The organism is Mesorhizobium sp. M4B.F.Ca.ET.214.01.1.1, from assembly GCF_004791545.1.
Taxonomy (GTDB): Bacteria; Pseudomonadota; Alphaproteobacteria; order Rhizobiales; family Rhizobiaceae; genus Mesorhizobium; species Mesorhizobium abyssinicae.
Genome location: NZ_SRUX01000016.1, coordinates 109,985 through 165,223, shown reverse-complemented (window position 1 = coordinate 165,223; position 55,239 = coordinate 109,985). Strand labels below are relative to the sequence as shown.

Genomic DNA, 55,239 nt, shown 5'->3' with positions numbered 1-55,239 from the left:
GCCGCTGTTGTCGATCGAGGTGACGTCCGGTCCGGAGAGCGCGATGCTGGCGCTGCGCGCCAGGCGCGCCAGGACCTCGCCACGCGATTCGCGGCCGCGGGCTGCCAGCCGCTCGGCGAGGATTTCCGGCGTCGCGGTGATCTCGACCACCGCCAGATTGGCGTAACGCTCGCGCAGCGCCGGAATAACAGACCGCGAGACGTTGGCGACGGCGACATGACCGTTGGCGACCGCCCAGTCGACATCGGCGGGCAGGCCGTAGCGCAAGCCGTGGGCGTCCCAGCACAAGGCGAAGGCGCCGTCGGCCTCGGCCTCGGCGAAGGCGGCATCGGCCAGCGTATCGTGGTCCTCGCTCGCCGCGTCGCTCGGGCGGGTGATGACGCGGCGCACGAATTCGAGCCGCGTCTCGTCGGCGAAGCGGCCCTTTGCATAGCCGATCACCGTGTCCTTGCCGGCGCCGCTCGGACCGACCACGGCGACGAAGACGCCGTTGCGGATCGGGAATCTCTCGGCCGACAATTCGCGTTCGAGCAGGGCCGAGACCATCATGCGACCCGGCGCCCCTGGCGCCAGACGGTGCGCACGACCGGCACATGGTCGTCGACGCGCACGCGCACCAGATCGGCGCGCCGGCCCTCCTCGATCACGCCGCGGTCACTGAGACCGACCGCCTCGGCCGGGTTCCTTGACACCATCGCCACCGCCTGCGGCAGGGAAATGCCCTCGACCATATCGCCAAGGAAGAATGCCGACTGGATCAGGCTGAAGGGAATGTAGTCGGACGACAAGATGTCGAGCAGGCCCTCGCCGGCCAACGTGCGGGCCGAGACGTTGCCGGAATGCGAGGCGCCGCGCATGACGTTGGGCGCACCCATCAGCACACCGAGGCCGGCCGCCTTGGAGGCCCGCGCCGCTTCCTCCGTGGTCGGGAACTCGGCGACGCGCACGCCCTGCTCGATCGCTTCCTCGACATGGCCGGCGGTGGCGTCGTCATGGCTGGCCAGCACAATGCCGCGTTCGTGGCAGGAGGCGGAAATGAAGATGCGGTTCGGACCGGAATTCATCGCCGATTCCGCCATGCGCTTCTCGCAGAATTTCTGGAAGTCGCGATCGGAGAGCTTCAGCTTGCGCTGGTAGTAATAGGCATAGGTTTCGAGATTGACGAACTGGCGCTGTCCCGGAGCATGGTCCATCAGCGACGCCAGCTTCACCCGCTCGTCGGTCTCGAAATTGGCGAAAGCCTTCAGGCAGTCCGGCGCCGAGACCTCGCAGCGCAGATGGATGAAATGGTCGGCCCTGAGCCGCTCCTGCGCGACGCTGTCCTCAATGGCGTCGGCCAGCTTGCGGATGTCGGCTGAAGTGAGGTCGGCGTCCTCGTCCATGCCGACGCGCAAGGCATCGAGCACGGTGGTGATGCCGGCGGTCGCCACCTGCGCGTCATGGGCAAGCACGGCGGCAATCGGGTTCCAGCGCACCTTAGGGCGCGGCGCGTAGTGGCCTTCGAGATGGTCGGTGTGCAGTTCCACCAGGCCGGGGATGATGTAGTCGCCGCCCATGTCCTCGCCGGCGCGGGCAGCGCCCGGGTCGATGGCTGCGATCAAGCCGTCACGCAGCACCAGCGAGCCCTCGACGATCTCGTCGGCAAGCACGATGCGGGCATTGGTGAGAACGGTCTCGGCGGTCATTTCAAATCGTCCTTGGTAATCAGGCAGTTTGGTCTCAAGCAGTTTGGTCTCAGGCAGTTTTCCGGGCCGGGCGGCGTCCTAGCGCGTGGTGGGACAGCACCATGAACGGGGCGCCCGGTTCGGTTTCGACGAACAGCGTCAGCGCATCGACCGGCACCGGCCGCAGCAGCACTTCCGTGAACAGGCTGTCGATTGCTGCGCGCAGACGAGGGCTTTCCTGTGACGCGACACGGCCGGACAGCGTCATATGAAAGCGGAAGGTCTCGAAGACGTAAGGGTAGCCCCATTGGCAGAGGTTGCGGAACTCGTCCGGCTTCAGCGAATCTGGGCTGCGGCGCTCGATCTCGGCCTCGGTCAGCGGCGCGCGGAAGCGGTCGAAGGCGAGCACCACATCGCCGGCGAAGCGGTTGAGCGCCGGCACCGGCGCTTGCGGCACCAGCGCGAAGAAACCGTCGATCTGGCCGACGATCAGGCGCGGGATGGTAACCGGCTGGGCCGCCTCGGCGAAGCTGTCGAGCGCCGCGCGCAGCGTGGCTTCGGTCTCGTTCTCAGCCAACCTGAAGGGCGCCTTCAGCGTCGCGTGAAAGCCGTAGCGGCGGGCCGAGGCGGTGTGGAAGGCTACTTCGGCCGCCGACAGCTCACCCACGGCCTCGACCGGCCGGGTGGCGGCGCCGAACGGGTCGCGTCCCAGCCAATTGGCGGCGATCCGCGCCAGCGGCTCGTCCTGGCTTGGGGTGAAATAGATGGCGTAGCGCATAAGAAGTCCTCGTCAGACCCGTTGCCATAGGTGATTTCCATGACGGATTGACGAAGCTTACGATGGTTTTCGGTGGCAAATCGGCCAGGCAGGTCCTTAGCCGACGATTCTTCCGTGCTGGACCAATGGCTTCAGCGCAATGCAGGAGGCTCAGGCCTTCATCAGCCATTCGTGCTCGGGCGCGTTGTGGAACTTCCAGGTGCGCTTCGGCCCGGCCATGACGTTGAGATAGTAGAGATCGTAGCCGTGGCAGGCGGCGCATGGGTGGTAGCCCTTCGGCACCAGCACCACGTCGCCGTCCTCGATCGCCATCGCCTCGTCCAGCTCGCGCTCGCCATTCCTGCCGGCGTCGGTATAGACGCGCTGGAAGGCAAAGCCTTGCGGCGGGTTGAGACGGTGGTAGTAGGTTTCCTCGAGATAGGACTCCGCGGGGGGATTGTCCCGGTCGTGCTTGTGCGGCGGATAGCTGGAGGTGTGACCGCCCGGCGTGATGACCTCGACCACCAGCAACGAGTCGGCCGGCTTGCCTTCGGGCAGAATGTTGGTGACGTAGCGCGTATTGGTGCCCTTGCCGCGCACCTCCTGGCCGAGATCCCGCGGAGCGATGACGCGGGCCGGCAGGCCGCCACCCAGGCCGGGCGCCGAACAGACGGCGAGTTCCAGCTCGGTATCGGCGGTCACTGACCAGTTGGACCCCTCGGGCACATAGACCGACCAGGGCTTGCCCTCGAACGGCGACATGCGCTCGCCGAGCAGGCCGAGATCCGTGCCGGCGGCGGACGCCTTGCCCTTGCCGGTGACGAAGACCAGGCAGACCTCGCGGTCGGCCGTTTCACCCGAAGCCGTCTCGCCCGCTTTCAGCCGATGAAGATCGAAGCCGACATAGGTCCAGCCGGCGCTTTGCGGCGTGACGTGGGCGACGCGGCCGTGGCCCTTGTCGGCCTTGACGAGCAGTTTGGACATTTTTGTCTCCTCGATCATTCCTTCGGTTCGGCCGGAGGCTTGGCCTCTTCGGCCGGCTTGTAGAGATAGAAGAACTGCCAGACGGCATAGCCGGCGAAGCCGAGCGCGATGACGCCCCAGAAAGGCGTGCCGGAAGCGAACTCCATCACCGACCAGGCCAGGCAGACAGCCACCACGGCGATGCGCCGCCACAGCGGCCGGAAGAAGGGATGCTCATAGTCTTTCATCGCGCGCCAATCCCGGATTTAGCCAAAGTGCATCAGATAGACCGTGCGCCCTGACTAATCCACCGTTCAGGCCGGAAAACCCTGCGTCTCCACCGTGTAGCCGGCGGCGCTCATCACCCGCATCAGCTCCTTGTAACCGACCTGGGCCATCCTGAGCGGAGGGTTGGGCTTCGGATCCTGCTCGGCCTCGACGACGAACCAGCCTTCATAGCCATGGTCGGCGAACCGCTGCACAATGGCGCCGAAATCCAACGACCCGTCGCCAGGCACGGTGAAGGCGCCGAGCGCCACGGCATCGAGGAAGGACTGCCTGGTGCGGTCGAGTCTGTCGATCACGCCCATGCGCACGTCCTTCACATGGACGTGGTTGATGCGCTTGTGGTGGTTGTCGATGGCGCGCAGCACGTCGCCGCCGGCGAAGGCGAGATGGCCGGCGTCGAGCAGCAGCGGAATGCCTTCGCCGGAGTGGCGCATGAAGGCGTCAAGCTCCGGCTCGGTCTCGACGACCGCCGCCATGTGGTGGTGGTAGGACAGCGGCATGCCCTGCTCGGCGCACCATTCGCCGAATTCGGTCAGGCGCCTGCCATAGGCCTTCATTTCGTCGCCGGAGAGCTTCGGCTTGGTGGCGAGCGGCTTCGAACGGTCACCCTGGATGGAGCGGCCGACCTCGCCATAGACGATGCAGGGCGCGTTGACCGCCTTGAACAGGTCGATCATCGGCTGGATGCGGTCCTTGTTCCTGGCCATCTCCTCTTCGACCAGCGTGCCTGAGAACCAGCCGCCGCAGAGCGTGACGTCGGCTGCCTTCAGGATCGGCAGCATCACTTTGGGATCGTCGGGAAAGCGGCGGCCCTTTTCCATGCCGGTGAAGCCGGCCGAGCGCGACTGGCGCAGACACTCCTCCAGCGACACGTCATCGCTCAGTTCCACCAGATCGTCGTTCCACCACGCGATGGGGGACATGCCCAGTTTGGCTTTCAAGTCGTCACTCCAATGTCAGTTCGTTGCGAGGCGGAAGCGGGCTCAGCCCTGCCGGCTGCCGACGGCTTCCTCATATTTCTTGCGCGCGACGTTGACTTCGCGTCGCGCGGAGACTTCCGGCACGGCGACGTCCCACCAGTGGCCGCCGGCCTCGGTCGACACCAGCGGATCGGTGTCGATGACCAGCACGGTGGTCTTGCTGTTGGCCTTGGCCCTGGCGAGCGCCGTCTCCAGCTCGGCGATCGAGGCCACCTTCTCGGCCGTCGCGCCGAGGCTTGCCGCATGGGCGGCGAAGTCGACATCGGGCATCACCTCGTGGCGGGAGTCCTTCAGGAGATTGTTGAAGTTGGCGCCGCCGGTCGCCATCTGCAGCCGGTTGATGCAGCCATAGCCACGGTTGTCGAGCAGCACGATGGTGAGTTTCAGCCCCAGCATCACCGATGTGGCGATCTCGGAATTGAGCATCAGGTAGGAGCCGTCGCCGACCATGACGACGACCTCCTGATCGGGCTTCGCCATCTTGACCCCGAGACCCCCGGCGATCTCGTAACCCATGGTCGAGAAGCCGTATTCGGCATGATAGGAGCCAGGCGCGCCGGCCTGCCAGAGCTTGTGCAATTCGCCGGGCAGACCGCCGGCGGCATGCAGCAAGGTGACGCCCGAGCCCATGGCGCGCTGCACGGCGCCGATCACCTGCGCGTCGGATGGATAGGCGGCATTGGTCGAGGCCGTGACCTTGGCGGCGGCAGCCTGCCACTCCGTCTTGCCCTTTAGCGCATTGTCGGTCCAGGCGGACGGCCCCTTCCAGCCCTTCAAGGCAGCGGACAGTTCCGCCAGCCCTTCGGCCGCGTCGGCGACCAGCGGCAGCGCCCAGTGCTTGCCGGCATCGAAACCTTGGGTGTTCAGCCCGATGATGGTGCGGCCGGCATTCTTGAACAGCGCCCATGAGCCGGTGGTGAAATCCTGCAGCCTGGTGCCGACGGCAAGCACGACATCGGCCTCCTCGGCCAGCCGGTTGGCGGCGGACGTGCCGGTGACGCCGACCGCAGCCATGTTGAGCGGATGGTCATCGGGGAGCGAAGACTTGCCGCCCTGCGTCTCGCAGACGGGAATGCCGGCGCCCTGCACAAGCTTGGCCAGTTCGCCCGAAGCCTGCGAATAGAGGACGCCGCCGCCGGCGATCACTAGCGGCCTTTTGGCGCCCTTCAGCGCCGCGACGGCGGCCGCCAGTTCGTTGCGGTCGGGACGAACCCGGCGCGGCATCCAGAGGCGCTCGGCAAACAGGCTTTCGGGATAATCATAAGCCTCGGCCTGCACGTCCTGGCAGAGCGACAGCGTGACCGGGCCGCATTCTGCCGGATCGGTCAGCACCTGCATGGCGCGGTTGAGCGCCGGGATGACCTGCTCCGGCCGCGTGATGCGGTCGAAATATCGCGACACGGCGCGAAAGCAGTCGTTGACGCTCGCGGTGCCGTCGGAAAAATCCTCGGCCTGCTGCAGCACCGGATCGGGCAAGCGGTTGGCGAACACATCGCCCGGCAAAAACAGGACAGGCAACCGGTTTACGTGTGCCAGGGCTGCCGCCGTCACCATGTTGAGCGCGCCCGGTCCGATCGAGCTGGTCGCCGCCATGAAGCGGCGGCGGAAATTGGCCTTGGCATAGGCAATTGCCGCATGCGCCATCGCCTGCTCATTATGGGCGCGGAAGGTCGGCAATTCGTCGCGCACCTGGTAGAGCGCCTCGCCGATGCCGGCGACATTGCCATGGCCGAAGATCGCCCAGACGCCGCCGAAGATCGGCACTCGTCTGCCGTCGATCTCAGTCATCTGGCGCGACAGGAAGCGGGTCACAGCCTGCGCCATGGTCAGGCGTACGGTCTTCGTCATGTCGTCTCCTCCGGCTTCCGTCTGTTATGCCGCCTTGCGGCCGCGCGCGGCAAGCCATGCCTCGGTCAGTTGCTCGAAGCGCGACGCCATGTCGGCGACCGCCTCTTCATCCGACATCCTGCCGGCCAGCCATTGTTCGGCGGCGTTGATGAAGATGGTGCGACCGACGGCGAAGCCCTTGACGATCGGCGCGTTGCTCGTTGCGGCAAAGGCCGCTTCCAGCTCGTCCTGTGGCGCCTCCAGCCCGAGCAGCACGACGCCGCGGCACCATGGGTCGTTCTTGACGATCACCGCCTCGATCTTGGCCCAGGCGCTGGCCGAGGCCTGCGGCTCGAGCTTCCACCAGTCGGGCTTGATGCCCAGCGCATAGAGTTCCTCCAGCGCGCGCGGGATGGTGGTGTCGTCGAGCTTGCCGTGCTTGCCGGCGATGATCTCGACGAGAAGCTCCCTGCCCACTTTCCGCGCGGCTTCGAACAGGCTGCGCAGCTTCTGCTGCTGCTCCAGCTTCAGCGCCTCGGGGTCGTCCGGATGATAGAAGCACAGGCATTTGATGCAGTGCTCGACCGGCCAGTCGATCAGCTGCGAGCCGATGTCCTGCGAGAATTCGAAGCGCAGCGGCCGCGAGCCCGGCAGTTCGACCGGGCGGCCAAGCCAGGCGAAGGGATGGCGGGCGAATTCGAACATGGCGTCGCGGCCATATTTCTCGTCGAGCAGCATGCCGTAACCGGCGCGGCCGGCGGCGACCCTGGCCGCCGCCTTGACGGTCAGCACCTTGAAATCCTCGATGCGGGCGGCGTCCGCACCGGTCTTGGCGGCGACGTCCTCGAGCTGGACGCGGTGGTCGCAGGCGAGCGCCATCAGCGAGGGGATGTCGCGCCGGCGCGTCGTCGCCCAATGGATGTGGTTGATCGCCTCGTCCTTGCGCAGCGCAAGGTGCTTGCTGCCGTGCTTGAGGAAATACTGCAATTCCTCGAAGGTCGGATATTCCGGCGCGCAGAGCAGGCGCGAGACGGCGAAGGCGCCGCAGGCATTGGCCCAGGTCGCCGCCGTGGCGAAGCTCTCGCCGCCGAGCCAGCCGCGCAGGAAGCCCGACATGAAGGCATCGCCGGCGCCAAGCACATTGTAGACCTCGATCGGAAAGCCCTTGCCGACGACACCGTCCTCGAGGTCGTCGCTGATCGGCCCGTCGTAGACGATGCAGCCCATGGCGCCGCGCTTGAGCACGATGGTGGCGGAGGACAGCGAGCGGATGGTCTTCAGCGCGCTCAGGCAATCATCGGCGCCCGAGGCGATCATGATCTCCTCTTCGGTGCCGACGATGAGGTCGCAATCGGGCAACACCGTCTTCAGCTGCGCCGAGACGCGGTCGGATTTGACATAGCGCTCGAAGCCCTCGGCATGGCCGGCAAGGCCCCAGAGGTTCGGGCGGTAGTCGATGTCGAAGACCACCTTGCCGCCCTTGGCCTTCATGATGCTGATCGCCTTGCGCTGCGCGGCGTCGCTGTTGGGGCGGGAGAAATGCGTGCCGGTGACGACGACCGCGCGGGCCGAGGCAATGAACGCCTCGTCGATGTCCTCCTCGGCCAGCGCCATGTCGGCGCAGTCGGAGCGGTAAAAAATCATCGGCGAGACGCCTTCGTCCTCGACGGAGAGCAGCACCAGCGCGGTCAGCCGCTCCTTGTCGGTCTTCAGGCCATCGACCGAGACGCCCTCGCGCTTCAGCTGCTCGCGGATGAACCGACCCATCTGCTCGTCGCCGACGCGGGTGAGCAGCGCCGAACGCAGGCCAAGCCTTGCCGTGCCGACGGAGATGTTGGCCGGGCAGCCGCCTACCGATTTGGCGAAGGAGGTGATGTCCTCCAGCCGCGAGCCGATCTGCTGGCCATAGAGATCGACCGAAGCGCGGCCGATGGTGATGACGTCGAGCGGTTTCGCTTCCACGGCTTCGCCCATTCGAACCTCCCATCGGCCTTATTGTGTTGAGCAACCCCATTTTGGGGTACACGCGCGAGCGGCGGCGTGATGCCGGGATTATGAAATAATAATTCCAATCTGTAGTCAAGATGGAATGAGCATTCCCTAGCCGAAAAAGACTGCAGGCCGAGCCGTTCAGCCCTTGCGCTTGCGGCCCGTGTCGCGCCGCTTCTCGCCGACTGCGACGGTCAGCGCCATGGCCAGCGCCATCGTCGCCGACAGTGAGCGGAAGCCGGCGAAATCGGCCTCGGCGACCTCGAACCAGACCTTGGCGAACTGGGCGAGCGGCGAGAACGAGGAGTCGGTGATGGCGACGATTGGCACGCCCTGCTCGGAGATGGCGCGCGTTTCCTCGATGGTCGCCGGCGCATAGGGCGAAAACGAGATGGCGATGACGGCATCCCTCGGCGTGGCAAAGCCGACCATCTCGGCATTGAGGCCGGCGGCCGACTCTATCAGCTGGTTACGGATCTTGAGCTTGCCCAGCGCGTAGGCGATGTAGGAGGCGACCGGATAGGAGCGGCGCTTGGCCAGCACATAGATGGTCTCGGCCTTGGCCAGCAGAGCGATCGCCTCCTCGAAATGCGGCTCGTTCAGCGTGCGCGAAATGTCGCTCAGCGAGGTGCTGGCGGCGGCGACGAAACCGTCGAAGATCGCCCGGTGGCCGGCGCCTTCCTCGGCCTTGGCACGGAGCGCGGCCAGACGCTCGTCATACGAGGAATTGCGCTCGCGCAGTCGCTCGCGGAACACAAGCTGCAGGCTGGTGAAGCCGTCGAAGCCGAGCTGCTGGGCAAAGCGGATCAGGGTCGAGGGCTGGACGCCGGCCGAGGCGGCGATGCTGGCGGCGGTGCCGAAAGCGATGTCGTCGGGATTGTCCAGCGCATAGGCGGCGATCTGCGCGATGCGCTTGGGCAGGCTGTGGCGCCGCTCCAGGATCGTCGCGCGCAGCGTCTCGAAATCGCGGGGAACCCGTTCGTCCATCGTCGCTCCGCCCACGGCCATAATGGTAGTCCCCCTCTCCTGCCTCATCATAGCGGCTTCGCGCAAGAACACCATAAAAAATGATTTGGACGTTCCATTCCGAGCGGAAATGGATTAATTCATCCACACGCTACAGTTCCCCTTCAATGGAGACATCCAAATGGTCGGAGTGGGCCTCATCGGCACGGGTTTCATGGGCAAGTGCCACGCCATTGCCTGGAGCGCGGTCGGCACCGTCTTCCCCGATGTAGCCAAGCCCAGGCTGGTGCATCTCGGCGAGGTCAATGACGAGCTTGCCAGGCGCAAGGCGGGTGAGTTCGGCTTCGCCAGGGGTTCCGGCGACTGGCGCGCCGTGGTCAACGATCCGGAGGTCGAGATCGTCTCGCTGACCACGCCCAACCAGTTCCATCCGGAAATGGCCATCGCCATCCTCGATGCCGGCAAGCATCTCTGGTGCGAGAAGCCGATGGCGCCGGGCTTCGCGGAAGCCGAGGCGATGGCGAAGGCGGCGAAGAAATCCGGCAAGGTGGCGGCGCTCGGCTACAATTACATCCAGAACCCGGCCATCCGCCATATCGGCGCGCTGCTCGAGGAGAAGATCATCGGCGAGGTCAACCATCTGCGCATCGAGATGGACGAGGACTTCATGGCCGACCCGGAGGCGGCGTTCTTCTGGAAGCACGAGGCGGCGTCGGGCTATGGCGCGCTCGACGATTTCGCCGTGCATCCGCTGTCGCTTATCAAGGTGCTGTTCGGCCGCGTCGGCCGCGTCATGTGCGACATGGCCAAGCCCTATGCCGACCGCAAGGTTGCATCCGGGGGACGCCGCGCGGTCGAGACCTACGACATCGCCAGCGTGCTGATGCATCTGGAGAACGGCATTGCCGGCACGCTGCTGGTCAATCGCTCGGCCTGGGGCCGCAAGGGCCGCATCGCCATCCAGATCTTCGGTTCGAAAGGCTCGATCCTCTACGACCAGGAACGGTTCAACGAGTTCCAGCTCTACCTCACGGCCGATCGACCGACCGAGCAGGGCTACCGCACCATCCTGGTGGCGCCGCATCACAAGCCTTACGACGCCTTCGTGCCGGCGCCCGGCCACGGCCTCGGCTTCAACGACCTCAAGATCATCGAATGCCACGAGCTCATGCTGCGGCTTGCCGGCAAGCCGGCAAGGATCATCGATTTCGACGAGGGGCTGGAGATCGAGCGCACCGTGCATGCGATGGCGCGCTCGTTCCAGGAACAGCGCTGGGTGGACGTAAGGTAACAGCCGCTTCCAACGCAAGGCCGGCAAAGCGTCAGGTGGCGGCAGCCGATGCGTTGATCTCCCAGCCGTCCACCCAGACCTGCCGCAGCCGGTCGCCTTCGCCCTTGAACCATAGGCCCGCCAGCCGGCAGTCCTCGATGCGGTCGCTGCGGAAATTGCGGATAGCCTGGCGAAGCTCGCACCAGGCGACGATGTTGGCGGTTTCGGCGTAGTAGATGAGCGCGACCGGGCGGATGAGGCGCTTTGTGTCGCGGCCCGCCTCGTCGCGATAGGAAAGGTCGAGCTTCTCCTCGTCGCGGATGGCGCGGCGCACCAAGGCGAGATCGACCGCCGAGGCCGAGGGTGCGGCAAAACCCCAGGCATGCAGGGCATTGGCGTCGAGCGCCTGGCGCAAGGGCGGCGGCACCGCACCGGCGATCTTGGCGCCGACGCGTTTTGCGGCCTGCTTGAGCTCGTCGTCGCCGGTGCGCTCGAGCAGCGCCAACGACAGCACGATCGCCTCCATCTCCTCGATCGAGAACATCAGCGGCGGCAGGTCGAAGCCCGGACGCAGGACGTAGCCGATGCCGCGCCCGCCCTCGATCGGCACGCGCATCGCCTGCAGTGCCGCGATGTCGCGATAGATCGAGCGCACCGTCACTTCCAGCTGTTCGGCAATCATGGCCGCCGTCACCGGCTGCCTGGCCAGCCGCAGGATCTGGATGATCTCGAACAGGCGCGACGCCTTGCGCATTTCCTCAACGGCTCCGAACGCAACTGACACATCCCCGTCAGTTGGGATGATCTATAGGACGGCCTATCCGCTTGAAAATCAACACATTGCTCTGCGGCGTTTCGGGTGAGGCAACAGACTACTGACATGGACTACGCGCAAAATCTCTGGCTCTTCTTCATCCTGCTGTTCGGCATCATCGTCGTGCCCGGCATGGACATGCTGTTCGTGCTGGCCAATGCGCTGACGGGCGGCAGCAACAGAGGTCTCGCCGCGACTGGGGGCATCATGCTGGGCGGCATAGTGCACACGCTGAACGGCGCGATCGGCGTCGGCCTGCTCATGCATTTCGTACCGATCCTGTTCACGCCGCTGCTGATCGCCGGCGCCGCCTACATGGCCTATATCGGCATCACGCTGATGCGCAGCTCCATCACCATCGGCCAGGACGGGCCTTCCAGCAGCCGTTCCGCCTGGAAGGCGTTTCGCCAGGGGCTGATGACCTGCCTGATCAACCCGAAGGCCTACCTCTTCATCCTCGCCGTCTATCCGCAGTTCCTGAAGCCGGATTACGGCCCGATCTGGATGCAGGCGACCGTCATGGGGCTGATGACGATCGCCACGCAGGCCGCCATCTATGGCGGGCTCGCGGTTACCGCCGGCAGCAGCCGCGAGCTGCTGGTCGCCAATCCGCGGGCGACCGTCCTTGCCGGTCGGGCGGCGGGGCTGCTGCTGTTCGCGGTCTCGGTGTTCACCGCCTGGGAAGGTCTGGGGGCGGCGTGAGCCTCAAGGGCCCGCGCCGAGTTCCTTCCAGCACCCGTCTCGGCGCTGCGCGCCGATCCACCTTCTTCCACCGGGGGAGAAGGAAGTCAGGCCGCGCCCTGCCGGGTCGCCAGCATTTCGCGGCGTGCCGACCGCCGCCATTCGACCGCGCCGGCAAGGCCGTGCAGCACCGTCTCGGTGGTCGCCCAGTCGATGCAGCCATCGGTGATGCTCTGGCCGTAGGTGAGCGGCTTGCCGGCCACCACGTCCTGCCGGCCGGCGACGAGATTGCTCTCGATCATGACGCCGATGATGCGCTCGTCGCCCGCTGCCACCTGGCCCGCCACGTCGGCCGCCACCTTCGGCTGGTTCTCCGGCTTCTTGCTCGAGTTGGCGTGGCTGACGTCGATCATCAGCCGCGGCGCGACCCCGATGCGGCCGAGCTCCGCAGCGGAGGCGGCGACGCAAGCCGCGTCGTAGTTTGGCTGGATGCCGCCGCGCAGGATGACGTGGCAGTCCTCATTGCCGGTGGTCGCCGCGATCGCGCTGCGGCCGCCCTTGGTCACCGCCATGAAGTGATGCGGCTGGGCGGCCGACTTCACCGCCTCGGCGGCGATGCGGAGATTGCCGTCGGTGCCGTTCTTGAAGCCGACCGGGCAGGACAGGCCCGAGGCCAGCTCGCGATGGATCTGGCTCTCGGTGGTACGCGCGCCGATGGCGCCCCAGGCGACGAGGTCGGCGATGTATTGCGGCGTCGTCATGTCGAGGAACTCGGTCGCCGCCGGCAGGCCGAGATTGTTGACGGCCGACAGCACGTTGCGCGCCATGCGCAGCCCCTTGTCGATGTTGAAGCTGCCGTCGAGGTCGGGATCGTTGATCAGCCCCTTCCAGCCGACCGTGGTGCGCGGCTTCTCGAAATAGACGCGCATGACGATCTCGAGCCGGTCTGCAAGGGCCTCGCGCAGCGCCGCCAGACGGCTGGCGTAGTCCATTGCGGCGACCGGATCGTGGATCGAACAGGGGCCGACGATGACCAAAAGCCGGTCGTCGGCGCCCGTCAGGATCGAATGGATGGCATTGCGTGACGCGGCAACAGTGCGCGTCGCCGTCAGCGTGCGCGGTATCTCGCGCATCACCTCTTCCGGCGTGCTCAGTTCCTTGAGTTCGGTGACCCGAAGGTCGTCTGTGGTGGTCAACACGGCTTTCTGCTCCTGGTTAGGAGACCTGCCGGCTGAAACAAAAAAGCCGCCAGGTCTGGCGGCTTGTCGGATTTTGATGCTGCAATCTTCAGATCGAGCGCAATCCTCCCGCCGCCAGCGAGCTACCGTAGCTAAAGTACCAAAACGAGGCGGTCAGGTGGATCATGCGGCTCATATAGTCGATGCGAAGGCGCTTGTCACGTGTCGGTAGGGGCTCGGCTTGATATTTGTCTCGCCTGAACGTGGTTCAACAGTGAGACGACATACCGTTCCATCTCAAGCCTGCGAGCGGTATTGAGAACGCTTGTCCATGTATCCTGCGGATCAGCACCGCGGGCGATCATGGCCGGCGCGTTGTGAAATGAGTCTGCAAGCATGCGTGCTGTAGGTAGGTCATCGGCCGCGCGAATTTCGATGAGGACGGTGCCGAGAATCTTCAGGATATTTTCGTTCGTGATGGGTTGAGGATCACTCAATTGAGACGCCTTTCTTTCGGTACGGGCCTCGTCTCAGCTTGAAATTTGCTCGTGGCCTCGGGGAAACCAGATACGACGACGAAACCAGTTGCCCATGATTTTGATCGAAATCATCCATGTCCTGACCATCTCGATGCTGACGACCTTTTGCACGGATCCGAAGGTTAGCGAGAACAGTTGTAGAGCGTTGGCTTCTGACCGCGCGGTGACGCCAACCCCAAGATGGCCGCTTGCCGTGATCTAATATGGAATGCATCGAGACATTCTCTTGTGGCGAGGGCATAGGCTCTCGAACCCGACATGCCCTGTTTATGCAGTCCAGGGATCGAAGAGTTCGATTCCAAAGCCTTCGAAATCCTTCGTGTTGCGCGTTGCCAAAGTGAGCTGCTGCGCAATCGATGTGGCAGCGATCAGTCCATCCATTGAGGACAGACCGCGGCCGCGGCGCTTGGCAAGGCCCATCAGGTCGCCCCAGGCCAAGGCAACGGCTTCGTCCACCGGCAAAACCCTCTGCTCAAAGCGCTGGGGCAAATCCCGAGCGAGCCATTCTGCAAGCGCTTCGCGTTTGCGTCCCTCATCCATGAGGGCAACGCCGCGGCGGATTTCGGCGATCGACACGACGCTGATGAATGAGCGGTCCTCGTCAAGCTCGTCCAACCAGCCCAACACGCGTGCGTCTGGCGCCGGCCTTGTCACTTCGGACAGGACATTCGTATCAAGCAGTATCTTCACAGCGGCAGATCACGCGGCTCGTCGCGTTGACGCTCAAGGTTCAAATCGGAGCCGCGCAACGGCGACTCCAGCAGGAACTCCGCCAGCGTGCCTTTCCGTGCGGTCTTGCGCCGCCATTCCTCTGCGGACACGACGACCACGCTTGGTTTGCCGTTTCGGGTGATCGTCTGCGGCGACGATTGTGCCCGATCTATAACCTCCGAGAGCCGGGCTTTTGCCCCAGCGACCGTCCAGCTCATATCTTCTTTGGGTCCAGGCAGCATTTCAATCTCATGACTATTCTGACCATCTTGACTATATGGGAATAGCGATGCTGCGGCAACAGGGACTTTCAGAGCCCGGGACGCCCTGATAGGCGCTCGAGCCCAATCACTCGTGAACGCGCGGCCGATCTGCTTCTGGATGCGAGGCTGCTCGCCTGCCCTACTCGCCGACCACGCCAGCAATGTTCTGGTCGTAGTCGACCAGCGAGCCGGTCATCACGCCGGCCTGCGGGCTGAGCATATAGGTGATCAGCCGCGCAAGCTGGGCCGGCTTGACCAGCTGGCCCATCGGCTGCGAGGCCTCGGCCTTTTGCAGCCAGTCGTCCGGGGCGTCGTGCCACTTCTTCTGCACGATCGCCTCGCCCTCGGTGTCCATCCAGCCCGGCAGCACCGCGTTGCAGCGGATGCGGTTCCTCCGATAGGAGCTGGCGACATTCTTGGTCAGCGTCATCAGCGCGCCCTTGCTGGTCGAATAGGGCGTCAGGAAGGACTGGCCGGCATGCGCCGACATCGACAGCACGTTGACGATCGAGCCCGGCGCCTTGCGGGCCAGAAGATGCGCGACCAGGCCCTGCATCAGGAAGAAGGGGCCGCGCACATTGGTGTCGAAGATCTGGTCGAAGACGTCCTCTGTCGTTTCGATCAGCGAGCCGCGGGCCGAGGTGGCGGCGGCGTTGACCAGCGCGTTCAGCGTGCCGAAATGCGCGATCGCCGTGTCCACGGCGCGCTTGCAGTCGGCGACCTTGGCGACGTCGGCGCTGATGAAGATGGCGTCGACGCCGCCCTTCTTCAGCGCCGCGACCGCCTTGTCGCCCTTCTCCTGCGAGCGGCCGACCAGCGCCAGCGCGCGGCAGCCCTCGTCGGCCAGCGCCTCGGCGACGGCGAAGCCGATGCCTTGCGCGCCGCCGGTGACGAGGGCGCGCGTTTCCGAATTGCGACCGGCCAAACCGCTCATCGCTGTTCTCCTGTGTTCGAATTCAAAAAGCTCAGTCGACGCGAACAGTCTTGCCGGTCTTCGCCGACTTGAGCGCGGCGTCCGCAAGCTTCAGCGCCACAAGGCCGTCCGTTCCGCTTGGCGCCGCCTTCTTGCCCTTGGTTGCCGCGCCGATGAAGGCGGCGATCTCGTTGGCGTAGGCGTCGAGGTAGCGGGTCATGAAGAAGTCGTGCAGCGGCGGGCGCGTGTAGCCCTTGTCGTTGGCGAGCTCGATCGACACCGGCCGCTGGTTCTCGGCGGCGACCATGCCCTTCGAGCCGTGCACCTCGATGCGCTGGTCATAGCCATAGGTGGCGCGGCGCGAGTTGGAGATGACAGCCTGCTTGCCGGACGCGGTCTCGAGGATGACGCTGACCGAGTCGAAATCGCCGGCCTCGCCGATTTTCTCGTCCACAAGCACCGAAGCGTGTGCGCTCACCGCCACCGGCTCCTCGCCGAGCAGGAAGCGCGCCATGTCGAAATCGTGGATGGTCATGTCGCGGAAGATGCCGCCGGAGCGGGCGATGTAGTCGAGCGGCGGCGCGCCCGGATCGCGCGAGGTGATGGTGACCATCTCCACCGTGCCGATGGCGCCGTCGTCGATGGCCTTGCGCACGGCGGCGAAATGCGGGTCGAAGCGGCGGTTGAAGCCGACCATCAGCGTGGCGCCGGCCTTCTCGACCACGGCCAGGCACTTCTCGACGCGCTTGACGTCGAGATCGATCGGCTTCTCGCAGAAGATCGCCTTGCCGGCCTTGGCGAAGCGCTCGATGAGGTCGGCATGGGTGTCGGTCGGCGTGCAGATGATGACGGCGTCGATGTCCTTGGCCTTCTCAATGGCCTCGATGCTGCGCACTTCGGCACCATAGGCCGAGGCCAGGTCGCTCGCCGCCTTCTCGAAGGCGTCCGCCACGGCAACAAGTTTTGCATCGGGATTGGAGCCGACGGCGCGGGCGTGGACCTTGCCGATGCGGCCGGCGCCGAGAAGTGCGAAGCGGATAGTCATGAATTGTCCTTTGAGGGTGGTTCTAAAACATGTCCGCGCCTTGTCTGGCGCGGACGATCTGGTTGATCCCGCCGTGACGGCCGTCAGGCGGCCTGGAGCTCCGCCTGTCCGGTCTTGGCGCCGGTGATATAGGCGACAATGTCGTTGCCGTCAGTGTCCTGCTTGCGCAAATTGGCGACGATCTTGCCGCGCCGGAAGACGACGATACGGTCGACCAGGTCGAACACCTGGCGCATGTTGTGGCTGATCAGGATCAGCGGCTCGCCATTTTCCTTCAGCGTGCGGATGATGTTTTCGACCTGTGCCGTCTCCTGCACGCCGAGCGCCGCCGTCGGCTCGTCCATGATGATCAGCTTGGAGGCGAAGGTCGCCGTGCGGGCGATTGCCACGCACTGCCGCTGGCCGCCCGACATGTGGCGAATGGTGCTGGAGAGGTTCGGGATCTTCACCGCGGTGCGGACCAGTGCGGCCTCTGTCGCCTTGCGCATGTACTTGCGATCCAGAATCGAGAACGGGCCGAGATTGAACAGCACCTTCTCGCGGCCGAGGAACAGGTTGGACGGCACGTCGAGATCGTCGGCAAGCGCGAGGTTCTGAAACACGGTTTCGATGCCCGCCTCGCGCGCCTCGATCGGCCCGGCGAAGCTCACCTCCTTGCCGTCGAACCAGACCTTGCCGTCGGTCCGCTGCTCGACGCCGGTGATCTGGCGCACGAAAGTCGACTTGCCGGCGCCGTTGTCGCCCATGATCGCGACATGCTCGCCCTTGCGCAGTTCGAAGTTGGCGCCTTCGAGAGCATGCACGCCGCCATAGCGCTTGGTCAGGTTTTCGGTCTTGAGAACGATGTCCGACATGGTCAAGCTCCTATCGCGCGGCGACGCTGGCGCCATTGATCGAGAACCACCGCGCCGACGATGATCACGCCCTTGACCATCTCCTGATAGTAGGCGTCGAGGCGCAGGAAGGTGAAGCCGGAGATGATGACGCCGAAGATCAGCGAGCCGATGACGGTGCCGATGATCGAGCCGCGGCCGCCCGACAGCGAGACGCCGCCGATGACCGCCATGGCGATGGCGTCGAGCTCGTACATGACGCCCATGCCGGCCTGGGCGGTCAGGTTCTTGGAGCAGAGCACAACGGCGGCGAGCGAGGCGAGGATGCTGGCGATGACATAGACCAGCACCTTGTGGTTGGCGATCTTGATGCCCGACATGCGCGCAGCATCCTCGTTGGAGCCGATGGCATAGCAGTGCTTGCCGTACTTGGTGTAGGTCAGGATCAGCTGGAACAGGATCGCCAGCGAGATGAAGATGATGACCGGCATCAGGCCCTTGCCTATCGCCGCGAAGCTGTCGGTCGGAAACGAGATCGGCTGGCCCTTGGACCACCATTTGGCGATGCCGCGCGCGGTCACCATCATGCCGAGCGTGGCGATGAAGGGCGGGATGCGCGTGTAGGCGATCAGAAGGCCGTTGACCAGGCCGGCGATCAAGCCGCAGCCGATGGCGACCAGCACCGGCACGATCACCGGCAGGTCGGTCAAGCCATAGTCGATGAACATCGCCTTGGGGTTGGGATTGCCGTTGACGGTCGCCACCTGGGCGAAGCTCATGGCGATCATCGCGGTGGCGCCGACGACCGAACCGGACGACAGGTCGATGCCGCCGCAAATGATCACCTGGGTCACGCCGATGGCGATGATGCCGACGATCGACACCTGCAGGATGATGATCTGCAGGCGCTGCTCGTTGAAGATGGCGTCGACATTGTCGCGGGTGTTGAACAGGAAGCTGTCACCGAGAAAGACCCGGCCGATCAGCTCGAAAGCGCCGACGAGGATGACGAGCGCCAGGAAAACGTTGAACTCGGCAGGCCATGCACGCTTCTTCGCATCGTAGGTCAGCCCGCCGACGCCATGGGATGTCTGTGCCACGTCTCTTTCCTCCGTCGGCCGCGTTCGCCCTCCCGCCCGCACGGGCGGGAGGAAACGAGGAGCGGCGCCGTTGTTCTGATCTGATGCGCCGCCCTATTTCTCTGTCGCAATTCCGCGCGGAAAACCGTTTCACGCTTTTCCTGGAACTGCGCTAGTGAACGGCCAGCCTCAGTTCTTCTTCAGGAACTTGTCGATGTTGGCCGGCGTGACGAGCTGGAACGGCACATAGACCTTGTGCTCGACCTTCTCGCCCTTGGACAGCTTGAGCGCGGCATCGAGCGCGCCGGCGCCCTGGCCAGCGGCGTCCTGGAACACCGTCACGTCGAGATCGCCGGCCTGCATCGCGGCGAGCGCGTCCTGGGTGGCATCGACGCCGCCGACGACGACCGTCTTCATGTCGATGTTGGCGGCCTTCATTGCCTGGATGGCGCCGATGGCGCTTTCGTCGTTGTTGGCGATGACGCCGTCGAACGGCTTGCCGGTCGACAGCCAGTTGGTCATCAGGTTCTGCGCCTGGTCACGGTCCCAGTTCGAGGTCTGCTTGTCGATGATCTTGATGAAGCTGCACTCCGGCGTGGCGATCACTTCCTCGATGTCCTTGGTGCGCTGCACCGCGGCCTGGTTGGAAAGCTCGCCCATGATCACATAGACGTTGGCCTCCTTCTTGCCGGCTTCGGTGAACAGGCGGCAGGCTTCCTTGGTTTCGAGCGTCCCGGAATCGGCTTCGTTCGAGGCGACGAAGGCCTGGTTTTCGGGCAGCGAGTCGACGTTGACCGGTTCGCGGTTGACGTAGACGAGCGGGATCTTGGCGGCGGCCGCCGCGTCGGACATCGCCTGCGTGGCCGAGGTGTCGACCGGGTTGACGATGATGGCGTCGACGCCCGAGGCGGCGAAGTTCTTGATCTGGTCGAGCTGCTTGGCGACGTCATTCTGCGCGTCTTCGACCTGCAGCTCGACACCGTCCATGCCCTTGGCCTGCTCGATCATGCCGTTGCGCAGCACGGTGAGGAAGTTGTCGTCGAACTTGGCCATCGACACGCCAACCTTGGCGGCAAAGGCGGACGAACTCATCAGCGCCGCGAAAGCGACGCCCAAAAGCAGTTTCTTCATTGTATTTCTCCTCCACATGGTGTCCGGCTGCACCGATTTTTGCCCGGAATCCCCGATCTCCCGAGGAATCTCTCCCGCTTGCCATCTCGATTCCGGAGGGCGCCTCCCGCGTGATGGAACGCCAAGTCCTGTGTTTGAAACAGATGTTCCGGAACGAAAGAACCAAAATGCCTAGTTCATGAAATATTTATTCCATTTCAGGCGAAGGCGTCAAGGGCGAATCGAAAGCCGAGCGCCGGATTTTCGGTCCTGGCTGATAGATTCTATCATTTGCTGCGGTTGCCGCGCCGGCGGGCGGATAGCCGGCCCCGCTAGATGTTTTCTGGCAAATAGATGTCGAAGGGCAGGAAGGTCTGGCCCGGCGCGTTGGCGGCGCCGGCCTCGATAGCATGCGCCATCAGGTCGACAAGCTCGCGGCAGAGCGCGGCGAGCGGAGTGGAGATCACCATGGTCAATATGTTGTCGGCAAGGGCGGCGCGCGACACGGGCGTGATCTCGTTGCAGACGACCGCCGGCATCTGCTTCGGCCGCGCTTCCCGCAGGCCCGAGACCGCGCCTTCCATGCCGCCGCCGGCGACATAGCAGCCGGCGAGATCGGGATGCCGCGCCAGGAGGTCGATCATCGCGTCGTGAGTGACCTGGTTTGCCTCGAGATTGACCAGCGTCTCCAGCACGGTGAACTCCGGCGCATGCTCGCGGAAGAAGGAGCGGAAGCCGATCTCGCGCAGTTCATGACCGTGGAAGCGGTGGCTGCCGACGAAAAGGGCGACCTTGCCGGGCTTCCTCGCCGCCTTGGCGATCATCCAGGCGGCGGTGCGGCCGACCTTGCGGTTGTCGAGCCCGACATAGCCCTCGCGGATGCCGGAGGCAAAATCGGAGAGCAGCGAAAAGACCGGCAGGCCCCTCGCCTTCAGCGCCTCGACGGCGGCGGTCAATGTCGGGTGATCGGGCCCGACCAGGGCGACGGCCCGCGATCTGGTCGCCAGCCTGCGCATCTCCGCGGCGATCTCGTCCGGCACCAGCGAACTGGTGAAGTCTACCGCCGCGGTGCCGCGAAAACGCTGCGACTGCGCGACCGCCAGTTCGAGCTCGCGGGCGAACTCGCCGTAGAAAAAGTCCTCGCGCCTGAGCAACAGGAAGCCAAGGCGATATTCCGGCAATTCCTGGCGCATGCGCTGCCGGATCAGCCCTGCCGCGTGGTAGCCAATATCGGTCGCCGCCTCGTAGACGCGGCGCGCGGTCTCCTCGCGAACCGGCAAGCGGTTGTTGAGCACGCGGTCGACGGTGGCGACGCTGACCCCGGAAATGCGCGCCAGATCGGTGATGGTCGGCCGTTTCGCCATGATGGTCCTCCGCTAGCCTCCCTTCCTACACCAGCCTGATGGAAAATGATAGAAACTATCTTCATGATGTTGATCCTATCATTTGTTGCCGCTATTTTGAATTTCGACGCCTGCGATCCCAGGCCCGGGATTGGCCGGCCAGAGATCGACGAGGCGTGGTGGAGGACCCCGGAATGGCGGGAGCATTGTCCGCGACGCCGTCGCGACGCGATTACAGCCTGGTCGGCCGCGACACGCAGCTGGCCGTCGACAACGGGCTGGCGGCGGCCGAGTGGTACCACACCGAGGTTCCCCGCAAGCAGATGAAGGAGCTGATGCAGCGTTCCGACGGACCGGCGCTGCGCGATACCATCATCTGGCTCGGCGCCCTGGTCCTCAGCGGCGCCGGCGGCGCCTGGTTCTGGGGCACGTGGTGGTGCGTGCCGTTCTTCTTCGTCTACGGCACGCTTTACGGCTCCTCGACCGACTCGCGCTGGCACGAATGCGGCCATGGCACCGCTTTCCGCACGCAGTGGATGAACGACGCGGTCTATCAGCTCGCCTGCTTCATGATTATGCGCAATCCGGTGACCTGGCGCTGGAGCCATACGCGCCACCATACCGACACCATCATCGTCGGCCGCGACCCGGAAATCGCCATCATGCGGCCGCCGGACCTCATCCGCGTCGTCCTCGCCTTCGTCGGCGTCCTCGACGGCTGGCATGCGATGAAGGACACGGTCCGTCATTCAGCCGGCATCATCAATGCCGAGGAAAAGACCTATGTTCCCGAGCAGGAGGTGCCAAGGGCGATCCTGATCGCGCGCACCTGGCTGGCGATCTATGCGGCGACGATCGCGCTGGCGCTCTACACGGGCTCGTTCCTGCCGCTGATGCTGGTCGGCCTGCCCCGGCTCTATGGCGCCTGGCACCATGTGCTGACCGGCATCCTGCAGCATGGCGGGCTGGCCGACAACGTCATCGACTACCGGCTGAACAGCCGCACCGTCTACATGAACCCGATCAGCCGGTTCATCTACTGGAACATGAACTACCATGTGGAGCACCACATGTTCCCGATGGTGCCCTATCACGCGCTGCCCAGGCTGCACGAGCTGATCAAGCACGACCTGCCGGCGCCGACGCCGTCGATCCTGGCCGGCTACCGCGAAGTGATCCCGGCCTTCCTGCGCCAGCTGCGCAACGAGGACTATTTCCTCAAGCGCGAGCTGCCGCCGACCGCCCGGCCCTATCGCGAGGAATTGCACAACGACAAGGCCGCCGCCGCGGCCGAGTGAGATCGCCCTAAAGCGCCAAGCCGCAGACAAGTGGGCGCCATGCAATGGCGGGCGCCAGGCAGAGTATCGGAGAGATCGATGAGCGACTGGATCGAGGCCTGCAAGGCCGATGACATCGACGAGGAAGACGTGAAGCGGTTCGACCATGGCGGCCGCACCTTCGCCATCTACCGCAGCCCCGACGACGAGTATTTCGCCACCGATGGGCTCTGCTCGCATGAGAAGGTGCACCTGGCCGACGGCCTGGTCATGGACGACATCATCGAATGCCCGAAGCACAATGGCCGCTTCAACTACAAGACCGGGGCGGCCAAGGGCGCGCCGGTCTGCGTCAACCTCAGGACCTATCCGGTCAAGGTCGACGCCGGCAAAGTCCTCATTCAGATCGGGTGAGGGAAATGCACGCGGGAATGGTGATCATCGGCGCCGGCGAATGCGGCGGACGGGCGGCGCTGACGCTGCGCGACCTGGGTTACGAGGGCCCGGTGACGCTGGTTGGCGACGAACCGCATCTGCCCTATGAGCGGCCGCCGCTGTCGAAAGAGGCGATGACCGGCCCGGCGCCGGCGATCAAATCGATCACCAGCGACGCGGTGCTGGCCGAACGCTCGATCCGGCATATCCATTCGGTCCGCGCCGTGGCGATCGACCGCGCAGAGCGTCTCGTGCGCCTGTCGGACGGTTCCTCGCTGCGCTACGACAAGCTTTTGCTGGCGACCGGCTCGCTGCCGCGCAAGCTGCCGATGCCGGGGCTGGGCGAACGCTGCGTCTATTTGAGGACCTTCAACGATGCGCTCGCCATTCGCGCGCATCTCAATCCGAAGAACCGCGTAGCCATCATCGGCGGCGGTTTCATCGGCCTCGAACTCGCCGCTTCGTCGCGCAAGCTCGGCGCCACCGTCACCGTCATCGAGGCGCAGCCGCGCATCCTGATGCGCGGCGTGCCGGCCGAGATCGCAGCGGTGATCCACAAGGCGCATGAGGCCGAAAGCGTGACCATCCTCGCCGGCCAGGGCATCGAAGCGATCGCCGATGACGGCAAAGAGGTGCGCATCAGCCTTACCGGCGGACAGCAAATCGTCGCCGACCTGGCGGTGATCGGCATCGGCGCCGTGCCGGTGACCGGGCTTGCCGCGGAAGCCGGGCTGGCGGTCGACAATGGCATCGCTGTCGACGCCGAGCTGCGGACCGCCGACCCCGACATCTTCGCCGCCGGCGACTGCTGCTCGTTCCCGCTTGCCGCCTATGGCGGCCGCCGCGTGCGGCTGGAAGCCTGGCGCAACGCGCAGGAGCAGGGCGCGCTGGCGGCGAAAAACATGCTCGGCGCCGGCGAGGCGCATGCGGCGGTGCCGTGGTTCTGGTCGGATCAGTATGGACTGACCCTGCAGATCGCCGGGCTTTCCGACGAGGGCAGGAGCATGGTGCGGCGCGATCTCGACGACGGCGCGTTCATCCTGTTCCACCTGGCCGAGGACGGACGGCTGGTCGCCGCCAGCGGCATCGGTCCGGGCAATGCGGTGGCGCGCGACATCCGCCTGGCGGAGATGCTGATCGCCAAGCGCGCGGCGCCGGCATCCGAGGCGCTCGGCTCGCAAACGGTCAAGCTGAAATCGCTGCTGGCGGCGTGAGACTTAGGGAAGCTTGCAAGCATCTCGCCGGCATGAGGGAGACCTAAAAGATGGCACGCAGCAGACCGACGGTCGCCGACCTGCAAGCGCTGAAGGGCAAGCGGCAGCTCTCCAAGCTGCGCGTCTTCTCGCTGGACGAGGCGGAAGCCGCCGAACGCGCGGGCATCGACATGATCTCGGTCACCTATGAGCTGATCTTCGATCCGCGCTTTCGCGACGCCGCGCCGACCTGCTTTGCCATTCCTGGCGACGAGCAGGCGAAGATGGGCGCCACCACCGACGAGATCCTGCGCATGGCGGTGAAGCTGCGCGCCGCAAGCGCCGACGCCATGTACTGCTCGGCCAGCCTGCAGACGATCCGCCGCCTGCGCGACGAGCACATCCCGGTCTGCGGCCATGTCGGCCTGATCCCGGCGCATGCGACCTGGACCGGCGGCTTCAAGGCGGTCGGCAAGACCGCCGAAAGCGCCGCCTTCGTCTGGAAACAGGTCAAGGACCTCGAGGCGGCCGGCGCCTTCGCCGCCGAAATCGAGGTGGTGCCGGCCGAGGTCGCCAGCGCGATCTCGCGGCGCACGCCGCTGATCATGATCTCGATGGGCGCCGGCGCCGGCTGCGATGCGCAATACCTGTTCTCGGAAGACGTGCTCGGCACCAATCGCGGCCGCTATCCGCGCCACGCCAAGCGTTACCGCGACCTCGCGGCGGAGTTCGACCGCATCCAGAACGAGCGCATCGCCGCGTTTAGCGAATATGCCGACGACATCCGGTCGGGCGCCTATCCGGAACCGCGCCACATGGTCGAGGCGGACGCCGGGGAATTGCGCAAATTCGAGGCGTTTCTCGACGCGGAAGGCTAAAGGGCGCTAGAACAGCGCCTTCAGCTCGTCCAGCTTGTCGTTGACCAGCCAGCCGTAATAGTTTTCTTCGGGCAGCTTTTCCGGCTCGCCCGCAGCGCGGCGCTTGTCGTTCTCGGCCTTCAAGGCAGAGGCGCGCTGCTCGGGATTGCCGACATTGTAGAGCGTTGCGGTGAGCCCGGGATTGTCGGAGATGTCGAAGCCGGCAATGTTCTTATAAGCATCGATCGACGTCCTGATCGTCGCCGCGACATAGGCCAGCGTCAGGTCCGGATCCATGATGGTCTTGTAGACCGTGTTCGGATCGCCGACGTCGAGCTTCGGCAGTCCGGAAACCTTGTGCACGAGATCGCTCATCTGCAGCGCGGTCAGCGGATTGAGCTGGCCGAGGCCGAAGGTCTGGCCGGCATAGTAGGGCTGGAAGAAGGTGGCGCCGAACCGGTCGTTGGGGAAGCTTGTGCCGCCAACGCTTTTGCCGCGGAAAGAATGGTTCCAGACCTGCTCGCGGCACTCCCACAGATCGTAGCTGTCGGTCATGCCGGCGCATTTCTTGAATTCGGGGCGCTGGACGAAATCGCTGATGTCCTCGCCGTCATAGGCGAAGGAGAGCTTGCTCGACAGGTAGGAGATCGCCTTGACGTAATAGGTCTGCAGCCGGTCGTAGGCGTCGACATTGTAGGTATGCTCGCCGACGATGGCGCCGACGATGTGCATCGGGTCGATGCCGTAGGCGGCGGCCTCCTTGCTGATCTTGGCGCGCAGATCGGCGTCGCTCTTCAGCAGCGCGTAGACCTTGCGGTACTTGGCCTGGAAGGTGGTGTTGGTGGCTTGTGTGCGCCGGCTGGAGGCGCCCGGTATGTCGGGCTGGACCGCGTTGCGGTTTCCCGGCGGCACCAGGGTCTGCGCGTCGGCAATAGAAACAGCCGCCGCCATAGCCAGGCCGAGAAGGAGAAGAAGCCGTTTTTTCATACGCCGCCGCCCGTCAAGGCGCACGGCCGGAGCGATCCGGCAACGCGCCTTAAGTGTTGTCTTCCATGCGCCTCCCAAACCGCTCGCCAGTCTGGGGCACGCCCGAGTCGCCGGGCAAACTAGGTAAAGCAGGAGGGAGAGTCGAGAGAAGCCCGCCTGCCACCGGGGCGAAAGCCGGCCGGTTGCTTCCATTTGGCCACACCCGCCGCCGCGCCGGGCAAGCCTTGCCGGCCCGCCCGAAGCCGGAACCCTGCCCAGCATCGGGTTCCTTGCTGATGCATATCGTTGTCCCAAAACCGCTGCGCACTTTTGGGCGACATGCATTTACAGGATGAATCTGGACAAATCCGTGTTCCTCGAGAGGTCGCCGACATGCTTTTGCACATAGGCGGCGTCGATGGTGACGGTCGTGCCGTTGCGGTCCGGCGCGTCGTAGGAGATCTCGTCGAGGACCCGCTCCATCACGGTCTGCAGGCGGCGTGCGCCGATATTCTCGACGCTGGCGTTGAGATCGACCGCAATGCCGGCCAGCGAATCGATGGCATCGTCGGTGAAGGTCAGCTCGACCCCTTCCGTCTTCATCAGCGCGACATACTGCTTGATCAGGCTTGCCTCGGTCTCGGTCAGGATGCGGACGAAGTCCTCCTTCTCGAGCGCGCGCAGCTCGACGCGGATCGGCAGGCGGCCCTGCAGTTCCGGCAAAAGGTCGGACGGCTTCGACACATGGAAGGCGCCGGAGGCGATGAACAGGATATGGTCGGTCTTTACCGGGCCGTACTTCGTCGCGACCGTCGTGCCTTCGACCAGCGGCAGCAGGTCGCGCTGCACGCCTTCGCGCGACGGGCCGCCCGAAATGTCTGACCTGGCGGCGATCTTGTCGATCTCGTCGAGGAAGACGATGCCGTCATTTTCCGTCGCGTCGAGCGCCCGGCGGATCACCTCGTCCTGGTCGAGCAGCTTGTCGGACTCGTCGTTGACCAGCAGCGCGTAGGAATCGCGCACCGTGGTCTTGCGGCTCTTGGTCTTGCGGCCGCCCATCGCCTTCGACAGCATATCGTTGATGTTGAGCACGCCGATATTGCCGCCCGGCATGCCGGGTATCTCGAAGCCGGGCATGCCGCCGGTGCCGGTGTCGGCGACTTCGATCTCGATCTCCTTGTCGTCGAGCTCGCCCTCGCGCAGCTTCTTGCGGAAACTATCGCGCGTGGCCGGGCTCGCCGTCTTGCCGACCAGGGCCTCCAGCACGCGTTCCTCGGCATTGATCTGGGCGCGCGCCGCGACGTCCTCGCGCATCTTCTCGCGCGCCAGGCCGATGGCGACCTCGACCAGGTCGCGCACGATCTGCTCGACGTCGCGGCCGACATAGCCGACCTCGGTGAACTTGGTCGCCTCGACCTTGACGAAGGGCGCGCCGGCGAGGCGAGCCAGGCGGCGCGAGATCTCGGTCTTGCCGACGCCGGTCGGGCCGATCATCAGGATGTTCTTCGGCATCACCTCCTCGCGCATCTGGCCTTGCAACTGCTGGCGGCGCCAGCGGTTGCGCAGCGCAATGGCCACGGCGCGCTTGGCGTCCTTCTGGCCGATGATGAAGCGGTCGAGTTCCGAAACGATTTCGCGGGGGGAGAATGTGCTCATGTCACTAAATTCCACTTTGCCACTGCTTGATGGACTCGAACGGATGCAGCAGCATGATCACGTTGAGCGTCAGATTGTCCCGGATGATGTAGCCCGTGCCGAGCTCGAAGATGAGGGCGAGGGCGACGACCACCCATATAGGAAGCTTTCGCGCCATCACAAATCCCAGAACCATGGCCAGCGTGTCGGACACCGAATTGATGATCGAGTCGCCGTAATAATCGAGCGAGATCGTGCCGGCGCGGTAGCGCTCGATGATGAAAGGGCTGTTCTCGAGCAGTTCCCAGCCGCCTTCGATGAGGACGGCGAAGGCGAGCCTGAGCCCGATCGGCGAGCGCGGAAAGAGAAAGCGCGCCAGCGCGTAGAACAGGAAGCCATGGATGATGTGCGAGGGCGTGTACCAGTCGGAAATGTGCTGCGAGTTTTCCGAGCTCAGCACCACGCCGTGCCAGAGTTTCACGTAGCCGCAGGTGCAGATCGGAGGATGGCCCATGCCGTAAAGCGCGCCGGCCTGGAAGATGAGCAAAGCCAGCACGAGCAGCAGCCCCATGCGCCAGCTGTCCTCATAGGCCGAATAGCTGTTGTCGTCGCCCGTCGCGTTCATTTGGTCAGCCCCCCTCTTCCGTGCCGGCCGCATCGACGGCCATCAGCACGACGTCCCCATATTGCGATTGTCTGCGGCCGATGGCCCTGAAGCCGGCCTTCTCATAGGCGCGAATGGCGCGGCCATTGTCCGGATGCGGATCGATGATGACGCGCGGCGCCCCTTCCTCGAAAAGCTGCTCGACGAACTGCCGCACGATGGCCGAGCCGTGGCCGACGCCGACCAGCTCGGCCCGACCGATCGACAGGTCGATGCCCAGCGTGCCGAACGGCTGGTCGGCATAGGGATGATCGTCCTCCAGATGCGGATCGTAGCTCTGCAGATAGGCGATCGGGCTGCCGTCGAGCTCGACGATCAGCGGCTCGACCGAAACCGAGTCGATGTGCTCGCGGATCTCGGCGATCTCTTTTTGCGGATCGTCCCACCATTCGGCGACATGCGGCTCGGCCAGCCAGCCGGCGATCATCGGCAGGTCTTTTTCGGTCACCGGCCGAAAATCGTAGCTGTGCTCTTGATTGGCCATGATCTTATCCGAAAACCGGGTCCCACTTTTCGGGATCATGGTCGATTGCCTCAGGCGGCATCGAGCGTTTCGACGACAAAATTGCTGTTGGTGTAGACGCAGATGTCGGCCGCGATCTGCATCGCCTTGCGGGCGATCTCCTCGGCGTCCTTGTCGGTGTCCATCAGCGCGCGGGCGGCGGCCAGCGCGTAGTTGCCGCCGGAGCCGATGGCCATGACGCCATGTTCGGGCTCGAGCACGTCGCCGGTGCCGGTCAACGCCAGCGAGACCGATTTGTCGGCAACCAGCATCATGGCTTCCAGCCGGCGCAGGTAGCGGTCGGTGCGCCAGTCCTTGGCGAGTTCGACGCAGGCCCGCGTCAACTGATCGGGATATTGCTCGAGCTTGGCTTCGAGCCGCTCCAGAAGGGTGAAGGCATCGGCGGTGGCGCCGGCGAAACCGGCGATGACATTGCCACCCTTGCCGATGCGGCGCACCTTCTTGGCATTGCCCTTCATGATGGTCTGGCCGAGGCTGACCTGGCCGTCGCCGGCGATCACGACCTTGCTGCCCTTGCGCACGGTGACGATGGTCGTGGCGTGCATGGTCAGTTCATTCGACATTTTCTGCTCCGATTCGCGCGATCCCAATGAGGCGATTGGCGCGGTACGAGGGACTTTGATCGGCCATATGTATGCATGGGGTGGGCGATTGCAAACGACATGCCGGCCAGCCCGATACCCTATGGGAATGGCAACTGGCAATCGCCGGATCATGCTGCTAGAAGGCTCTCGATTTCAAGCATATGGGCGTTTGCGGCCTGTGCGCTCCCGCACGCCATGAACCTCCCGGACAAGGATAGATCATGCCGACGCGTTCCGCCGAAGCCAGCCGCAAGACCAAGGAAACCGACATCTCGGTGTCGGTCCATGTCGACGGCACCGGCAAGTCCGACATTGCGACGGGCGTCGGCTTCTTCGACCATATGCTCGACCAGTTGTCGCGTCATTCGCTGATCGACATGACGGTGAAGGCAAAGGGCGACCTCCACATAGACGACCACCACACGGTCGAGGACACCGGCATCGCGCTCGGCCAGGCGCTGGCCAAGGCGCTCGGCGAGCGGCGCGGCATCATGCGCTATGCCTCGATCGACCTCGCCATGGACGAGACGCTGACCAGAGCGGCAATCGACGTCTCCGGCCGGCCGTTCCTGGTCTGGAACGTCTCCTTCTCGTCGCCCAAGATCGGCACGTTCGACACCGAGCTGGTGCGCGAGTTCTTCCAGGCGCTGGCGCAGAACGCCGGCATCACGCTGCATGTGACCAATCATTACGGCGCCAACAACCACCACATCGCCGAGACCTGCTTCAAGGCGGTGGCGCGGGCGCTGCGTTCCGCGCTCGAGCGCGATCCGCGCCAGCCGGACGCGGTTCCGTCCACCAAGGGATCTTTGAAGGGATAGGCGATGGCCATCTATGTCGTGATGGAGCCGCCGGGCCGCGGTGAACGATCCGATGGAACGGTCTTTGTCCGCGACGGTTTCGCCTGGCTGGGCTTCCTCGTGCCGCCGCTGTGGCTCGCCTGGAACCGGCTGTGGATCGAGGCGGCGCTGACCTTCGTCGTCATGGCCATCCTGTCGATGCTTGGCGAGAAGCTTGGACTTGCCTGGGCGGGCTCGGCCCTGTCGCTGCTGGTCTCGCTCTATGTCGGGCTGGAAGGGCAAGGGCTGCGCATCGCGGCGCTACGCCGCCGCGGCTGGCACGAATGGGGCGTCGTCGAGGCCGACAGGCTGGACGGCGCCGAGACGCGTCATGCGCTGGAGACCGACGTGCCGCCAGGCGAGCAGCCGCCCGTGCCGCGCATCGTGCCCGACGCCAATCTGGCACGGCCGGCGCAGACCGGTATGGCTCTGGGGCTCACCCACACGCCGGGAAGGCCCTGACATGCGGGTTGCGATCATCGATTACGGGTCGGGCAATCTGCGCTCGGCCACCAAGGCCTTCGAGCGCGCCGCGCGCGAGGCGGGCATTGCCGCGACAATCGAGCTCACCGCCGATGCCGAGCGGGTCCGCACCGCCGACCGCATCGTGCTGCCCGGCGTCGGCGCTTATGCCGACTGCGCGGCCGGCCTCAAGGCCGTCAGCGGCATGTGGGACGCGGTGGAAGAGGTGGCGATCGTCAAGGGCCGGCCGTTCCTCGGCATCTGCGTCGGCATGCAGCTGATGTCGGAACGCGGGCTGGAAAAGACCGTCACCAAGGGCTTCGGCTGGATCGCCGGCGACATCAAGGAGATCACGCCCGCCGATGCGGCGCTGAAGATCCCGCAGATCGGCTGGAACACGATCGAGCTCACGCGCAAGCATCCGGTATTCTCGGGCATCGAGACCGGGCCGAAGGGACTGCACGCCTATTTCGTCCATTCCTATCATCTGGAGGCCACGAAGCCGGACGAGGTGCTGGCGGTCGCCGACTATGGCGGGCCGGTGACGGCGGCTGTCGCGCGCGACAACCTGGTCGGCACGCAGTTCCATCCCGAAAAGAGCCAGGCCCTCGGCCTCGCCCTGATCACCAATTTCCTGCGCTGGAGGCCTTGATGAGCAAGAAGGGCTACTGGATCGCGCTGATCGACGTCCGCGATCCCGAGATCTACAAGCAATATATCGAGGCCAACGCTGTGGCATTCGCCAAATACGGTGCGAAATTCCCCGTGCGGGCCGGACGCTACACCAACCCGGAAGGGCCGACGGGCAATCGCCATGTCGTGGTCGAGTTCGAGTCCTACGAAACGGCGATCGCCTGCTACGAATCGCCGGAATACCAAGCGGCCTCGAAATATAGGCTTACCGCCTCGACCGGCCACTTTGTCATCGTCGAGGGCGCCTGACCGTGATCCTGTTTCCCGCGATCGATCTCAAGGACGGCAAATGCGTGCGCCTGAAGCACGGCGACATGGCCACGGCCACCATCTACAACGATGACCCGGCGGCCCAGGCCAAGGCCTTCGAGGAACAGGGCTTCGAGTGGCTGCACGTGGTCGACCTCAACGGCGCCTTCAAGGGCCAGAGCGTCAACAGCGCGGCTGTCGGCGCCATCCTCAAGGCAACCGCGAACCCGGTGCAGCTCGGCGGCGGCATCCGCACGCTGGAGCAGATCGAGGACTGGCTCGACCGTGGCCTGGCACGCGTCATCCTCGGCACCGTGGCGGTGCGCGACCCCGACCTCGTCAAGCAGGCCTGCAAGACCTTTCCGGGCAAGATCGCCGTCGGTATCGACGCCAAGGGCGGCAAGGTCGCGGTCGAGGGCTGGGCCGAAGCGTCCAGCCTCGGCGTCGTCGAGCTGGCGCAGAAATTCGAAGGCGCCGGCGTCGCCGCCATCATCTACACCGATATCGACCGCGACGGCGTGCTGACCGGGATCAACTGGGATTCGACGATCGACCTCGCCGAGGCGGTGTCGATTCCGGTGATCGCCTCGGGCGGCCTGGCCTCGATCGCCGACATCGTGCGCATGACCATGCCTGACGCGCAGAGGCTCGAAGGCGCCATTTCCGGCCGCGCGCTCTATGACGGGCGCATCGACCCGGCCGAGGCGCTGGCGATCCTGCGCGGCGAGGGCATGGAGGCAAGGCCGTGAAGGTCTCGATCATCCTGGCGTCCTACGACAGCGGCCACTATCACGGCGGCTGCGGCCAGGGTCCGGACGCGCTGATGGCCGGCGGCCTGGCCGACGCGCTCAAGCTTGCCGGCCACGACATCGACGTCCACGACATCGGCAGGGTGAGCGACGACGAGCAGGCGCGCGAGATCGCGACCGGCTTCGCCGTCTGCAACGCCGTCTCGGGCGAGGTGCGCATCGCCCTCGACAATGGACGGTTTCCCGTCGTGCTCGCCGGTAACTGCCTGAGCAGCGCAGGCGCCGTGGCCGGCCAAGGCTCCGACGCCATCATCTGGGCCGACCAGCATGGCGACATCAACACGCCGGACACTTCCACCTCGGGATTTCTCGACGGCATGGCGCTGGCGACGGTACTGGGCCTCTGCTGGCGGCCGATGACGGCGCAGATCCCCGGCTTCAAGCCGATCGATCCCGCCCGTGCGGTGCTCGTCAATGCGCGCGACCTCGACCCGGCGGAAAAAGACCGTCTGGAAAAGCTCCCCGTGATCCGGGCGGAATGTCCGGGCTGGGCCGGGGCGGCCGAAAAGCTGAAGGCCGCCGGCGCAAGCCGTGTCCACATGCATATCGACCTCGACGTGCACGATCCCGAAGAGCTGCAGGCGAACCGCTTCGCGACGCCCGGCGGTCCCGCTCCGGAGCAGGTGCGCCGCGCCATGTGCGGCATGGCCGGCCTGCTGCCCGTCGCCGGCCTCACCATCTCCGCCTATGATCCGGCCTTCGATGCCAAGGGCGAGGTGCCGCCGCTGGTCGGTGAACTGCTGGTCGACCTGCTGGCGACATTGGAGAAGAGCTGATGCTGAAGGCACGCGTCATTCCTTGCCTCGACGTCAAGAACGGCCGCGTCGTCAAGGGCGTCAACTTCGTCGACCTCATCGATGCCGGCGATCCGGTCGAGGCGGCCAAGGCCTATGACGCGGCCGGCGCCGACGAGCTCTGCTTCCTCGACATCACCGCCTCGTCGGACAACCGCGAGACCATCTTCGACGTCGTCGCCCGCACCGCCGAGCAATGCTTCATGCCGCTCACCGTCGGCGGCGGCGTGCGCCAGGTGGCCGACATAAGAAGGCTGCTTCTGGCCGGCGCCGACAAGGTGTCGATCAACACGGCAGCGGTGAAGAATCCCGATTTCGTCGCGGAAGCGGCCGACAAGTTCGGCAACCAGTGCATCGTGGTGGCCATCGACGCCAAGAAGGTCTCGGGCGCCGGCGAGGCCGACCGCTGGGAGATCTTCACCCATGGCGGGCGCGAGAAGACCGGCATCGACGCCGTCGACTTCGCCAGGCGGATGGTCGATCGCGGCGCCGGCGAGATCTTGCTTACCTCGATGGACCGCGACGGCACCAAGGCCGGCTACGACATCGCGCTGACACGCGCGATCGCGGACGCGGTGCGCGCGCCGGTCATCGCCTCCGGCGGCGTCGGCACGCTCGACCATCTGGTGGAAGGCATCCGCGACGGCCATGCCGGTGCGGTGCTTGCCGCCTCGATCTTCCATTTCGGCACCTACACCATCGCCGAGGCCAAGGCGCATATGGCCGCTGCCGGGCTGCCGATGCGGCTGGACTCGCCGGTTCAACGGGCTTAAACGGCGAAAATGACTGAGTTTTCGCTGTCCGATCTGGAAAAGACCATCCGGGAACGCGCCCGCTCCGGCGATCCGGACTCGTGGACGGCAAAGCTGTTCGCCAAGGGCATCGACAAGGCGGCGCAGAAGCTCGGCGAGGAAGCCGTCGAGACGGTGATCGCCGCCGTGCGCGGCGACAGGCAGGGCCTCGTTTCGGAAAGTGCCGATCTTATGTATCATTGGCTGGTCGTCCTCGGCATCGCCGGCGTGCCGCTGGACGAGGTGCTGAAGGAGCTCGAGGGCCGCACCGGCCGCTCGGGGGTTGCCGAAAAGGCGTCGCGGCCCAAGGGCTGACGGTAGAGACGGATTGAGCATGATGTCGCCCGAGAACCGCTTCACACTTTTCGACATCATGCTCTAGGAGGGCAGGAAACTCGATGGATCAGCTTGCTCCTACCGAGAAATACTCCCCCTATCGCTTCTTCTCGGCCGAGCAATGGTCACAGTTCCGCGCCGACACGCCGCTGACGCTGACCGAGGACGAGATCGACCGCTTGCGGTCGTTGAACGACCCGGTCGACCTCGAGGAGGTCAAACGCATCTATCTGTCGCTGTCGCGGCTGCTCTCGGCGCATGTCGAGGCAAGCCAGCTCCTGTTCCGGCAGCGCCAAGCCTTCTTCAACGCCCAGGATGTGGTCAAGACGCCCTTCATCATCGGCATCGCCGGCTCGGTCGCGGTCGGCAAATCGACCACGGCGCGCGTGCTCAAGGAGCTTCTGGCGCGCTGGCCGTCGAGCCCAAAGGTCGATCTGATCACCACCGACGGCTTTCTGCTGCCAAACGAGATCCTGCGCCGCGACAATCTGATGGAGCGCAAGGGCTTTCCCGACAGCTATGATGTCGGCGCGCTGCTCAGGTTCCTGTCCGGCATCAAGTCGGCGCAACGCAATGTCCGCGCGCCGGTCTATTCGCACCTGACCTACGATGTCATTCCCGGCGAGTTCGTCACCATCGATCGGCCGGACATTTTGATCTTCGAGGGCATCAACGTGCTGCAGCCGGGCAAATTGCCGAGGGACGGCAAGATCGTGCCCTTCCTGTCGGACTTCTTCGACTTCGCCATCTACATCGATGCCGACGAGAAACTGATCCACCAGTGGTACATCCAGCGCTTCATGCGGCTGCGCGAAACCGCCTTCCGCAACCCGGACTCCTTCTTCCACCGCTATTCGCAGCTTTCGGAAGACGCCGCACGCGCCATCGCCGAAGGTCTGTGGACCAACATCAACCTGAAGAACCTGCGCGAGAACATCCTGCCGACGCGGGCGCGCGCCGACCTTATCCTGCGCAAGGGCGCCAATCACCTGGTCGAGGAGGTGGCGCTGAGGAAGCTTTGACGCGCCGAGGCATTCCTTAAAGTCATCTTAACCGAGCTTTCCTATTGTCGGGCCCGATCCGCGGGCTGGGCAAGCAATGAACGCGCCATTCCTCCACATCGATCGACCGGCGTCGAGCGGCATCGCGCACCCGCGAACCGGCACGGCGACGGTCGCGCTGATCGTGCCGGTGCACAATGAGGAAAGCGCGATCGCGCCGTTTCTGGCGGCCGTGCGCGAACACACCGACCCGCTGAAGCAAGCCGGCGTCGCCTTCGACTTCATCTTCGTCAATGACGGCAGCAGCGACGCGACGCTCGATCGGCTGATCGAGGCGCAGCAAGCCGATCCGCGCATCCGGGTGATCGACCTGTCGCGCAATTTCGGCAAGGAAGCCGCCTTGACCGCCGGGCTCGACTGCTGCGATGCGGATGCCGCGATCCCGATGGATGCCGACCTCCAGGATCCGCCGCATGTCATTCCGCTGCTTGTCGAGAAATGGCGCGAGGGTTTCGAGGTCGTGCTCGCCAAGCGCGCCAGCCGCGCCAGCGACAGTTTCCTCAAGCAGCGCTCGGCGTCGATGTTCTACCGCGTTCACAACTGGATCGCGCAGCAGAAGATCCCGCAGGATGTCGGCGATTTCCGGCTGATCGACCGCCAGGTGATTGAGGCGCTGCGTTCGCTTCCCGAGCGGCGTCGGTTCATGAAAGGGCTGTTCGCCTGGGTGGGCTTCCGCTCCGCCACCGTCGAATACAGCCGCGACCAGCGCAGCGCCGGACAGTCGAAGTTCTCGGGCTGGCGGCTGTGGAACTTCGCGCTGGAAGGCATCACCAGCTTCTCGAGCGCACCGCTGGAGGTCTGGACCTATGTCGGCGCGACGATCTCGGCCTTCGCGTTCCTCTATGGCCTCCTGATCATCGCCAAGACGCTGGTTTTCGGCATCGACGTGCCCGGCTATGCCTCGCTGCTGGTCAGCGTGCTGTTCCTCGGCGGCATCCAGCTGCTCGGCATCGGCATCATCGGCCAGTATCTCGGCCGCGTCTATGCCGAGATCAAACAGCGCCCGATCTACATCGTGCGCCGCAAATACGACGGGACGCCCTGATGGAGCTCGATGCCTATCGGCGGATGGCGGCCACCGAGGACGAGCATTGGTGGTTCTGCGGGCGGCGCGCCATCGCCGAGGCGGTCATCCGCGGCCTCGGCCTGCCCCGCGACGCCGATATCCTCGAGATCGGCGCCGGCACGGGCGGCAACATCAGGATGCTGGAGCAGTTCGGCACCGTGACGGCGGTGGAGATGAACGAGCTGGCGCGCCGGATCGCCCGCGAGAAGACGGGCCGCGACTTCCTTGCCGGCCATCTTCCCGATGGCATGCCCGTGACGTCGGCGAGCTTCGACCTCGTCTGCCTGTTCGACGTGCTTGAGCATGTCGCGGAAGACGAAGCCTCGCTGGAGACGATAAGGCGAATGCTGAAGCCGGGCGGCAAGGTCGTGCTCACGGTTCCGGCGCACCAATGGCTGTGGAGCAAGCACGATGTCGGGCTGCACCACATGCGGCGCTATTCGCGCAATCTGTTGAAGACGCGTATCGAACAGGCCGGTTATCGCGTCGAGAAGCTGAGCTACACCAATGCGGCGCTGTTTCCGGTGGCGGCGCTCGCCCGCCTTGCCGACCGCCTGCGGCGCTCGAACACCGCTTCCGGGCAGGCGATGCCGCCAAAGCCGATCAACAGCGCGATGAAGGCGCTGTTTTCGGCCGAAAGCCGGATCCTGCCGAATGCCGGGCTGCCGTTCGGTGTCTCGCTGCTTGCCGTGTTCGGCACGGACGCGGCCTTCGACAGGGCGCGACTGGACAGCCGGCTGGCGGCCTGACTCCGACCATGCTGAACATTCTGCGCTCCCACCGGATTTCGCGCTTCGCAGTGATCGGCGGCGCTTCGACGCTGGTCTATGCCGTTTGCGCCCTGGCGCTGTCGCGCGGCGGCACTGGAGCCGCGATGCTCCCGGCAACGGCGGCGTCCGTGGTCGCCTATGCCATTGCGGGGCTGTTCTCCTATGCCGGACACAAGTACTTCACTTTCATGTCGGCTGGCGCGCACGCCTTCGAACTGCCGCGCTTTGCTCTGCTCAACGCGATGGGCCTGGCGACAGCCATCGCCTTGCCCGTCGTCCTCACCGAGCGGCTGGGCATGCCCGCGGCCATCCCGATCGTCCTGACCTGCATCGTCGTGCCGCTGGTGAATTACATCGTGCTCAGGCGTTGGGTGTTCCGCGATGTCTAGAGCCGAGCCCTACGACAAGCCTTTGGCCGGATTTGCTCCCACGTCGCGACCCGTCCGGCGGATCGCGACGCCGCTTTTCCTGACGTTCTTGGCTGCCGCCTATGCGGCGTGGCTGGCGATCGCTGTGGTGCCGACCAATGTCGATGTGTCGTGGCTGCTGGTGGTCTGCGAGCGGCTGTTGAACGGCGAACGGCTGAACACCGATATGCTAGAGACCAATCCGCCCTTCTCGATCTGGCTGTATATGCCGTTCGTGCTGCTGGAGAGGCTGACCGGCATAGCGGCCGAGTTCTGGCTGGCGCTCGGGGTTGTCTGTCTCGGTCTGGCCAGCCTGGTGGTTTGCGCCCGGATCCTGACGCGCGCCGACCCGATCTACCGGCAGGCCGGCGGCTTCTGGGTGCTGGCGGCGGTGGCCTTCATGGTACTGTGTTTCCTGCCGGATCAGTTCGGCCAGCGCGAGCAGTTCGCGCTGATCGGCATCCTGCCCTGGCTGGCATTGCAGTGCGCGCGCCAGCGGCAACCGGACTTCGTTGCCGGATCGCTTGCCGAACGCATCGTGGCCGGCCTCGGCGCCGGCGTCATGGTGATGGTCAAGCCACCCCACTTCGCCCTGGCCTTCGTCGTGCCGTCGCTGTGCCTCGCCTGGCAACGGCGTTCGCCAAGGCCGATCCTCGTTACGGAAAACCTTATCGGGGCCGCGATGGCCGTCTTCTACGTGGCCAGCATCGCAATCTTCGACCGCGGCTACCTGACGCAAGTCCTGCCGCTCGTCAGGGAAGTCTACCTGCCGCTTCGCGCGCCACTGCTCGACAATCTGGAGAACTGGCCGAAGATCGTGCTGCTGCTGTCGGCCGCGATCGTTGTCGGGACGGGAGCGCCGAGGCATGTGCATTGGGACACAAGGATCGCGCTGGCAAGCGCGCTCGGCCTGGTCCCCGCCTTCCTGCTGATGGGCAAGGGATGGCCGAACCACGCCCTGCCGATGGTCGCGATCACGGCAATCGCGTTCGGCCTGCAGCTTCTGCGGTTCGGCGATTTCCCAAAGAAAGGGATGGTTCGCAAAGCCGCGCTGATGTTCGGCTGCGTTCTGCTGCTGCAAGCGACGACCAGGGCGCAGTATGACGCGCTGACCAGGGACAGCGGACCGATCGAGCGATCGGTCGGTGCGATCCGCGACAGCTTCGAGCATCCGACGATCGTATCGATCGCCTCCCAGATGCAGGCCGCGTACCCCCTGACCCGGCTGGTGGGCGGCAGGTTCGTGTCGCGCAACCCCGGCGCCTGGATGGTCTCCAGCGCCCAGAAACTGGTGGACAGGACCGATGACCCCGAACAGAAGCTGAGATTGGAGACAATCCGCGATCAGGCGATCGGCGACTTTGCCGCCGAGATAGCGGCAAAGCAGCCCGACATCGTGCTGGCAGGCCCGGCAGGCAATCCGTCCTGGGATGCGCTCATGCACGGCGACAAGCGGATCATGGCTGCCTTGCGCAACTACCGTGTGCTGCATGCGGAGCCGGCAATCACCGTCTACCGGCGCATCCAAAGATGAAGGATACGGCGCTCAGAACGCCGCGACGGCCGCCTCGGGGCGATTGACGGTCGCTGTCTGCATGGCCGCCACCGGCCGGGAATCGGCCGGGATCAGCTTGCGAGCCACGACATAGACGATGAGGGTGACGATGGCGCTGACATAGCCGTCGATCGCATAATGCCAGGCGAGGTAAACCGAGCTGGCCGCGACGAAGGCGACATAGACGAACGCCAGCGCACCGAGATAGCGGTTGAACTCGCGCAGGAACAGCGCGTTCAGCATCGCCAACCCGACATGCACGCTCGGGAACGCCGAAATGCCCGAGCCAAAGCCGGTCTGCCTAGCCTCGTGCAGCGTCCACAGATACTGCTGATAGGAAACGGCGGAGTTGCGCGACGCGGCGCCATGGGCCAGGAACGCAAGCTGTTCGCCAAACCGGGCCACGTCTCCCGTGACCGAGCCATAGAACGCCGGACCCGCCGACAGGAACAGCGCGGCCAGCACGTTGCCGACGACGATCCAGACCGCCATGAAGCAGGCCAGGTAGCGCGTGCGAACCGATGCGACCATGGGCGACGTCGCGACAAAGAACAGGGCGCCGAAATTGAGCAGGAACCAGAAGACGTTGTAGTTCCACTCGATTGCGGCGCGGATCGAATCGTTTTCGGCCACGGCGTAAAGCCAGCGCCAGGGATCGGTGCCAAAATGCAGGAAGGCGTCGATGTTGGCTTGCGCCACGTCGAACGGAAAACCGTCCTGCCAGACCGGCATGCCGTTTTTCACCGAGGTGAACGTGCCTTGGAAGATCATCAGCGCCATAAGCAGGCTCAGCCCGGAGAACGCGTAGGCCAACCGCGTCATGGAAAAGATCCGTTTCGCGGCGAGACGGCGCCGGGGGCCGAAGCGGCGGACGATCAGGATGAGGTCGATAAGGATGGCAAAAGCCGGCAATATCAGACAGTTAAGCAGTGTCCATCTGCCGAAATATATCGCATATGCGGTGCGGTCGTCAGCGCCTATCGCATGCAGGAAGACCAGTCCCGCCAACGTATAGATGACGATGCTCAGATAAAGGCCCGAATCCCTGCGAACGAGCTGAATTGCCCCGCAGACGATCGTCCACAGGTGACGGATAACCAAACCGCTCTCAGTCATTGCCCGACCCCACACCGCAGCGCCTTGGCGTATTTATGAAAAAAGTCTGTAGATTCGGTTAGCGGGCGTGCAGCGTCACCCGCCGCAACGTCAGATTGATGCGACCGCCATTCTTCAGCAGCGCCGAGGTCGACGGGTAGATGCGGTCGACGCCGTGGAAGCAAAGGCGGCCCTCGCCGCCGAGCACGACGACGTCGCCGCTTTTCAGCCGGAAGGATTTTGTTCCGCCTTCGCGCGTGGTCTGGCCGACCCTGAACAGGCAATCGTCGCCGAGCGACACGGAGACGACGGGCGCGGCGAAATCTTCCTCGTCGCGGTCCTGGTGCAGGCCCATCCTGGCGTCGCTCGAATAGAAATTGACGAGACAGGCCTCAGGCGGATGCGGATAGGCAGCAACCTCCTGCCATACTTTCAGCAAGGCCTCCGGGATCGGTGGCCAGAGCTGTCCTGAGACCGGATGCGTCGGCTGATAGCGGTAGCCACGCTCCTTGTCGGTGACCCAGCCGAGCGGGCCGCAATTGGTCATGCGCACGCTCATTTCCTTGCCGGTGCGCGGCATGGCCGGCACGAACAAGGGCGCAGCCTGCACCACCGCCCTGATCTCTTCGACCAGCGCTTCCTGCGCCGGGCGCGGCAGGTAGCCGGGCATATGGCGGACACCCTTGGGCAAAACGAGCATGGGATTTCCGTTCGATCCGGTTAGCGCGCCCGAGCATGCCACCGATGGGGAAAGACGGCGACCCGAAAGCGGGGCCAGCGCGGTCTCCGCCGGGCCGTCTCAGTCGTTCTCGACCCGGCCGCGCAGCTTCTTCACCGTGGAGCGCCCGGCCTTGGTCTTGAGGCGGCGCTCGACGGCGCCTTTCGACGGCCTGGTCTTCTTGCGCGGCGGCGGCGGCGGCTCGGCCGCCTTGGCGACCAGAGCTGTCAGCCTCGCCCGCGCATCGGCCCGGTTCTGCTCCTGGGTGCGGAAGCGTCCGGCCTCGATGACGACGACGCCGTCCTTGGTGGCGCGCTGGCCGGCAAGCTTGATGGTGCGCTCGCGCACCCGCTCCGGCAGGCCCTCTGCGTTGGCGGCATCGAAGCGCAGTTGCACGGCGGTGGCCACCTTGTTGACGTTCTGGCCGCCAGGACCCGAGGAACGGATGAAATCCTCGTGCAGATCGCCGGGATGGATCACCACATTGTCGGCAATGATGATTTTTTCGTCTGAAGCCATGCCGCAGTCATGACGCGGCGGCGTGAAAAAGAAAAGACCCGGCGCAAAGCCGGGTCTTGGACAGAAACACCATAGCCGCAACGACTATTCGGCCGCTTCCTGCAGGCGCGGCGCGGCACCCATGATGGTCGCGTCGACATGCGGCTCAAACTTTTCGAAGTTGGCGGCGAACATGCCGACCAGCCTCGCCGCCTGGCGGTCGTAGGCCGGCTTGTCGGCCCAGGTCGAGCGCGGATCGAGGATGGCGCGCTCGACGCCGGCGACCGCCACCGGCACCGCGAAGCCGAAATTGGCGTCGGTGCGGAAATCGGCGGTCTTCAGCGAGCCGTCGAGCGCGGCGGCGAGCAGCGCCCGCGTCACCTTGATCGGCATGCGGCGGCCGGTGCCGTAAGCGCCGCCGGTCCAACCGGTGTTGACAAGCCAGCAATCGGCGCCATGGCGGGCGATCAGCTCGCGCAGCAGATTGCCGTATTCCGATGGGTGGCGCGGCATGAACGGCGCGCCGAAACAGGTCGAGAAGGTCGCTTCCGGCTCGGTGACGCCCTTTTCGGTGCCGGCGACCTTGGCCGTATAGCCGGAGAGGAAATGATACATCGCCTGCGCCGGGGTCAGTTTCGCGATCGGCGGCATCACGCCGAAGGCGTCGGCGGTCAGCATGATGATGTTTTTGGGATGACTGGCGCGGCCGGTCTTCGAGGCATTGGGGATGTAGTCGAGCGGATAGGCGCAGCGCGTGTTTTCGGTCAGGCTGCCGTCGTCGAAATCCGGCACGCGGTCGGCGCCGAGCACGACATTTTCCAGCACGGTGCCGAAACGTTGCGTGGTGGCGAAGATCTCCGGCTCGGCCTCGGCCGAGAGCCTGATCGTCTTGGCGTAGCAGCCGCCCTCGAAGTTGAAGATGCCGTGCGGGCCCCAGCCGTGCTCGTCATCGCCGATCAGCGTGCGCGACGGATCGGCCGACAGCGTCGTCTTGCCGGTTCCGGAGAGGCCGAAGAACACCGCCGCGTCGCCCGCCGGGCCTTCATTGGCCGAGCAGTGCATCGGCATCACGCCCTTGGCCGGCAGCAGATAGTTGAGGGCGGTGAACACCGACTTCTTCATCTCGCCGGCATAGAAGGTGCCGCCGATCAGCACGATCATGCGCGTCAGATCGACGGCGATCACCGTTTCGGTGCGGGTGCCGTGGCGGGCCGGGTCGGCGCGGAACGAGGGCAGATCGATGATCGTCATCGCCGGCACGAAATGCGCGAGCTCCGACGCCTCGGGGCGGATCAGGAGATTGCGGATGAACAGCGAATGCCAGGCGAATTCGGTGACGACCCGGGTCGGCAGCTTCAGATCCGAATCGGCGCCGCCGACCAGATCCTGAACATAGAGGTCCTTGTTCGCCGCATGGGCGTGGAAATCTGCCAGCAGCGCATCGAACTGCGCCGGCGAGATCGCCTTGTTGTTGTCCCACCAGACATGCGGTTCGGTGGCGCCGTCGCGCACGACGAATTTGTCCTTGGGCGAGCGTCCCGTATGCTGGCCGGTCTCGGCGACGAGGGCGCCATGGGCGGTGAGCCTGGCCTCGCCGCGGCGGATCGCTTCCTCGTACAGCGCGGCGGCGCCGAAGTTATAGCGTACCGTGCCCGTGGTCTTCAGATCGAGGGGGCATGCGGGATTGCGTTTGCCGGCTTCCGACATCAAGGGTCCCTTCTACGTTTGCCGCATCTGGCTTTGTTTTGCCGCGTCTGGCCGGCGGATAATCGGCGCCCCGGCGGTGGGGCTGAGAGGGTCAGAACCAGAAAACCCGAATGATATCAAATCTTTAATCGATTTAAAAAATTTGAAAGTTGTTTAAATCGTTTATATGTGCAAAAAATCACAGTGGTTGCCCAAAGGATTGGCAAACCTTGTTCGTCCAATCCGCGTAGGGGTGCGAATGCGGCCGCCGGCACGCTGTGCGTGACACTGCGCGGAGCTTATGCCACATTTTGTACCTAATTTGTCCTGCAAAAGCCCCTTCTCGACGAAAGAAGGGACAGCTCATGAGGGAGCCGCTTGAAATGGCAACAATCGCGCTTGTCGACGACGACCGCAATATCCTGACGTCGGTGTCGATCGCCCTCGAATCCGAGGGCTATCGCGTCGAAACCTACACGGATGGTGCGTCGGCGCTGGAAGGCCTGGCGGCGCGGCCGCCGAATCTCGCCATCCTCGACATCAAGATGCCGCGCATGGACGGCATGGAACTCTTGCGCCGGATGCGTCAGAAATCCGACCTGCCGGTGATCTTCCTGACCTCCAAGGACGACGAGATCGACGAGCTCTTCGGCCTCAAGATGGGCGCCGACGACTTCATCCGCAAACCGTTCTCGCAGCGCCTGCTGGTCGAGCGGGTGCGCGCGGTGCTGCGCCGCACCAGCGCCCGCGAGGCCGCCGCCAAGCAGCCCAGCCAGCAGGCCCGCTCGCTGGAGCGCGGCCAGCTGGTGATGGACCAGGAGCGGCATACCTGCACCTGGAAGGGCGAGCCGGTGACGCTGACGGTCACCGAATTCCTCATCCTGCATTCGCTGGCGCAGCGTCCCGGGGTGGTAAAAAGCCGTGATGCGCTGATGGATTCGGCCTATGATGAACAGGTCTATGTCGACGATCGCACCATCGACAGCCACATCAAGCGGCTGCGCAAGAAGTTCAAGGCCGTCGACGACGACTTCGAAATGATCGAAACCCTTTACGGAGTCGGATACCGGTTCCGCGAAGCGTAAGTTGATGCATGCCGCTCGACGGTGTACGGCGGTTTGGGTCAACGACATGCGTAGGAACAGGCCGGGAGCTGCTATTCGATGGCAGTGGACGTAGAGCGGAACAGAAGGGCGGGCGCCGTCAGGCGGCCGTCCAGGATGCTGCCCGCATTCCTGTCGAAGATCACCGTGCCGATGCGCCGTTTCCTCGGCCATCACATCTTCTCCAGCCTTACCCGCCGCATCCTGTTCCTCAACCTTGCCGGCCTGGCGGTGCTGGTCACCGGCATCCTCTATCTCAACACCTTCCGCGACGGGCTGATCGATGCCCGCGTCGAAAGCCTGATGACGCAGGGCGAGATCATCGCCGGCGCGATCGCGGCGTCCGCGACGGTGGAGACCGATTCGATCAGCATCGATCCGGAAAAGCTGCTCGAGCTGCAGGCGGGCGAGAGCCTGGGCCCCGGTTCCGACCAGCTCGACAATCTCGACTTCCCGATCAACCCTGAGCGGGTCGCGCCGGTGCTGCGGCGGCTGATCTCGCCGACGCGCACGCGCGCCCGCATCTACGACCGCGACGCCAACCTGCTGCTCGATTCGCGCCATCTCTATTCGCGCGGCCAGATCCTGCGCTACGACCTGCCGCCGGTCGACGACGAGCAGCCGGGCATCGTCGAGCGCGTCGAAAAGTTCGTCTTCGACTTCTTCCGCAACAAGGACCTGCCGGTCTACCACGAGCAGCCCGGCGGCAACGGCGCGGCGTTTCCGGAAGTGGTCAAGGCACTGACCGGCAGCCCCTCGACCATCGTGCGCATCAGCGAGCAGGGCGAGCAGATCGTCTCCGTCGCCGTCCCGATCCAGCGCTTCCGTGCCGTGCTCGGCGTGCTGATGCTGTCGACCGAAGGCGGCGACATCGACAAGATCGTCTCCGCCGAGCGCAAGGCGATCCTGCGCGTCTTCGGCATTGCGGCACTTGTCACCGCCATCCTGTCGATGCTGCTCGCCTCGACCATCGCCAACCCGTTGCGCCGGCTTTCCGCCGCCGCCGTCAGGGTGCGGCGCGGCGTCAAGAACCGCGAGGAAATCCCCGACTTCTCCGACCGCCAGGACGAGATCGGCAATTTGTCGATCGCGGTCCGCGACATGACCAACGCGCTCTATGCCCGCATCGAGGCGATCGAGAGCTTCGCCGCCGACGTCTCGCACGAACTGAAGAACCCGCTGACGTCGCTGCGCAGCGCCGTGGAGACGCTGCCCCTGGCGAAGAACGAGAATTCGCGCGGGCGGCTGATGGAGATCATCCAGCATGACGTGCGGCGGCTCGACCGGCTGATCACCGACATTTCCGACGCATCGCGCCTCGACGCCGAGCTGGCGCGCGAGGATGCGGGAACGGTCGACCTCAAGACCTTCATCACCGACCTCGTCGCCGTCTCGCGCGAGACGACGCGCAACAAGAAGGCGGTCGAGATCGAGCTCAAGGTGGCCAAGCTGCCGCAAGGCGTCAAAGGCTATGTCGTCACCGGCCACGACCTGCGGATCGGCCAGGTGATCACCAATCTGATCGAGAATGCCCGCTCCTTCGTTCCCGAGGAGCATGGCCATATCACCATCTCGCTGGCGCGCGCCGGCAAGCTCAACATCGTCACCGTCGACGACAACGGGCCGGGCATCCGGGCCGACAACATCGACCGCATCTTCGAGCGTTTCTACACCGACCGTCCGGCCGGCGAGGCCTTCGGCCAGAATTCCGGCCTTGGCCTGTCGATCAGCCGGCAGATCGTCGAGGCGCATGGCGGCACGCTGACGGCGGAAAACATCCCCGGCACCAAGCCCGGCGAGATCAAGGGCGCGCGCTTCGTGGTGACGCTGCCGGCCGAAGCTTGACTTCCGACGCCATCATGTCCGATCCCGCCGCGAAGCCCGAAAACATCCACGGAACCGCTATCCTGATCGGCGAGCGCGGCGTCCTCATCACCGGAGCGTCCGGCGCCGGCAAGACGACGCTGGCGCTGACGCTGATCGACCATTGCCGCGCGCGCGGCCTGTTTTCACGGCTGGTCGGCGACGACAGGCTGCTGGCCATGGCGCATGGCGGGCGGCTGGTGTGCCGCGTGCCGGCGACCATCGCCGGCCTCGCCGAGGTGCCCGGCTTCATTCCGCGGCCGCTGCCATTCGAGCCGGGCGCGGTGATCGACCTCAATGTGCGGCTGGTGCCACAGGCGGAAATGGCGCGTTTCCAGGAAGAAATCCGCGAACCGGTCGCCGGCTGCCCGGTGCCGCGCGTCGACCTTGCCGAGCGCAATGCGGCGACCGCCCTGCCGGCCGTGATGGCGCGGCTCTCCATCGCGCCTTTTCTATGATCCGCTTCGGCTTTTTTGCTGCAATGCGTCAAAATGGCCCGGGCCTGCGCAATTTTGGGCTTGTCAACGCGCCGCGCGTCGACAAGATAGCGCTCCCGCCGCCTGGAATGGCTGGCGAGCATAAAATACGCCTGTGAAGCGGCGATGACGGGAGCCACCAAAGAATGATCGGACTCGTGCTCGTGACGCACGGTCAGCTGGCCACGGAGTTCCGACATGCCGTGGAACATGTCGTCGGGCCACAGGACAATTTCGAAACCGTGGCGATCGGCGCCGAAGACGATATGGAGCAGCGCCGCCGCGACATCGTCGACGCCGTGGCGCGCGTCGACACCGGCGCCGGCGTCATCGTCTTGACCGACATGTTCGGCGGCACGCCCTCGAACCTTGCCATCTCGGTGATGGAATCCGGCCGCATCGAGGTCATCGCCGGCATGAACCTGCCGATGCTGATCAAGCTTTCCTCGATCCGCAAGGGCGACAACATGGCCGCCGCGCTCGACGAGGCGCAGGCCGCGGGGCGCAAATACATCAACGTCGCCAGCCAGCTCCTGAGCAGCAAATGAACGCGCTGTCGCCGGAACAGGACCAGCTCGTGCGTGATTTTCCGATCATCAACCAGCGCGGCCTGCATGCGCGCGCCTCGGCGAAATTCGTCCAGGTCGCCAGCAGCTTCGATGCCGCCATCCATGTCGAGAAGGACGGCGTCACGGTCGGCGGAACCTCGATCATGGGCCTGATGATGCTGGCGGCAAGCCCGGGCTATTCGATCCGCGTCACCGCCAGCGGCCCGCAAGCGCTGCAGGCCATCGACGCGCTGGAGCAGCTGGTCGCCGGGCGCTTCGGCGAGGAATGCTGACGACGAGCTTTTTGTCTTCATGCATGTCGTTACCCCAAAACCGCTGCACACTTTTGGGCGACATGCATCGGCGCAAAGACATGCACGAATAAAGATTTCTTTATATCCCATTGTCGTTTGGATGCCGATCTGCTAGTCAGGCCGGCAATCCGCGCCCTTCCACGCGCCGTCAGGCGCCGGCGCGTGTCACAGACAAATCACACCGGAGCACTGCCATGACGGGTAGCAAGGACTATGTGGTCGCCGACATTTCGCTTGCCGGCTGGGGCCGCAAGGAGATCGAGATCGCCGAAACCGAAATGCCGGGCCTGATGGCCTGCCGCGAGGAGTTCGGCGACAAGAAGCCGCTCAAGGGCGCGCGCATCACCGGCTCGCTGCACATGACGATCCAGACGGCGGTCCTGATCGAGACGCTGAAGGTGCTGGGCGCCGACATCCGCTGGGCCTCGTGCAACATCTTCTCGACCCAGGACCATGCCGCGGCGGCGATCGCCGAAGCCGGCATTCCGGTGTTCGCCATCAAGGGCGAGACGCTCGAGGACTATTGGGAATACACCGACAAGATCTTCCAGTGGGCCGATGGCGGCACCTCCAACATGATCCTCGACGATGGCGGCGACGCCACCATGTACATCCTGATCGGCGCCCGCGCCGAGGCCGGCGAGGATGTGCTGTCCAATCCGGGCAGCGAAGAGGAAGAGATCCTGTTCGCCCAGATCAAGAAGCGCCTGAAGGCCTCGCCCGGCTTCTTCACCAAGCAGAAGGAAGCGATCCGCGGCGTCACCGAGGAGACGACCACCGGCGTCAACCGGCTCTACCAGCTGCAGAAGAAGGGCCTGCTGCCGTTCCCGGCGATCAACGTCAACGATTCCGTCACCAAGTCGAAGTTCGACAACAAATACGGCTGCAAGGAATCGCTGGTCGACGGCATCCGCCGCGGCACCGACACGATGATGGCCGGCAAGGTCGCGGTCGTCTGCGGCTATGGCGACGTCGGCAAGGGCTCGTCGGCCTCGCTGAAGGGCGCCGGCGCCCGCGTCAAGGTCACCGAGGTCGATCCGATTTGCGCGCTGCAGGCGGCGATGGACGGTTTCGAGGTGGTCACGCTCGAGGACGCGGCGCCGACCGCGGATATCGTCATCACCACCACCGGCAACAAGGATGTCGTCACCCTCGACCACATGCGGTCGATGAAGGACATGGTGATCGTCGGCAACATCGGCCACTTCGACAACGAGATCCAGGTGGCGTCGCTGCGCAACCTGAAATGGACCAATGTCAAGCCGCAGGTCGACATGATCACCTTCCCGGACGGCAAGCGGATGATCCTTTTGTCCGAAGGTCGGCTGCTCAATCTCGGCAACGCCACGGGCCATCCGAGCTTCGTCATGTCGGCGTCCTTCACCAACCAGGTGCTGGCGCAGATCGAGCTCTACTCGAAGCACGGCCAGTACCAGAACCAGGTCTATGTGCTGCCGAAGCATCTCGACGAGAAGGTCGCGCGCCTGCATCTCGATAAGCTCGGCGCCCGGCTGACCGAACTGTCCGGCGAACAGGCCGCCTATATTGGCGTGACGCCGCAAGGGCCGTTCAAGCCGGAACACTACCGCTATTAACCAAAACGAAAATTACCACTAGATATTGAAGCCGGGCGATTGACTTTCGCCCGGCTTTATTTTTGCGCGGAATGATTCTTCACGCCGATTCCAGCAGGCGTTATTGTTGTGATTCGCGGTCCGGGGGACGAGGGCCGGGATACGCAATCTGGGCGGTCTTGCATTCAGGCGGCGAAGAGGACCAAGACATGCCGGGGGAAAACCCGCCTCGCGCGGGACAGGCCGTTTCCGGCGGCCAAAGCGATTCGGTGAGATCGGGCTCCGCCGTCAGGGGCGGGCGTTTGCTGCGGCGTGCCGGTGTCCGCATGGCGGCGCTGCTTGCCGGCTCGGCGCTTTGCAGCCCGTTACTTGGCCTTGCGGCGCATGCCGAAGCCGGCGTCGCGCAATCGGCCGGACTATCGGTCAGCACGGTCGAGGTCATGCAGCTCGCCATGTTCGCCGGGGTCATGGGGGCCGCCCTTGTCTCGGCCATCTTCCTGATCCGCGAAAGAGCCCGCACGTCGGCGCAGAACGCCGAGCTCAGGACCCGCATCGCCGACGTCAACGCGGCGCTGCAGCGCTCCGAGGCGCTGCTCAATCTGCGCGACCAGCGCGTCGTGGTGTGGGCTTCCGAGAACAAGAAGCCGGAACTCATCGGCACATTGCCGCTGGAGAGCGGCGCGCCCGAGGACCGCGCCGCCTTCCTCGCCTTCGGCCGCTGGCTGATGCCACGTTCGGCCGCCGCGCTCGAGCATGCCGTGGCGGCGTTGCGGGAAAAGGCAAGGACCTTCGATCTCGTCATCGAGACGCAGGCCGGGGTGCCGCTCGAGGTGCAGGGCCGCAAGAGCGCGGCGCATGTGCTGGTGCGCTTCGTCTCGCTGTCTGAAACGCTGCGCGGCCAGGCAAGGCTGAAGATCGAGAACCAGCGGCTCAGCGCCGACTACGACACCATGCTCGGCCTGCTCGACGCGCTGAAGATGCCGACCTGGCTGCGCGCCGCCGACGGGCGGCTGAAATGGGTCAACCGCGCCTATGCCGAGGCGGTCGAGGCGCCAAATGCCGAAGCCGCGGTGCGCGAGGCCAAGGAGTTCCTCGGCGGCCAGGCGCGCGAACAGATCGCCGAGCAGCACAAGGCGCGGCCGGTGTTCGAGCAGACGCTGTCGACGGTGATCGAAGGCGATCGCCGCATGTTCTCGGTGACCGATTTCGCCGGTGCCGACGGCTCGGCCGGGCTTGCCTGCGACACCAGCGCCACCGAAACCATCCGCGGCGAGTATGAGCGCACGGTGCGCAGCCACGCCGACACGCTCGACCAGCTCAACACCGCGGTCGCCATCTTCGACGCCAACGAGAAGCTGCGTTTCTTCAACCAGGCGTTCCAGAAACTGTGGAACCTCGACAGCGGCTTCCTGCACAGCGCACCGGACAATGCCCTGCTGCTCGACCGGCTGCGCAGCGAGGGCAAGATCGCCGAGCAGCCGGAGTGGCGGCGCTGGAAGGAAGGCCTGCTCGGCGCCTATCGCGCGGTCGAATCGCAGGAGCACTGGTGGCACTTGCCCGACGGCAAGACCATTCGCGTGGTGGCCAATCCGCAGCCCAAGGGCGGCGTGACCTGGGTGTTCGAGAACCTGACCGAGAAGATGGATCTCGAAAGCCGCTACCAGACGGCGGTGCGCGTCCAGGGCGAAACGCTGGACAATCTCGCCGAAGGTGTCGCGGTGTTCGGTCCGGACGGTCGGCTTCGGCTGTCGAACCCGGCATTCGTGGCGCTGTGGGGACTGGACCAGGACGTGGTCAAGCCCAATGTCCATGTCTCGGCGATCCGCGACCTCTGCGACCGGCGCGCCAAGGACAGCCCGTGGGGCGGCTTCGTCGCCGCCATCACCGGTTTCGACGACGAACGCCGCGACCGCCATGGCCAGAGCGAACTCGTCAACGGCACGGTGCTCAGCTACGCCGTCATCCATCTGCCCAACGGGCAAGTGATGATGACCTTCGTCGACGTCACCGACAGCGTCAATGTAGAGCGGGCGCTGAAGGACAAGAACGAGGCGCTGGAGCGGTCCGACCAGCTGAAGAACGAGTTCGTGCAGCACGTTTCCTACGAACTGCGCTCGCCGCTGACCAACATCATCGGCTTCACCGAGCTGTTGTCGCTGCCCGCGACAGGGCCGCTGACGCCGAAGCAGCGCGAATATGTCGAGCATGTCGGCTCGTCCTCCTCGGTGCTGCTCACCATCGTCAACGACATACTGGATCTCGCCACCGTCGATGCCGGCATCATGCAGCTCGACATCTCCGAGGTCAGCGTCGACCGGACGATCGCCGCCGCCGCCGAGCTGGTCGCCGACCGGCTGGAGGAGCACTCGATCACGCTCAAGGTCGACGCCGCGGCGGCGCCGAAGAGCTTCCATGGCGACGAGACCCGCATCCGCCAGATCCTCTACAATCTCCTGAGCAACGCCGCGAACTACGCGCCGGAAGCAAGCACGGTCACCCTCGCCTGCCGCCAGCTCGCCGAGGGCGTGGAATTCTCCGTCCATGACGACGGGCCCGGCATGCCGCCGGATGTGCTGGATTCGGTGTTCCGCCGCTTCGAGCCGCGGACCAATGGCGGGCGCCGGCGCGGCGCCGGCCTCGGCCTGTCGATCGTCAAGAGCTTTGTCGAATTGCATGGCGGCAGCGTCCGCATCGAGACCGGCAAGGACCAGGGCACCACCGTCATCTGCGCCTTCCCCGCCGCGCCTTCGGGCATTCGCGCCGCGGCCGAGTAGCGGGCCTCATGGCAGGGCTGGAGCGTTTTCTCGCCGACGAAGCCGCCACGGCAAGGCTGGGTGAAGACCTGGCGATGGCGCTGCGCCCGGGCGACGTGCTGGCGCTCAAGGGCGATCTCGGCGCCGGCAAGTCGACGCTGGCGCGGGCGCTGATCCGGGCGCTGGCCGACGATGCCGGCCTCGACGTGCCGAGCCCGACCTTCACGCTGGTGCAGAGCTACGAGACGCGCGTTCCCGTGCATCATTTCGATCTCTACCGCCTGTCTTCGGCGAGCGAGCTCGACGAACTCGGCTTCGACGACGCGCTGGAGCAAGGGGGGGCGGCCCTGGTCGAATGGCCGGAACGCGCCGAAGCCGCTTTGCCCGATGGCACGGTCTGGATCGAGCTCGTCCACCAGGGCGACGGCCGCCTGGCGAAGCTGTCGGGACAGGGCGCTGCCATCGATCGCGCGGCGCGCTCGCTGGCGATGCGTGATTTCCTGGCCACGGCCGGCTGGGGCGAAGCCGCCAGGCGCTTCTTCGTCGGCGACGCTTCCGCCCGCTCCTATGAGATCGTTTCGCTCGCCGGCATCGCGCCGCGCGTGCTGATGAACTCGCCGCGGCTGGTGCTCGGCCCGCCGGTGCGCGACGGCAAGCCCTATGCGGTCATCGCCCACACCGCGCAGTCCGTCACCGCCTTCGTCGCCATCGACAAGGCGCTGCACGCCGCCGGCGTCAGCGTGCCGGAGATCCATGCGCAGGACCTGGAGCAAGGCTTCCTGCTGCTCGAGCATCTCGGCGCGGAAGGGTTCCTGGGCCAGAACGGCGAGCCGATCGCCGAGCGCTATGCCGCGGCGGGCGAGCTGCTGGCGATGATGCACGGCAAGGCCTGGTCCGACAGGATGGAGGCCGCGCCCGGCATCTTCCACGACGTGCCGCCCTTCGATCGCGAGGCGATGCTGATCGAAACCGATCTCCTGGTCGACTGGTATGTGCCGATGCTGACCGGCAAGCCGGCGGGCAATGCGTTGCTGGCCGGCTACCATAACGAATGGAACAAGGTGCTCGACCGGCTCGAGGGCAGCCAATACACGCTGATGCTGCGCGATTTCCATTCGCCCAATATCATCTGGCGCGGCGACCGCACCGGTCACGACCGGCTCGGCGTCGTCGATGTCCAGGACGCGTTGATCGGCCCCGCCGCCTATGACGTCGCCTCGCTCGCCATGGACGCCCGCGTCACCATCTCGCCTGCGATCGAGAAGCGGACGCTCGATGCCTATGTCGCGGCGCGCCACGCCGCCGGCGCCTTCGACGAGGCGGCGTTCCGGGAGGCCTACGCGATCATGGCGGCGCAGCGCAATTCGAAGATCCTCGGCATTTTCGTGCGGCTCGAAAAGCGCGACGGCAAGCCCTTCTACCTCAAGCACCTGCCGCGCATCCGCGACTATCTCAGAAGAGCGCTGGCGCACCCGGCACTCTCCGGGCTACACGACTTCTACGCCGCCCATGGCCTGCTGGAAGAACGACCGCTGTGACCGCAACCCCCCGGACCGCAATGGTGCTCGCCGCCGGGCTTGGAAAGCGCATGCGGCCGATCACCGACACGATGCCGAAGCCGCTGGTGGAAATCGCCGGCAAGACGCTAATCGACTGGGGGCTGGACAGCCTGGCGAGCGCCGGTGTCGTTAGGGCGATCGTCAACGTTCATTATCTTCCGGACCAGATCATCGCCCATGTCGCCGGCCGCAAGGCGCCGAGGATCGTCATTTCCGACGAGCGCGAGATGCTGCTGGACTCGGCGGGCGGCATCGTCAGGGCGCTGCCCTCGCTGGGACAAGAGCCCTTCTACATCATCAACGCCGACACGTTCTGGATCGACAGCGGCCAGCCCAGTCTCCAGCGCCTTTCCCTTGCATGGGACGCTGCCAGAATGGATATTCTGCTGATGCTCACCGATCTCGATTCCGCCACCGGACATTGCGTCGGCACCGATTTCCTGGTGGCGCCGGACGGCGCCCTGCAGCGCTCGAAAGGCGATCCGGCCGGCCTGATCTATGCCGGGGCTGCGATTGTCCACCCGCGCATCTTCAAGGACGCGCCGACGGGCCCGCATTCGCTCAACGCCTATTTCGACACGGCGATCGGCGCCGGACGGCTGTTCGGAATGGCGATGCAGGGCCGCTGGATCACCGTCGGCACGCCCGACGCCATTCCGCTCGCCGAGGCGGCGGTCGCCGGCGCCCTCGCGAAAGCGATATGAGCGGCTCGCGCCGCGTTTTCTCGATCCCGCCCGGAGCGCCGTTTCTGCCGACGCTGGCTGAAGCCTTGCTGGCCGGCCGGCTTGTCCCCGGCTTCCGCTTCGAGGGCGACCCGCTGGCGCTCGCCGACGTCACCCTCTATGTGCCGACGCGGCGCGCGGCACGGGCATTGCGCGGCGCCTTCGTCGACATGCTGGGAGGTCGCTCGGCCATTCTGCCGACGGTGCGGCCGCTCGGCGAGTTCGACGAGGACGAGGCCGCCTTCGACACCGAGGCAACGCCGGCAATCGATCTGGCGCCGCCGATTGCGGCGCAGGAACGCTTGCTGTTGCTGGCGCCGCTGGTGCGGGCGTGGAAGGAGAGCCTGCCGGCGCATGTCGCGGCGCGCTTCAATGAGGAATTCGTGGTGCCGACCTCGGCGGCCGACGCCATCTGGCTGGCGCGCGACCTTGCCCGGCTGATGGACGAAATCGAGACCGAAGGTACGGATTGGGCGAAGCTCGCCGGGCTGGTCAGCGGCAACCTCGCCGGCTGGTGGCAGGTGACGCTCGATTTCCTCGGCATCGTCACCGACCACTGGCCAAGGCTGCTGGAGGAGCGCAGCCTCTCCAATCCGGCCGCGCACCGCAGCGCGCTGATCCGGCTGGAGGCGGCGCGGCTGAAGCGCAATCCGCCGGCCGGACCGGTGGTCGCCGCAGGCTCGACCGGCTCCATTCCGGCGACAGCCGAACTGCTCGGGGTGATCGCCGGCCTGCCTAACAGCGCGGTCGTGCTGCCCGGCCTCGACAAAGGGCTGGATGAGGCATCCTTCGCCGCGATTTCGGCGCCCGGCGCCCGGCCGGCGACGCTCGGCCACCCGCAATACGGCCTGGCAAAGCTGATCGGCGGCATCGGCGTGCTGCGCACCGATGTCGAGGAGATCGTCGCCGCTGACCGGGCGCTTTCGCTGCGCGCGGCGCTTGTCGGCGAAGCACTGCGACCGGCCGAAACCACCGAATTGTGGACCGCGACCCGCCCCGGTTTCGCAGGCGAGGCCATGGGCGAGGCTCTGGCCGGCGTGACGCTGGTGGAAGCCGCAAGCGAGCGCGACGAGGCAGTGGCGATCGCGATCGCGCTGAAGCGCGCCGTCGAGCAGCCGGCCCGGCGCGCAGCACTTGTCACCGGCGACCGC

At 65.2% G+C, this 55,239-nt stretch carries 58 protein-coding genes (2 of these 58 only partly in view); 29 read left to right on the top strand and 29 right to left on the bottom strand.

Translation table 11 applies throughout. From position 1 onward, the window contains the following. From phnN to EN857_RS27395, 9 genes are all read right to left on the bottom strand, one after another. Nucleotides 1-549, bottom strand: partial view of a phosphonate metabolism protein/1,5-bisphosphokinase (PRPP-forming) PhnN gene (gene phnN / locus EN857_RS27435; RefSeq protein ID WP_189379514.1) — the 5' portion only. It extends 81 nt beyond the left edge of the window; only the first 549 of its 630 coding nucleotides appear in the window; its start codon is at nucleotides 547-549; the stop codon falls past the left edge of the window. Then, complete coding sequence (locus tag EN857_RS27430; RefSeq protein WP_127391611.1) at nucleotides 546-1,685, bottom strand: alpha-D-ribose 1-methylphosphonate 5-triphosphate diphosphatase; 1,140 nt, start codon at nucleotides 1,683-1,685, stop codon at nucleotides 546-548. Before EN857_RS27430 ends, phnN begins: the two co-directional genes overlap by 4 nt. A gap of 49 nt (nucleotides 1,686-1,734) precedes the next feature. Then, nucleotides 1,735-2,442, bottom strand: coding sequence for a DUF1045 domain-containing protein (locus tag EN857_RS27425; protein WP_127391610.1), 708 nt, complete (start codon nucleotides 2,440-2,442; stop codon nucleotides 1,735-1,737). 150 nt (nucleotides 2,443-2,592) lie between these two features. Then, the gene (gene iolB, locus EN857_RS27420) at nucleotides 2,593-3,405 is read right to left on the bottom strand and encodes a 5-deoxy-glucuronate isomerase (RefSeq protein ID WP_127391609.1); all 813 of its coding nucleotides are present in this window, start codon (nucleotides 3,403-3,405) and stop codon (nucleotides 2,593-2,595) included. Between the two features lie 14 nt (nucleotides 3,406-3,419). Continuing rightward, a complete protein-coding gene (locus tag EN857_RS27415) occupies nucleotides 3,420-3,632 on the bottom strand; it encodes a DUF3329 domain-containing protein (protein ID WP_127391608.1) in 213 nt (70 codons plus the stop codon). Nucleotides 3,633-3,698: 66 nt separating this feature from the next. Beyond that, nucleotides 3,699-4,613 carry a myo-inosose-2 dehydratase gene (gene iolE / locus EN857_RS27410; protein WP_127391607.1) on the bottom strand — a complete coding sequence of 305 codons (915 nt, stop codon included), beginning with the start codon at nucleotides 4,611-4,613 and terminating at the stop codon, nucleotides 3,699-3,701. A 42-nt stretch (nucleotides 4,614-4,655) separates the two neighbouring features. Continuing rightward, on the bottom strand, nucleotides 4,656-6,500 hold the full coding sequence (gene iolD / locus EN857_RS27405; protein ID WP_127391606.1) for a 3D-(3,5/4)-trihydroxycyclohexane-1,2-dione acylhydrolase (decyclizing): 1,845 nt from the start codon (nucleotides 6,498-6,500) through the stop codon (nucleotides 4,656-4,658). Between the two features lie 24 nt (nucleotides 6,501-6,524). Further along, on the bottom strand, nucleotides 6,525-8,453 hold the full coding sequence (gene iolC / locus EN857_RS27400; protein WP_127391605.1) for a 5-dehydro-2-deoxygluconokinase: 1,929 nt from the start codon (nucleotides 8,451-8,453) through the stop codon (nucleotides 6,525-6,527). Between the two features lie 156 nt (nucleotides 8,454-8,609). Further along, nucleotides 8,610-9,455, bottom strand: coding sequence for a MurR/RpiR family transcriptional regulator (locus tag EN857_RS27395; RefSeq protein ID WP_187331344.1), 846 nt, complete (start codon nucleotides 9,453-9,455; stop codon nucleotides 8,610-8,612). Between the two features lie 160 nt (nucleotides 9,456-9,615). Here EN857_RS27395 and EN857_RS27390 point away from each other — a divergent pair, with 160 nt between their 5' ends. Beyond that, nucleotides 9,616-10,725, top strand: coding sequence for a Gfo/Idh/MocA family oxidoreductase (locus EN857_RS27390; RefSeq protein WP_127391604.1), 1,110 nt, complete (start codon nucleotides 9,616-9,618; stop codon nucleotides 10,723-10,725). 31 nt (nucleotides 10,726-10,756) lie between these two features. On the opposite strand, the gene EN857_RS27385 is transcribed toward EN857_RS27390, so the two are convergent. Next, entirely contained in the window at nucleotides 10,757-11,458 is a 702-nt protein-coding gene (locus EN857_RS27385; RefSeq protein ID WP_127391603.1) for a YafY family protein, read from the bottom strand. Between the two features lie 126 nt (nucleotides 11,459-11,584). Between EN857_RS27385 and EN857_RS27380 the strand changes: the two genes are divergently transcribed. Next, nucleotides 11,585-12,220, top strand: a complete 636-nt coding sequence (locus EN857_RS27380) for a LysE family translocator (RefSeq protein WP_127310442.1) — start codon at nucleotides 11,585-11,587, stop codon at nucleotides 12,218-12,220. Between the two features lie 86 nt (nucleotides 12,221-12,306). Here the strand turns inward: EN857_RS27380 and EN857_RS27375 are convergent, their stop codons facing one another. From EN857_RS27375 to EN857_RS27330, 10 genes are all read right to left on the bottom strand, one after another. Then, on the bottom strand, nucleotides 12,307-13,398 hold the full coding sequence (locus EN857_RS27375; RefSeq protein ID WP_127391602.1) for a 3-deoxy-7-phosphoheptulonate synthase: 1,092 nt from the start codon (nucleotides 13,396-13,398) through the stop codon (nucleotides 12,307-12,309). A 197-nt stretch (nucleotides 13,399-13,595) separates the two neighbouring features. Beyond that, nucleotides 13,596-13,874, bottom strand: a complete 279-nt coding sequence (locus tag EN857_RS27370; RefSeq protein ID WP_127391601.1) for a hypothetical protein — start codon at nucleotides 13,872-13,874, stop codon at nucleotides 13,596-13,598. A gap of 309 nt (nucleotides 13,875-14,183) precedes the next feature. Beyond that, nucleotides 14,184-14,606 (bottom strand): type II toxin-antitoxin system VapC family toxin, encoded by a 423-nt coding sequence (locus EN857_RS27365; RefSeq protein ID WP_127391600.1) that lies wholly within the window; start codon nucleotides 14,604-14,606, stop codon nucleotides 14,184-14,186. Further along, a complete protein-coding gene (locus tag EN857_RS27360) occupies nucleotides 14,603-14,869 on the bottom strand; it encodes a type II toxin-antitoxin system Phd/YefM family antitoxin (RefSeq protein WP_127391599.1) in 267 nt (88 codons plus the stop codon). The genes EN857_RS27365 and EN857_RS27360 overlap by 4 nt, the downstream gene beginning before the upstream one ends. A 160-nt stretch (nucleotides 14,870-15,029) precedes the next feature. Beyond that, entirely contained in the window at nucleotides 15,030-15,824 is a 795-nt protein-coding gene (locus EN857_RS27355; protein ID WP_127391598.1) for an SDR family oxidoreductase, read from the bottom strand. Nucleotides 15,825-15,855: 31 nt separating this feature from the next. Beyond that, nucleotides 15,856-16,848, bottom strand: a complete 993-nt coding sequence (gene iolG / locus EN857_RS27350; RefSeq protein WP_128346012.1) for an inositol 2-dehydrogenase — start codon at nucleotides 16,846-16,848, stop codon at nucleotides 15,856-15,858. 83 nt (nucleotides 16,849-16,931) lie between these two features. Next, nucleotides 16,932-17,702, bottom strand: coding sequence for an ATP-binding cassette domain-containing protein (locus tag EN857_RS27345; protein WP_127283246.1), 771 nt, complete (start codon nucleotides 17,700-17,702; stop codon nucleotides 16,932-16,934). 2 nt (nucleotides 17,703-17,704) lie between these two features. After that, on the bottom strand, nucleotides 17,705-18,781 hold the full coding sequence (locus EN857_RS27340; protein ID WP_127283245.1) for an ABC transporter permease: 1,077 nt from the start codon (nucleotides 18,779-18,781) through the stop codon (nucleotides 17,705-17,707). A 168-nt stretch (nucleotides 18,782-18,949) separates the two neighbouring features. Beyond that, entirely contained in the window at nucleotides 18,950-19,891 is a 942-nt protein-coding gene (locus tag EN857_RS27335; RefSeq protein ID WP_127283244.1) for a sugar ABC transporter substrate-binding protein, read from the bottom strand. Nucleotides 19,892-20,202: 311 nt separating this feature from the next. Beyond that, nucleotides 20,203-21,234, bottom strand: coding sequence for a LacI family DNA-binding transcriptional regulator (locus EN857_RS27330; RefSeq protein WP_127283243.1), 1,032 nt, complete (start codon nucleotides 21,232-21,234; stop codon nucleotides 20,203-20,205). A gap of 173 nt (nucleotides 21,235-21,407) precedes the next feature. Here EN857_RS27330 and EN857_RS27325 point away from each other — a divergent pair, with 173 nt between their 5' ends. From EN857_RS27325 to EN857_RS27310, 4 genes are all read left to right on the top strand, one after another. Next, a complete protein-coding gene (locus EN857_RS27325; RefSeq protein WP_189379516.1) occupies nucleotides 21,408-22,511 on the top strand; it encodes a fatty acid desaturase family protein in 1,104 nt (367 codons plus the stop codon). 78 nt (nucleotides 22,512-22,589) lie between these two features. After that, nucleotides 22,590-22,904, top strand: a complete 315-nt coding sequence (locus EN857_RS27320) for a MocE family 2Fe-2S type ferredoxin (RefSeq protein WP_127283242.1) — start codon at nucleotides 22,590-22,592, stop codon at nucleotides 22,902-22,904. Nucleotides 22,905-22,909: 5 nt separating this feature from the next. After that, the gene (locus EN857_RS27315; protein ID WP_127392429.1) at nucleotides 22,910-24,139 is read left to right on the top strand and encodes an FAD-dependent oxidoreductase; all 1,230 of its coding nucleotides are present in this window, start codon (nucleotides 22,910-22,912) and stop codon (nucleotides 24,137-24,139) included. A gap of 50 nt (nucleotides 24,140-24,189) precedes the next feature. After that, nucleotides 24,190-24,996, top strand: a complete 807-nt coding sequence (locus EN857_RS27310; protein WP_127283240.1) for a 3-methyl-2-oxobutanoate hydroxymethyltransferase — start codon at nucleotides 24,190-24,192, stop codon at nucleotides 24,994-24,996. A 6-nt stretch (nucleotides 24,997-25,002) separates the two neighbouring features. Here EN857_RS27310 and EN857_RS27305 read toward each other — a convergent pair whose 3' ends face one another. From EN857_RS27305 to hslV, 5 genes are all read right to left on the bottom strand, one after another. Then, nucleotides 25,003-25,962 (bottom strand): DUF1402 family protein, encoded by a 960-nt coding sequence (locus EN857_RS27305; protein WP_127392428.1) that lies wholly within the window; start codon nucleotides 25,960-25,962, stop codon nucleotides 25,003-25,005. 324 nt (nucleotides 25,963-26,286) lie between these two features. Continuing rightward, complete coding sequence (gene hslU / locus EN857_RS27300) at nucleotides 26,287-27,597, bottom strand: ATP-dependent protease ATPase subunit HslU (protein WP_127283238.1); 1,311 nt, start codon at nucleotides 27,595-27,597, stop codon at nucleotides 26,287-26,289. Between the two features lie 4 nt (nucleotides 27,598-27,601). Beyond that, on the bottom strand, nucleotides 27,602-28,201 hold the full coding sequence (locus EN857_RS27295) for a DUF2585 domain-containing protein (RefSeq protein WP_127283237.1): 600 nt from the start codon (nucleotides 28,199-28,201) through the stop codon (nucleotides 27,602-27,604). Between the two features lie 4 nt (nucleotides 28,202-28,205). Further along, the gene (locus EN857_RS27290) at nucleotides 28,206-28,724 is read right to left on the bottom strand and encodes a GNAT family N-acetyltransferase (protein WP_127283236.1); all 519 of its coding nucleotides are present in this window, start codon (nucleotides 28,722-28,724) and stop codon (nucleotides 28,206-28,208) included. Between the two features lie 50 nt (nucleotides 28,725-28,774). Then, nucleotides 28,775-29,326: an ATP-dependent protease subunit HslV gene (hslV, locus tag EN857_RS27285; protein WP_127309474.1), complete on the bottom strand. Its 552-nt coding sequence runs from the start codon at nucleotides 29,324-29,326 to the stop codon at nucleotides 28,775-28,777. Between the two features lie 242 nt (nucleotides 29,327-29,568). Here hslV and hisB point away from each other — a divergent pair, with 242 nt between their 5' ends. The 13 genes from hisB (at nucleotide 29,569) to EN857_RS27220 (ending at nucleotide 39,158) form a co-directional block, all read left to right on the top strand. Next, complete coding sequence (gene hisB / locus EN857_RS27280) at nucleotides 29,569-30,168, top strand: imidazoleglycerol-phosphate dehydratase HisB (RefSeq protein ID WP_127283691.1); 600 nt, start codon at nucleotides 29,569-29,571, stop codon at nucleotides 30,166-30,168. Between the two features lie 3 nt (nucleotides 30,169-30,171). Next, complete coding sequence (locus EN857_RS27275) at nucleotides 30,172-30,648, top strand: DUF2628 domain-containing protein (protein WP_127283692.1); 477 nt, start codon at nucleotides 30,172-30,174, stop codon at nucleotides 30,646-30,648. A gap of 1 nt (nucleotide 30,649) precedes the next feature. Beyond that, nucleotides 30,650-31,300, top strand: coding sequence for an imidazole glycerol phosphate synthase subunit HisH (hisH, locus tag EN857_RS27270; RefSeq protein WP_127283693.1), 651 nt, complete (start codon nucleotides 30,650-30,652; stop codon nucleotides 31,298-31,300). After that, on the top strand, nucleotides 31,300-31,590 hold the full coding sequence (locus tag EN857_RS27265) for a DUF1330 domain-containing protein (RefSeq protein WP_127283694.1): 291 nt from the start codon (nucleotides 31,300-31,302) through the stop codon (nucleotides 31,588-31,590). Before hisH ends, EN857_RS27265 begins: the two co-directional genes overlap by 1 nt. A 2-nt stretch (nucleotides 31,591-31,592) precedes the next feature. After that, entirely contained in the window at nucleotides 31,593-32,339 is a 747-nt protein-coding gene (gene hisA, locus EN857_RS27260) for a 1-(5-phosphoribosyl)-5-[(5-phosphoribosylamino)methylideneamino]imidazole-4-carboxamide isomerase (RefSeq protein WP_127283695.1), read from the top strand. Beyond that, complete coding sequence (locus EN857_RS27255; RefSeq protein WP_127283696.1) at nucleotides 32,336-33,175, top strand: arginase family protein; 840 nt, start codon at nucleotides 32,336-32,338, stop codon at nucleotides 33,173-33,175. Before hisA ends, EN857_RS27255 begins: the two co-directional genes overlap by 4 nt. After that, nucleotides 33,172-33,966 carry an imidazole glycerol phosphate synthase subunit HisF gene (gene hisF / locus EN857_RS27250; protein ID WP_187331353.1) on the top strand — a complete coding sequence of 265 codons (795 nt, stop codon included), beginning with the start codon at nucleotides 33,172-33,174 and terminating at the stop codon, nucleotides 33,964-33,966. The genes EN857_RS27255 and hisF overlap by 4 nt, the downstream gene beginning before the upstream one ends. A gap of 9 nt (nucleotides 33,967-33,975) precedes the next feature. Beyond that, nucleotides 33,976-34,299, top strand: coding sequence for a phosphoribosyl-ATP diphosphatase (locus tag EN857_RS27245; protein WP_127283698.1), 324 nt, complete (start codon nucleotides 33,976-33,978; stop codon nucleotides 34,297-34,299). Between the two features lie 83 nt (nucleotides 34,300-34,382). Then, nucleotides 34,383-35,342: a type I pantothenate kinase gene (gene coaA / locus EN857_RS27240; RefSeq protein WP_126057108.1), complete on the top strand. Its 960-nt coding sequence runs from the start codon at nucleotides 34,383-34,385 to the stop codon at nucleotides 35,340-35,342. Between the two features lie 76 nt (nucleotides 35,343-35,418). Continuing rightward, on the top strand, nucleotides 35,419-36,426 hold the full coding sequence (locus EN857_RS27235) for a glycosyltransferase family 2 protein (RefSeq protein ID WP_245493258.1): 1,008 nt from the start codon (nucleotides 35,419-35,421) through the stop codon (nucleotides 36,424-36,426). Continuing rightward, nucleotides 36,426-37,196 carry a class I SAM-dependent methyltransferase gene (locus EN857_RS27230; protein ID WP_127391620.1) on the top strand — a complete coding sequence of 257 codons (771 nt, stop codon included), beginning with the start codon at nucleotides 36,426-36,428 and terminating at the stop codon, nucleotides 37,194-37,196. Before EN857_RS27235 ends, EN857_RS27230 begins: the two co-directional genes overlap by 1 nt. Nucleotides 37,197-37,204: 8 nt before the next feature. Beyond that, nucleotides 37,205-37,606 (top strand): GtrA family protein, encoded by a 402-nt coding sequence (locus EN857_RS27225; protein WP_127283701.1) that lies wholly within the window; start codon nucleotides 37,205-37,207, stop codon nucleotides 37,604-37,606. Then, nucleotides 37,599-39,158, top strand: coding sequence for a hypothetical protein (locus EN857_RS27220; protein ID WP_127391619.1), 1,560 nt, complete (start codon nucleotides 37,599-37,601; stop codon nucleotides 39,156-39,158). Before EN857_RS27225 ends, EN857_RS27220 begins: the two co-directional genes overlap by 8 nt. A 12-nt stretch (nucleotides 39,159-39,170) precedes the next feature. Here EN857_RS27220 and EN857_RS27215 read toward each other — a convergent pair whose 3' ends face one another. From EN857_RS27215 to EN857_RS27200, 4 genes are all read right to left on the bottom strand, one after another. Next, the gene (locus tag EN857_RS27215; protein WP_127391618.1) at nucleotides 39,171-40,295 is read right to left on the bottom strand and encodes a phosphatase PAP2 family protein; all 1,125 of its coding nucleotides are present in this window, start codon (nucleotides 40,293-40,295) and stop codon (nucleotides 39,171-39,173) included. Nucleotides 40,296-40,353: 58 nt separating this feature from the next. Then, a complete protein-coding gene (locus EN857_RS27210) occupies nucleotides 40,354-40,974 on the bottom strand; it encodes an alpha-ketoglutarate-dependent dioxygenase AlkB (RefSeq protein WP_127391617.1) in 621 nt (206 codons plus the stop codon). Between the two features lie 99 nt (nucleotides 40,975-41,073). After that, entirely contained in the window at nucleotides 41,074-41,511 is a 438-nt protein-coding gene (arfB, locus tag EN857_RS27205; RefSeq protein WP_127391616.1) for an alternative ribosome rescue aminoacyl-tRNA hydrolase ArfB, read from the bottom strand. Between the two features lie 84 nt (nucleotides 41,512-41,595). Continuing rightward, nucleotides 41,596-43,197 carry a phosphoenolpyruvate carboxykinase gene (locus EN857_RS27200; RefSeq protein WP_127391615.1) on the bottom strand — a complete coding sequence of 534 codons (1,602 nt, stop codon included), beginning with the start codon at nucleotides 43,195-43,197 and terminating at the stop codon, nucleotides 41,596-41,598. A gap of 362 nt (nucleotides 43,198-43,559) precedes the next feature. Here EN857_RS27200 and EN857_RS27195 point away from each other — a divergent pair, with 362 nt between their 5' ends. The 10 genes from EN857_RS27195 to addB form a co-directional block, all read left to right on the top strand. Further along, the gene (locus EN857_RS27195) at nucleotides 43,560-44,261 is read left to right on the top strand and encodes a response regulator transcription factor (protein WP_126057113.1); all 702 of its coding nucleotides are present in this window, start codon (nucleotides 43,560-43,562) and stop codon (nucleotides 44,259-44,261) included. Nucleotides 44,262-44,339: 78 nt separating this feature from the next. Further along, nucleotides 44,340-46,124: a sensor histidine kinase gene (locus EN857_RS27190; RefSeq protein WP_127283707.1), complete on the top strand. Its 1,785-nt coding sequence runs from the start codon at nucleotides 44,340-44,342 to the stop codon at nucleotides 46,122-46,124. Between the two features lie 14 nt (nucleotides 46,125-46,138). Then, nucleotides 46,139-46,600 carry an HPr kinase/phosphorylase gene (locus EN857_RS27185; RefSeq protein WP_127283708.1) on the top strand — a complete coding sequence of 154 codons (462 nt, stop codon included), beginning with the start codon at nucleotides 46,139-46,141 and terminating at the stop codon, nucleotides 46,598-46,600. Between the two features lie 164 nt (nucleotides 46,601-46,764). After that, on the top strand, nucleotides 46,765-47,166 hold the full coding sequence (locus EN857_RS27175; RefSeq protein ID WP_127283710.1) for a PTS sugar transporter subunit IIA: 402 nt from the start codon (nucleotides 46,765-46,767) through the stop codon (nucleotides 47,164-47,166). Then, nucleotides 47,163-47,459, top strand: a complete 297-nt coding sequence (locus EN857_RS27170) for an HPr family phosphocarrier protein (protein ID WP_127283711.1) — start codon at nucleotides 47,163-47,165, stop codon at nucleotides 47,457-47,459. The genes EN857_RS27175 and EN857_RS27170 overlap by 4 nt, the downstream gene beginning before the upstream one ends. A gap of 215 nt (nucleotides 47,460-47,674) precedes the next feature. Continuing rightward, the gene (ahcY, locus tag EN857_RS27165; RefSeq protein ID WP_127391613.1) at nucleotides 47,675-49,075 is read left to right on the top strand and encodes an adenosylhomocysteinase; all 1,401 of its coding nucleotides are present in this window, start codon (nucleotides 47,675-47,677) and stop codon (nucleotides 49,073-49,075) included. Between the two features lie 188 nt (nucleotides 49,076-49,263). Continuing rightward, the gene (locus EN857_RS27160) at nucleotides 49,264-51,828 is read left to right on the top strand and encodes a PAS domain-containing sensor histidine kinase (protein WP_128346015.1); all 2,565 of its coding nucleotides are present in this window, start codon (nucleotides 49,264-49,266) and stop codon (nucleotides 51,826-51,828) included. Between the two features lie 8 nt (nucleotides 51,829-51,836). Continuing rightward, nucleotides 51,837-53,345 carry a tRNA (adenosine(37)-N6)-threonylcarbamoyltransferase complex ATPase subunit type 1 TsaE gene (tsaE, locus tag EN857_RS27155; protein ID WP_127392973.1) on the top strand — a complete coding sequence of 503 codons (1,509 nt, stop codon included), beginning with the start codon at nucleotides 51,837-51,839 and terminating at the stop codon, nucleotides 53,343-53,345. After that, complete coding sequence (locus EN857_RS27150; protein WP_127392974.1) at nucleotides 53,342-54,070, top strand: nucleotidyltransferase family protein; 729 nt, start codon at nucleotides 53,342-53,344, stop codon at nucleotides 54,068-54,070. The genes tsaE and EN857_RS27150 overlap by 4 nt, the downstream gene beginning before the upstream one ends. Then, nucleotides 54,067-55,239, top strand: the 5' portion of a protein-coding gene (gene addB, locus EN857_RS27145; RefSeq protein ID WP_127392975.1) for a double-strand break repair protein AddB. It continues 1,947 nt past the right edge of the window; only the first 1,173 of its 3,120 coding nucleotides appear in the window; it begins with the start codon at nucleotides 54,067-54,069; its stop codon lies beyond the right edge, outside the window. Before EN857_RS27150 ends, addB begins: the two co-directional genes overlap by 4 nt.

Excerpts from the sequence above, each read along its gene's own strand:
- EN857_RS27185 (WP_127283708.1), top strand. The coding sequence starts at position 46,139 with ATGTCCGATCCCGCCGCGAAGCCCGAAAACATCCACGGAACCGCTATC.
- EN857_RS27390 (WP_127391604.1), top strand. The coding sequence starts at position 9,616 with ATGGTCGGAGTGGGCCTCATCGGCACGGGTTTCATGGGCAAGTGCCAC.
- arfB (WP_127391616.1), bottom strand. The coding sequence starts at position 41,511 with ATGGCTTCAGACGAAAAAATCATCATTGCCGACAATGTGGTGATCCAT.
- EN857_RS27225 (WP_127283701.1), top strand. The coding sequence starts at position 37,205 with ATGCTGAACATTCTGCGCTCCCACCGGATTTCGCGCTTCGCAGTGATC.
- EN857_RS27305 (WP_127392428.1), bottom strand. The coding sequence starts at position 25,962 with ATGAAAAAACGGCTTCTTCTCCTTCTCGGCCTGGCTATGGCGGCGGCT.
- EN857_RS27195 (WP_126057113.1), top strand. The coding sequence starts at position 43,560 with ATGGCAACAATCGCGCTTGTCGACGACGACCGCAATATCCTGACGTCG.
- EN857_RS27215 (WP_127391618.1), bottom strand. The coding sequence starts at position 40,295 with ATGACTGAGAGCGGTTTGGTTATCCGTCACCTGTGGACGATCGTCTGC.
- EN857_RS27315 (WP_127392429.1), top strand. The coding sequence starts at position 22,910 with ATGCACGCGGGAATGGTGATCATCGGCGCCGGCGAATGCGGCGGACGG.
- iolB (WP_127391609.1), bottom strand. The coding sequence starts at position 3,405 with ATGTCCAAACTGCTCGTCAAGGCCGACAAGGGCCACGGCCGCGTCGCC.
- EN857_RS27385 (WP_127391603.1), bottom strand. The coding sequence starts at position 11,458 with ATGCGCAAGGCGTCGCGCCTGTTCGAGATCATCCAGATCCTGCGGCTG.
- hisH (WP_127283693.1), top strand. The coding sequence starts at position 30,650 with ATGCGGGTTGCGATCATCGATTACGGGTCGGGCAATCTGCGCTCGGCC.
- iolD (WP_127391606.1), bottom strand. The coding sequence starts at position 6,500 with ATGACGAAGACCGTACGCCTGACCATGGCGCAGGCTGTGACCCGCTTC.
- EN857_RS27360 (WP_127391599.1), bottom strand. The coding sequence starts at position 14,869 with ATGCTGCCTGGACCCAAAGAAGATATGAGCTGGACGGTCGCTGGGGCA.
- EN857_RS27325 (WP_189379516.1), top strand. The coding sequence starts at position 21,408 with ATGGCGGGAGCATTGTCCGCGACGCCGTCGCGACGCGATTACAGCCTG.
- EN857_RS27265 (WP_127283694.1), top strand. The coding sequence starts at position 31,300 with ATGAGCAAGAAGGGCTACTGGATCGCGCTGATCGACGTCCGCGATCCC.
- EN857_RS27220 (WP_127391619.1), top strand. The coding sequence starts at position 37,599 with ATGTCTAGAGCCGAGCCCTACGACAAGCCTTTGGCCGGATTTGCTCCC.
- ahcY (WP_127391613.1), top strand. The coding sequence starts at position 47,675 with ATGACGGGTAGCAAGGACTATGTGGTCGCCGACATTTCGCTTGCCGGC.
- EN857_RS27190 (WP_127283707.1), top strand. The coding sequence starts at position 44,340 with ATGGCAGTGGACGTAGAGCGGAACAGAAGGGCGGGCGCCGTCAGGCGG.
- EN857_RS27310 (WP_127283240.1), top strand. The coding sequence starts at position 24,190 with ATGGCACGCAGCAGACCGACGGTCGCCGACCTGCAAGCGCTGAAGGGC.
- EN857_RS27230 (WP_127391620.1), top strand. The coding sequence starts at position 36,426 with ATGGAGCTCGATGCCTATCGGCGGATGGCGGCCACCGAGGACGAGCAT.
- EN857_RS27425 (WP_127391610.1), bottom strand. The coding sequence starts at position 2,442 with ATGCGCTACGCCATCTATTTCACCCCAAGCCAGGACGAGCCGCTGGCG.
- EN857_RS27355 (WP_127391598.1), bottom strand. The coding sequence starts at position 15,824 with ATGAGCGGTTTGGCCGGTCGCAATTCGGAAACGCGCGCCCTCGTCACC.
- iolC (WP_127391605.1), bottom strand. The coding sequence starts at position 8,453 with ATGGGCGAAGCCGTGGAAGCGAAACCGCTCGACGTCATCACCATCGGC.
- EN857_RS27380 (WP_127310442.1), top strand. The coding sequence starts at position 11,585 with ATGGACTACGCGCAAAATCTCTGGCTCTTCTTCATCCTGCTGTTCGGC.
- EN857_RS27160 (WP_128346015.1), top strand. The coding sequence starts at position 49,264 with ATGCCGGGGGAAAACCCGCCTCGCGCGGGACAGGCCGTTTCCGGCGGC.
- EN857_RS27335 (WP_127283244.1), bottom strand. The coding sequence starts at position 19,891 with ATGAAGAAACTGCTTTTGGGCGTCGCTTTCGCGGCGCTGATGAGTTCG.
- EN857_RS27175 (WP_127283710.1), top strand. The coding sequence starts at position 46,765 with ATGATCGGACTCGTGCTCGTGACGCACGGTCAGCTGGCCACGGAGTTC.
- EN857_RS27235 (WP_245493258.1), top strand. The coding sequence starts at position 35,419 with ATGAACGCGCCATTCCTCCACATCGATCGACCGGCGTCGAGCGGCATC.
- hisB (WP_127283691.1), top strand. The coding sequence starts at position 29,569 with ATGCCGACGCGTTCCGCCGAAGCCAGCCGCAAGACCAAGGAAACCGAC.
- tsaE (WP_127392973.1), top strand. The coding sequence starts at position 51,837 with ATGGCAGGGCTGGAGCGTTTTCTCGCCGACGAAGCCGCCACGGCAAGG.
- EN857_RS27170 (WP_127283711.1), top strand. The coding sequence starts at position 47,163 with ATGAACGCGCTGTCGCCGGAACAGGACCAGCTCGTGCGTGATTTTCCG.
- EN857_RS27430 (WP_127391611.1), bottom strand. The coding sequence starts at position 1,685 with ATGACCGCCGAGACCGTTCTCACCAATGCCCGCATCGTGCTTGCCGAC.
- hslU (WP_127283238.1), bottom strand. The coding sequence starts at position 27,597 with ATGAGCACATTCTCCCCCCGCGAAATCGTTTCGGAACTCGACCGCTTC.
- EN857_RS27245 (WP_127283698.1), top strand. The coding sequence starts at position 33,976 with ATGACTGAGTTTTCGCTGTCCGATCTGGAAAAGACCATCCGGGAACGC.
- EN857_RS27345 (WP_127283246.1), bottom strand. The coding sequence starts at position 17,702 with ATGTCGGACATCGTTCTCAAGACCGAAAACCTGACCAAGCGCTATGGC.
- EN857_RS27295 (WP_127283237.1), bottom strand. The coding sequence starts at position 28,201 with ATGAACGCGACGGGCGACGACAACAGCTATTCGGCCTATGAGGACAGC.
- EN857_RS27200 (WP_127391615.1), bottom strand. The coding sequence starts at position 43,197 with ATGTCGGAAGCCGGCAAACGCAATCCCGCATGCCCCCTCGATCTGAAG.
- coaA (WP_126057108.1), top strand. The coding sequence starts at position 34,383 with ATGGATCAGCTTGCTCCTACCGAGAAATACTCCCCCTATCGCTTCTTC.
- iolG (WP_128346012.1), bottom strand. The coding sequence starts at position 16,848 with ATGACTATCCGCTTCGCACTTCTCGGCGCCGGCCGCATCGGCAAGGTC.
- EN857_RS27320 (WP_127283242.1), top strand. The coding sequence starts at position 22,590 with ATGAGCGACTGGATCGAGGCCTGCAAGGCCGATGACATCGACGAGGAA.
- EN857_RS27275 (WP_127283692.1), top strand. The coding sequence starts at position 30,172 with ATGGCCATCTATGTCGTGATGGAGCCGCCGGGCCGCGGTGAACGATCC.
- EN857_RS27395 (WP_187331344.1), bottom strand. The coding sequence starts at position 9,455 with ATGGACGAACGGGTTCCCCGCGATTTCGAGACGCTGCGCGCGACGATC.
- EN857_RS27290 (WP_127283236.1), bottom strand. The coding sequence starts at position 28,724 with ATGGCCAATCAAGAGCACAGCTACGATTTTCGGCCGGTGACCGAAAAA.
- hslV (WP_127309474.1), bottom strand. The coding sequence starts at position 29,326 with ATGTCGAATGAACTGACCATGCACGCCACGACCATCGTCACCGTGCGC.
- EN857_RS27210 (WP_127391617.1), bottom strand. The coding sequence starts at position 40,974 with ATGCTCGTTTTGCCCAAGGGTGTCCGCCATATGCCCGGCTACCTGCCG.
- EN857_RS27330 (WP_127283243.1), bottom strand. The coding sequence starts at position 21,234 with ATGGCGAAACGGCCGACCATCACCGATCTGGCGCGCATTTCCGGGGTC.
- EN857_RS27415 (WP_127391608.1), bottom strand. The coding sequence starts at position 3,632 with ATGAAAGACTATGAGCATCCCTTCTTCCGGCCGCTGTGGCGGCGCATC.